Annotated in this window: 51 protein-coding genes, 3 tRNA genes and 1 pseudogene (2 of these 55 only partly in view); 49 read left to right on the top strand and 6 right to left on the bottom strand. The window is 62.4% G+C overall.

The window, feature by feature from the left end; translation table 11 throughout:
* On the top strand, positions 1–919 hold the 3' portion of the coding sequence (sppA, locus tag ACIPO9_RS02335) for a signal peptide peptidase SppA (protein ID WP_274132203.1). 74 nt of this gene lie to the left of the window's left edge; only the last 919 of its 993 coding nucleotides appear in the window; its start codon lies beyond the left edge, outside the window; it ends in the stop codon at positions 917–919.
* 152 nt (positions 920–1,071) lie between these two features.
* Here the strand turns inward: sppA and ACIPO9_RS02330 are convergent, their stop codons facing one another.
* The gene (locus ACIPO9_RS02330; protein ID WP_400778660.1) at positions 1,072–1,650 is read right to left on the bottom strand and encodes a Maf family protein; all 579 of its coding nucleotides are present in this window, start codon (positions 1,648–1,650) and stop codon (positions 1,072–1,074) included.
* A gap of 106 nt (positions 1,651–1,756) precedes the next feature.
* On the opposite strand from ACIPO9_RS02330, the gene ACIPO9_RS02325 reads away from it, so the two are divergent.
* The 13 genes from ACIPO9_RS02325 (at position 1,757) to ACIPO9_RS02265 (ending at position 12,028) form a co-directional block, all read left to right on the top strand.
* Positions 1,757–2,284, top strand: coding sequence for a YceD family protein (locus ACIPO9_RS02325; RefSeq protein WP_274132199.1), 528 nt, complete (start codon positions 1,757–1,759; stop codon positions 2,282–2,284).
* A gap of 13 nt (positions 2,285–2,297) precedes the next feature.
* A complete protein-coding gene (gene rpmF, locus ACIPO9_RS02320; RefSeq protein WP_003179396.1) occupies positions 2,298–2,480 on the top strand; it encodes a 50S ribosomal protein L32 in 183 nt (60 codons plus the stop codon).
* A 4-nt stretch (positions 2,481–2,484) separates the two neighbouring features.
* Positions 2,485–3,492, top strand: a complete 1,008-nt coding sequence (gene plsX / locus ACIPO9_RS02315; protein WP_400778658.1) for a phosphate acyltransferase PlsX — start codon at positions 2,485–2,487, stop codon at positions 3,490–3,492.
* Positions 3,493–3,621: 129 nt separating this feature from the next.
* The gene (fabD, locus tag ACIPO9_RS02310) at positions 3,622–4,560 is read left to right on the top strand and encodes an ACP S-malonyltransferase (protein ID WP_400778655.1); all 939 of its coding nucleotides are present in this window, start codon (positions 3,622–3,624) and stop codon (positions 4,558–4,560) included.
* A 16-nt stretch (positions 4,561–4,576) separates the two neighbouring features.
* Positions 4,577–5,314 carry a 3-oxoacyl-ACP reductase FabG gene (fabG, locus tag ACIPO9_RS02305; protein WP_274132196.1) on the top strand — a complete coding sequence of 246 codons (738 nt, stop codon included), beginning with the start codon at positions 4,577–4,579 and terminating at the stop codon, positions 5,312–5,314.
* A gap of 186 nt (positions 5,315–5,500) precedes the next feature.
* Positions 5,501–5,737 (top strand): acyl carrier protein, encoded by a 237-nt coding sequence (acpP, locus tag ACIPO9_RS02300; protein ID WP_003175607.1) that lies wholly within the window; start codon positions 5,501–5,503, stop codon positions 5,735–5,737.
* 107 nt (positions 5,738–5,844) lie between these two features.
* Positions 5,845–7,089, top strand: a complete 1,245-nt coding sequence (gene fabF, locus ACIPO9_RS02295; RefSeq protein WP_400778652.1) for a beta-ketoacyl-ACP synthase II — start codon at positions 5,845–5,847, stop codon at positions 7,087–7,089.
* Positions 7,086–7,904 (top strand): aminodeoxychorismate lyase, encoded by an 819-nt coding sequence (gene pabC, locus ACIPO9_RS02290; protein WP_400604038.1) that lies wholly within the window; start codon positions 7,086–7,088, stop codon positions 7,902–7,904. The genes fabF and pabC overlap by 4 nt, the downstream gene beginning before the upstream one ends.
* Before the next feature lie 3 nt (positions 7,905–7,907).
* Complete coding sequence (gene mltG, locus ACIPO9_RS02285; RefSeq protein ID WP_400778649.1) at positions 7,908–9,179, top strand: endolytic transglycosylase MltG; 1,272 nt, start codon at positions 7,908–7,910, stop codon at positions 9,177–9,179.
* Positions 9,180–9,198: 19 nt separating this feature from the next.
* A complete protein-coding gene (tmk, locus tag ACIPO9_RS02280) occupies positions 9,199–9,843 on the top strand; it encodes a dTMP kinase (RefSeq protein ID WP_274132192.1) in 645 nt (214 codons plus the stop codon).
* Positions 9,836–10,822 (top strand): DNA polymerase III subunit delta', encoded by a 987-nt coding sequence (locus ACIPO9_RS02275; protein ID WP_274132191.1) that lies wholly within the window; start codon positions 9,836–9,838, stop codon positions 10,820–10,822. Before tmk ends, ACIPO9_RS02275 begins: the two co-directional genes overlap by 8 nt.
* Positions 10,823–10,865: 43 nt before the next feature.
* Positions 10,866–11,222 (top strand): PilZ domain-containing protein, encoded by a 357-nt coding sequence (locus ACIPO9_RS02270; RefSeq protein ID WP_037011754.1) that lies wholly within the window; start codon positions 10,866–10,868, stop codon positions 11,220–11,222.
* A 14-nt stretch (positions 11,223–11,236) separates the two neighbouring features.
* On the top strand, positions 11,237–12,028 hold the full coding sequence (locus ACIPO9_RS02265) for a TatD family hydrolase (RefSeq protein WP_400778646.1): 792 nt from the start codon (positions 11,237–11,239) through the stop codon (positions 12,026–12,028).
* A gap of 229 nt (positions 12,029–12,257) precedes the next feature.
* Here ACIPO9_RS02265 and ACIPO9_RS02260 read toward each other — a convergent pair whose 3' ends face one another.
* Positions 12,258–13,391, bottom strand: a complete 1,134-nt coding sequence (locus tag ACIPO9_RS02260) for an aminotransferase class V-fold PLP-dependent enzyme (protein ID WP_400778643.1) — start codon at positions 13,389–13,391, stop codon at positions 12,258–12,260.
* A gap of 78 nt (positions 13,392–13,469) precedes the next feature.
* Here ACIPO9_RS02260 and ACIPO9_RS02255 point away from each other — a divergent pair, with 78 nt between their 5' ends.
* The 20 genes and pseudogenes from ACIPO9_RS02255 to ACIPO9_RS02160 all read left to right on the top strand — a co-directional run bounded on the left by ACIPO9_RS02255 (position 13,470) and on the right by ACIPO9_RS02160 (position 33,587).
* Complete coding sequence (locus ACIPO9_RS02255) at positions 13,470–14,132, top strand: TetR/AcrR family transcriptional regulator (protein WP_400604029.1); 663 nt, start codon at positions 13,470–13,472, stop codon at positions 14,130–14,132.
* Positions 14,133–14,239: 107 nt separating this feature from the next.
* The gene (locus ACIPO9_RS02250) at positions 14,240–15,208 is read left to right on the top strand and encodes a GTP 3',8-cyclase MoaA (RefSeq protein WP_400604027.1); all 969 of its coding nucleotides are present in this window, start codon (positions 14,240–14,242) and stop codon (positions 15,206–15,208) included.
* Positions 15,209–15,873: 665 nt separating this feature from the next.
* Positions 15,874–16,479 (top strand): DUF4823 domain-containing protein, encoded by a 606-nt coding sequence (locus ACIPO9_RS02245; protein WP_274132186.1) that lies wholly within the window; start codon positions 15,874–15,876, stop codon positions 16,477–16,479.
* Between the two features lie 10 nt (positions 16,480–16,489).
* A complete protein-coding gene (locus ACIPO9_RS02240; protein WP_274132185.1) occupies positions 16,490–17,053 on the top strand; it encodes a DUF1285 domain-containing protein in 564 nt (187 codons plus the stop codon).
* A gap of 85 nt (positions 17,054–17,138) precedes the next feature.
* On the top strand, positions 17,139–18,149 hold the full coding sequence (locus ACIPO9_RS02235) for an aspartate-semialdehyde dehydrogenase (RefSeq protein WP_400778640.1): 1,011 nt from the start codon (positions 17,139–17,141) through the stop codon (positions 18,147–18,149).
* 116 nt (positions 18,150–18,265) lie between these two features.
* The gene (locus tag ACIPO9_RS02230; protein ID WP_400778637.1) at positions 18,266–21,034 is read left to right on the top strand and encodes a FimV/HubP family polar landmark protein; all 2,769 of its coding nucleotides are present in this window, start codon (positions 18,266–18,268) and stop codon (positions 21,032–21,034) included.
* Between the two features lie 310 nt (positions 21,035–21,344).
* Positions 21,345–22,169 (top strand): tRNA pseudouridine(38-40) synthase TruA, encoded by an 825-nt coding sequence (truA, locus tag ACIPO9_RS02225; RefSeq protein ID WP_274132332.1) that lies wholly within the window; start codon positions 21,345–21,347, stop codon positions 22,167–22,169.
* A 57-nt stretch (positions 22,170–22,226) separates the two neighbouring features.
* Complete coding sequence (locus ACIPO9_RS02220) at positions 22,227–22,847, top strand: phosphoribosylanthranilate isomerase (protein WP_274132182.1); 621 nt, start codon at positions 22,227–22,229, stop codon at positions 22,845–22,847.
* Positions 22,848–23,136: 289 nt separating this feature from the next.
* Positions 23,137–24,057, top strand: coding sequence for an acetyl-CoA carboxylase, carboxyltransferase subunit beta (gene accD / locus ACIPO9_RS02215; protein ID WP_274132181.1), 921 nt, complete (start codon positions 23,137–23,139; stop codon positions 24,055–24,057).
* A pseudogene (gene folC / locus ACIPO9_RS02210) lies at positions 24,054–25,360 on the top strand (bifunctional tetrahydrofolate synthase/dihydrofolate synthase). Before accD ends, folC begins: the two are co-directional and overlap by 4 nt.
* Positions 25,344–26,024, top strand: a complete 681-nt coding sequence (locus ACIPO9_RS02205) for an SPOR domain-containing protein (protein ID WP_400778633.1) — start codon at positions 25,344–25,346, stop codon at positions 26,022–26,024. Before folC ends, ACIPO9_RS02205 begins: the two are co-directional and overlap by 17 nt.
* A gap of 236 nt (positions 26,025–26,260) precedes the next feature.
* A complete protein-coding gene (locus tag ACIPO9_RS02200; RefSeq protein WP_400778630.1) occupies positions 26,261–26,848 on the top strand; it encodes a CvpA family protein in 588 nt (195 codons plus the stop codon).
* 12 nt (positions 26,849–26,860) lie between these two features.
* On the top strand, positions 26,861–28,369 hold the full coding sequence (gene purF, locus ACIPO9_RS02195) for an amidophosphoribosyltransferase (RefSeq protein ID WP_274132178.1): 1,509 nt from the start codon (positions 26,861–26,863) through the stop codon (positions 28,367–28,369).
* 21 nt (positions 28,370–28,390) lie between these two features.
* Positions 28,391–29,602 carry an O-succinylhomoserine sulfhydrylase gene (locus ACIPO9_RS02190; protein ID WP_400778627.1) on the top strand — a complete coding sequence of 404 codons (1,212 nt, stop codon included), beginning with the start codon at positions 28,391–28,393 and terminating at the stop codon, positions 29,600–29,602.
* A 24-nt stretch (positions 29,603–29,626) separates the two neighbouring features.
* Entirely contained in the window at positions 29,627–30,391 is a 765-nt protein-coding gene (locus ACIPO9_RS02185) for an SDR family oxidoreductase (RefSeq protein ID WP_274132330.1), read from the top strand.
* Between the two features lie 176 nt (positions 30,392–30,567).
* Positions 30,568–30,643 (top strand) — tRNA-Val (locus ACIPO9_RS02180).
* Between the two features lie 77 nt (positions 30,644–30,720).
* Positions 30,721–30,797 (top strand) — tRNA-Asp (locus ACIPO9_RS02175).
* Between the two features lie 130 nt (positions 30,798–30,927).
* Positions 30,928–31,004 (top strand) — tRNA-Asp (locus ACIPO9_RS02170).
* A 189-nt stretch (positions 31,005–31,193) separates the two neighbouring features.
* Positions 31,194–32,459, top strand: coding sequence for a 3-phosphoshikimate 1-carboxyvinyltransferase (gene aroA, locus ACIPO9_RS02165; RefSeq protein ID WP_400778625.1), 1,266 nt, complete (start codon positions 31,194–31,196; stop codon positions 32,457–32,459).
* 261 nt (positions 32,460–32,720) lie between these two features.
* On the top strand, positions 32,721–33,587 hold the full coding sequence (locus ACIPO9_RS02160) for a DUF2242 domain-containing protein (RefSeq protein ID WP_400778623.1): 867 nt from the start codon (positions 32,721–32,723) through the stop codon (positions 33,585–33,587).
* A gap of 124 nt (positions 33,588–33,711) precedes the next feature.
* On the opposite strand, the gene ilvA is transcribed toward ACIPO9_RS02160, so the two are convergent.
* Complete coding sequence (gene ilvA / locus ACIPO9_RS02155) at positions 33,712–35,241, bottom strand: threonine ammonia-lyase, biosynthetic (protein WP_400778779.1); 1,530 nt, start codon at positions 35,239–35,241, stop codon at positions 33,712–33,714.
* A 478-nt stretch (positions 35,242–35,719) separates the two neighbouring features.
* Here ilvA and ACIPO9_RS02150 point away from each other — a divergent pair, with 478 nt between their 5' ends.
* Positions 35,720–35,851, top strand: a complete 132-nt coding sequence (locus ACIPO9_RS02150; protein WP_274136131.1) for a hypothetical protein — start codon at positions 35,720–35,722, stop codon at positions 35,849–35,851.
* A gap of 6 nt (positions 35,852–35,857) precedes the next feature.
* On the opposite strand, the gene ACIPO9_RS02145 is transcribed toward ACIPO9_RS02150, so the two are convergent.
* Both ACIPO9_RS02145 and ACIPO9_RS02140 read right to left on the bottom strand, forming a co-directional pair.
* Entirely contained in the window at positions 35,858–36,898 is a 1,041-nt protein-coding gene (locus ACIPO9_RS02145) for an AraC family transcriptional regulator (RefSeq protein ID WP_400778620.1), read from the bottom strand.
* Positions 36,899–36,901: 3 nt separating this feature from the next.
* Positions 36,902–38,053 (bottom strand): nitrilase-related carbon-nitrogen hydrolase, encoded by a 1,152-nt coding sequence (locus ACIPO9_RS02140; RefSeq protein ID WP_400778617.1) that lies wholly within the window; start codon positions 38,051–38,053, stop codon positions 36,902–36,904.
* A 437-nt stretch (positions 38,054–38,490) separates the two neighbouring features.
* Here ACIPO9_RS02140 and ACIPO9_RS02135 point away from each other — a divergent pair, with 437 nt between their 5' ends.
* The 7 genes from ACIPO9_RS02135 (at position 38,491) to ACIPO9_RS02105 (ending at position 48,617) form a co-directional block, all read left to right on the top strand.
* Positions 38,491–39,924 carry an amino acid permease gene (locus ACIPO9_RS02135; protein WP_400778614.1) on the top strand — a complete coding sequence of 478 codons (1,434 nt, stop codon included), beginning with the start codon at positions 38,491–38,493 and terminating at the stop codon, positions 39,922–39,924.
* Positions 39,924–41,027 (top strand): GlxA family transcriptional regulator, encoded by a 1,104-nt coding sequence (locus ACIPO9_RS02130; protein WP_400778611.1) that lies wholly within the window; start codon positions 39,924–39,926, stop codon positions 41,025–41,027. The genes ACIPO9_RS02135 and ACIPO9_RS02130 overlap by 1 nt, the downstream gene beginning before the upstream one ends.
* A 172-nt stretch (positions 41,028–41,199) precedes the next feature.
* Positions 41,200–43,239, top strand: a complete 2,040-nt coding sequence (locus ACIPO9_RS02125; RefSeq protein ID WP_400778608.1) for an FAD-dependent oxidoreductase — start codon at positions 41,200–41,202, stop codon at positions 43,237–43,239.
* A gap of 129 nt (positions 43,240–43,368) precedes the next feature.
* The gene (locus ACIPO9_RS02120; RefSeq protein WP_400778605.1) at positions 43,369–44,262 is read left to right on the top strand and encodes a 1-aminocyclopropane-1-carboxylate deaminase/D-cysteine desulfhydrase; all 894 of its coding nucleotides are present in this window, start codon (positions 43,369–43,371) and stop codon (positions 44,260–44,262) included.
* Between the two features lie 246 nt (positions 44,263–44,508).
* On the top strand, positions 44,509–45,849 hold the full coding sequence (locus tag ACIPO9_RS02115; RefSeq protein ID WP_400778602.1) for an MFS transporter: 1,341 nt from the start codon (positions 44,509–44,511) through the stop codon (positions 45,847–45,849).
* 249 nt (positions 45,850–46,098) lie between these two features.
* On the top strand, positions 46,099–47,322 hold the full coding sequence (locus ACIPO9_RS02110) for an MFS transporter (RefSeq protein ID WP_274136141.1): 1,224 nt from the start codon (positions 46,099–46,101) through the stop codon (positions 47,320–47,322).
* A gap of 11 nt (positions 47,323–47,333) precedes the next feature.
* Positions 47,334–48,617 carry an arsenic transporter gene (locus ACIPO9_RS02105; RefSeq protein WP_274136142.1) on the top strand — a complete coding sequence of 428 codons (1,284 nt, stop codon included), beginning with the start codon at positions 47,334–47,336 and terminating at the stop codon, positions 48,615–48,617.
* Here ACIPO9_RS02105 and ACIPO9_RS02100 read toward each other — a convergent pair.
* Positions 48,580–49,563 carry a DUF1853 family protein gene (locus tag ACIPO9_RS02100; RefSeq protein ID WP_400778598.1) on the bottom strand — a complete coding sequence of 328 codons (984 nt, stop codon included), beginning with the start codon at positions 49,561–49,563 and terminating at the stop codon, positions 48,580–48,582. The two genes, ACIPO9_RS02105 and ACIPO9_RS02100, sit on opposite strands and share 38 nt — an antisense overlap.
* A gap of 211 nt (positions 49,564–49,774) precedes the next feature.
* On the opposite strand from ACIPO9_RS02100, the gene ACIPO9_RS02095 reads away from it, so the two are divergent.
* From ACIPO9_RS02095 to ACIPO9_RS02065, 7 genes are all read left to right on the top strand, one after another.
* The gene (locus ACIPO9_RS02095; protein WP_274136145.1) at positions 49,775–50,665 is read left to right on the top strand and encodes an NAD(+) kinase; all 891 of its coding nucleotides are present in this window, start codon (positions 49,775–49,777) and stop codon (positions 50,663–50,665) included.
* Positions 50,665–51,636 (top strand): metallophosphoesterase, encoded by a 972-nt coding sequence (locus ACIPO9_RS02090; RefSeq protein ID WP_400778595.1) that lies wholly within the window; start codon positions 50,665–50,667, stop codon positions 51,634–51,636. The genes ACIPO9_RS02095 and ACIPO9_RS02090 overlap by 1 nt, the downstream gene beginning before the upstream one ends.
* A complete protein-coding gene (locus ACIPO9_RS02085) occupies positions 51,633–52,505 on the top strand; it encodes a rhomboid family intramembrane serine protease (protein ID WP_400778592.1) in 873 nt (290 codons plus the stop codon). The genes ACIPO9_RS02090 and ACIPO9_RS02085 overlap by 4 nt, the downstream gene beginning before the upstream one ends.
* A 29-nt stretch (positions 52,506–52,534) precedes the next feature.
* The gene (locus ACIPO9_RS02080; protein ID WP_062380693.1) at positions 52,535–52,795 is read left to right on the top strand and encodes a YeaC family protein; all 261 of its coding nucleotides are present in this window, start codon (positions 52,535–52,537) and stop codon (positions 52,793–52,795) included.
* A complete protein-coding gene (locus ACIPO9_RS02075; RefSeq protein WP_274136148.1) occupies positions 52,792–53,622 on the top strand; it encodes a DUF2797 domain-containing protein in 831 nt (276 codons plus the stop codon). Before ACIPO9_RS02080 ends, ACIPO9_RS02075 begins: the two co-directional genes overlap by 4 nt.
* Positions 53,623–53,632: 10 nt before the next feature.
* The gene (gene pepN, locus ACIPO9_RS02070; protein ID WP_274136149.1) at positions 53,633–56,296 is read left to right on the top strand and encodes an aminopeptidase N; all 2,664 of its coding nucleotides are present in this window, start codon (positions 53,633–53,635) and stop codon (positions 56,294–56,296) included.
* 193 nt (positions 56,297–56,489) lie between these two features.
* Positions 56,490–57,041, top strand: partial view of an omptin family outer membrane protease gene (locus ACIPO9_RS02065; RefSeq protein ID WP_400778590.1) — the 5' portion only. Its footprint extends 405 nt past the window's final position; only the first 552 of its 957 coding nucleotides appear in the window; its start codon is at positions 56,490–56,492; its stop codon lies beyond the right edge, outside the window.

Raw genomic sequence — 57,041 nt, 5'->3', positions numbered from 1 at the left:
GGAGAAGACCCTGCTGGCGGGCGTGCAGGAGCAGCGCCGCTCCCGTCGCTGGGGGATTTTCTTCAAATCCCTGACCTTTGTTTATCTGTTTGTTGCGCTGGCGATCTTTTCGCCGCTGATGGACCTGGGCAAGGGTGCGTCACGCAAGACCAGCCACACTGCGCTGATCGAAGTGAAAGGCATGATCGCCGACACCGAGCCTGCGAGTGCGGACAACATCGTCGGCAGCCTGCGCGCGGCCTTCGATGACGAGAAAACCAAGGGCGTGATCCTGCGCATCAACAGCCCGGGCGGCAGTCCGGTGCAGTCGGGTTACATCTACGATGAAATCCGCCGTCTGCGCGCCAAGAAGCCGGAGATCAAGGTCTATGCGGTGATCACCGACCTGGGTGCATCCGGTGCGTACTACATCGCCAGCGCCGCCGACCAGATTTATGCCGACAAGGCCAGTCTGGTGGGCTCCATCGGCGTGACTGCTGCCAGTTTCGGTTTCGTCGGGACCATGGACAAGCTGGGCGTGGATCGTCGCGTCTACACCTCGGGCGAGCACAAGGCGTTTCTTGACCCGTTCCAGCCGCAGAAGCCTGATGAGACGGCATTCTGGCAGGGCGTGCTGGATACCACTCATAAGCAGTTCATTGCCAGCGTGAAGGCTGGGCGTGGTGATCGGCTGAAGGACAAGGACCACCCTGAACTGTTCTCGGGCCTGGTCTGGACTGGTGAGCAGGCAGTCGGCCTGGGGTTGGTGGACGGGTTGGGCAGTGCCAGTTATGTGGCGCGCGACGTGATCGGCGAGAAAGAGATGGTCGATTACACCGTGCAGGAATCGCCGTTTGATCGTTTCTCCAAGAAGCTGGGTTCCAGCGTGGCGGAGAAGATTGCGATGTGGGCAGGTTTCAACGGGCCGTCGTTGCGTTGATCGATGCGTTATAAAAAGAACCCGGCCATTGGTCGGGTTTTTTGTGTGTCCGAGAATGTCCCCGCCGGCAAGCCGTGCTGCTACGGGGAGCGCGGTGAGGCTTCGTAGCAGCACGGCTTGCCGGCGGGAGCGGTCTTGAGGGTGTCGCTGGGTCAGGGGATCTCGACCCCCTCGGCCAGCAACATATCCACCAGCCTTATTAAAGGCAGGCCGATCAGGCTGGTGGCGTCCGGGCCTTCGGTGCTGCGGAACAGGCTCACCCCCAGGCCTTCGGCCTTGAAGCTCCCTGCACAGTCATACGGCTGCTCGGCATTGAGGTAGCGCGCGATGCGGTCGGTGTCCAGCTCGCGCATGTGCACGGTAAACGCCACGCAATCGACCTGGCACTGCCCGGTCTGGCTGTTATACAGCGCAAGGCCGGTCAGGAAGCTCACACTCTTGCCGCTGCTTGCACTCAGTTGCTCCAGCGCGCGTTCAAAGGTGTGAGGCTTGCCGAGAATCTGCTCGCCCAGCACGGCCACCTGGTCGGAGCCAATGATAAGATGGCCCGCAAATCGCCCTGCCAGCGCCTGCGCTTTCTCGCAAGCCAGGCGCTTGACCAGTTCGATGGCAGACTCGCCCGGACGATGGCTTTCGTCGATGTCAGGCGATGCGCAGACGAACGGTAGGCGCAGGCGTTCGAGCAATTCCCGGCGATAGGGCGAGCTTGAGGCAAGGAGCAGAGGCAGCATGGGGTTCTCCGAAACATGAAAGTCGAGTGTAATCAGCAGGTCAGGTTGCGAACAGCCCTGAATTTCCTTTGACAGTCGCAGGGCTCGTCCCTAGAATGCTGCGCCTATGTTGAATGACCCGATTCCACCTCACGTTGACCCGCGCAAATTGGCTGATCGCGGCACTACCCTTCAAGGGGAGTTGCTGCTGGCCGATTTGGAGAGACTCTGCGACCCGCTTGCTGACAATCTCGGTACAGTGCAGGCGAAATTCGTTTTTGAACGAGACGAGCGACGCTCTGTGGTTATCCACAGTGACATCGACGTCGAAGTCAAAATGGTTTGCCAGCGTTGTCTTGAGCTGGTCACCCTGCCGATCCACAGCGAATGCAGTTACGCCGTGGTGAAGGAGGGTGCAAATACCCAGTCGTTGCCGAAAGGCTATGACGTGCTGGAACTCGGCGAAGATCCATTGGATCTGAAGGCGCTAATCGAGGAGGAGCTTCTGCTCGCCTTGCCTATCGTGCCTGTTCATGATCCGAAAGAATGCCAGCAGCCGGCGGGCGCCGATGAGCCCGAACCGAGCGTGGACGAGGTAACGCGGTCCAACCCGTTCAGTGTATTGGCGCAGTTAAAGCGTGACCCAAACGTTTAGGAGTTAATCAATTATGGCTGTTCAGCAGAACAAAAAATCCCGCTCTGCCCGTGACATGCGCCGTTCGCACGACGCGCTCGAGGCTAGCACCCTGTCCGTGGAAAAGACCACTGGTGAAGTTCACCTGCGTCACCACGTATCGCCAGAAGGCGTATACCGTGGTCGTAAAGTGATCGACAAGGGCGCTGACGAGTAATTTCTTGTCCGCTCCGGTCATCGCGATCGACGCAATGGGCGGGGACTTCGGTCCCCGCAACATTGTTCAGGCCAGCATTGCCTGCCTGCTCGCACACCCCTCGCTTCACCTGACCCTCGTCGGTCACGCCTCCCTTCTTGAAGAGCTCATCGCCCACCACTCTGGTGTCGATCGTTCACGCCTGCACGTCGTCCATGCCAGCGAAGTGATCACGATGGATGACCGTCCGTCCCTGGCCCTGCGCGGCAAGCCGGATTCGTCCATGCGCGTGGCGCTGCGGCTGTTGGCCGAAGGTCACGTCAAGGCGTGCGTGAGTGCGGGAAACACCGGCGCATTGATGGCGCTCTCCCGCTTCGTGCTCAAGACGTTGCCCGGCATCGACCGCCCGGCGATGGTGGCGGCGATCCCGACGCAGACCGGTTACTGCCAGTTGCTGGACCTGGGGGCGAACGTCGATTGCAGCGCAGAGAACCTCTATCAGTTCGCCGTGATGGGCTCGGTGGCCGCCGAAGCGCTGGGAGTGCCGCGACCAAGGGTCGCACTGCTCAACGTCGGCACCGAAGACATCAAGGGCAACCAGCAGGTCAAGCTGGCCGCAAGCCTGTTGCAGGCGGCGCCGGGGCTGAACTATGTGGGCTTCGTCGAAGGTGACGGGCTGTACCGTGGCGAGGCCGATGTGGTGGTGTGCGACGGATTCGTCGGCAACATCCTGCTCAAATCGAGCGAGGGCCTGGCGACCATGATCGGTGAGAGAATCGAAACATTGTTCCGCCAGAATGTGCTCTCCAGGGCGGTAGGCGCGCTGGCGATGCCGTTGCTCAAGCGTCTCAAGGCGGATCTTGCGCCTGCGCGGCACAATGGCGCGAGCCTGCTGGGCCTGCAGGGGATCGTGGTCAAGAGCCATGGCTCGGCGGGCGTGCAGGGGTTCCAGAGCGCCATCGAGCGGGCGCTGATCGAGATTCAGGAAAACCTTCCACAGCGCCTTCATGGGCGTCTGGAAGAGTTGCTGTAGCCCGTCTTGCGCTAATATGTGACGCCTGTGACTGCTCAGTCATCCAACTGACCAGTTGCAACACATTGAATTTACTCACATTCGGTTCGTTCGGGTGTGTTTTTGACGACAATAATCAGGGGCTTGTTCATGTCTGCTTCCGTCGCATTCGTTTTTCCGGGCCAAGGCTCGCAGTCCCTCGGCATGCTCGCCGAGCTGGGCGCGCAGTACCCGCTGGTGCTGGATACGTTCAAAGAAGCCTCCGATGCCTTGGGCTACGACCTCTGGGCGCTGACCCAGCAGGGTCCGGAAGAAAACCTCAACCAGACCGACAAAACCCAGCCCGCCATCCTGACCGCCTCCATCGCCCTGTGGCGCCTGTGGCTGGCTGAAGGTGGCGCGCGTCCGGCGTTCGTCGCCGGTCACAGCCTGGGCGAATACAGCGCGCTGGTTGCCGCTGGCAGCCTCTCGCTGGGCGATGCGGTCAAACTGGTGGAGCGCCGCGGTCAACTGATGCAGGAAGCCGTGCCGGCCGGGCAGGGCGGCATGGCGGCCATCCTGGGTCTTGAAGACGCCGACGTGATCGCCGCCTGCGCCGAAGCTGCGCAGGGTGAAGTGGTCAGCGCCGTGAACTTCAACTCCCCGGGCCAGGTCGTGATCGCCGGTGCCAGAGCGGCGGTCGATCGCGCCATTGAACTGTGCAAGGCCAAGGGCGCCAAGCGCGCACTGCCGCTGCCTGTCAGCGTGCCGTCGCACTGTGAGCTGATGCGTCCGGCTGCCGAGCGTTTTGCTGAATCGGTCGCTGCCATCGACTGGCAGACGCCGCAGATCCCGCTGGTGCAGAACGTCACGGCCAGCGTGCCGGCCGATCTGGACACGCTGAAAACCGATTTGCTGCAACAACTCTACAAGCCGGTTCGCTGGGTCGAATCGGTTCAGGCGCTGGCTGCCAAAGGTGCCTTGCAACTGGTCGAGTGCGGCCCGGGCAAGGTGCTGGCAGGTCTGAACAAGCGTTGCGCCGATGGCGTCAACACCTACAACCTCAATACACCGGACGCTTTCGCCGCCACCCGCGCGGCGCTGGCCTGATTAGGGAGACGCTCACATGAGTCAGGGTAAAGTTGCACTGGTCACCGGCGCGAGCCGTGGCATTGGCCGGGCTATCGCTCTGGAATTGGGTCGTGCCGGTCTGACTGTCGTGGGTACCGCGACGTCCGAAGCCGGTGCCGAGAAGATCACCGCCTATTTCAAGGAAAACGGCGTCGAAGGCTTCGGCCTGGCGCTGGACGTGGGCAGTGACGAGTCGGTCAGCGCCGTGCTGGCACAGATCACCGAGCGCGTTGGTGCGCCGTTGATCCTGGTCAACAACGCCGGCATCACCCGTGACAACCTGATGATGCGCATGAAGGATGACGAGTGGCATGACGTCATCAACACCAACCTGAACAGCCTGTATCGCCTGTCCAAGGGCGTTCTGCGCGGCATGACCAAGGCGCGTTGGGGCCGTATCATCAGCATTGGCTCGGTGGTGGGTGCCATGGGCAACGCAGGTCAAGTAAACTACGCCGCCGCGAAAGCGGGCCTTGAAGGTTTCAGCCGCGCACTGGCGCGTGAAGTCGGCTCGCGGGCAGTGACCGTGAACTCGGTGACCCCGGGCTTTATCGATACCGATATGACCCGCGAGCTGCCTGAGGCACAACGTGATTCCCTGACGGCCCAGATTCCTCTGGGTCGACTGGGGCAGGCAGAAGAGATCGCGCATGTGGTCGCTTTTCTTGCCTCGGAAGGTGCAGGCTACGTTACCGGGGCTACAATCCCCGTGAACGGCGGCATGTACATGTGACTTCCCGTATCGAAAAAATGTCATACGGGCTGTCTAAAATCCGTTATAAAGCTGAAATCTATTAATGGGTTGAGGGTCGATGGGCGTAGCGGGAATTGCGTTGAGCTTGAAAAGCGCAAAACCTCTTCTATACACTTACCCACCGGCCAGCTGCCCGAATTTGTCCACTAGGAGTTAAAACACGGTATGAGCACCATCGAAGAGCGCGTCAAGAAAATCGTTGCCGAACAACTTGGCGTCAAGGAAGAGGAAGTGGTCAACACTGCTTCTTTCGTTGAAGACCTGGGTGCCGACTCCCTTGACACCGTTGAGCTGGTAATGGCTCTGGAAGAGGAATTCGAGACCGAAATCCCAGACGAAGAAGCCGAGAAGATCACCACTGTTCAAGCTGCTATCGATTACGTCACTAGCCACCAGGCTTAAGACTTTTTAATCGTCGCTTGCTGTCATGGGAAAACCGCACTGCCTCAGGCGTGCGGTTTTTTCTTTAAGCAGGGCAGCGTTTCGTCAATAGAAATAAGGAGAGTCCTGTGTCGCGTAGACGCGTCGTGGTCACCGGTATGGGTATGCTGACGCCATTGGGCAACGATGTGCCCAGCACCTGGCAAGGCATTCTGGCCGGCCAGAGTGGCATTGGCCCCATCGAACACACGGACCTTTCGGCTTACACGACCCGCTTTGGCGGCTCGGTCAAGGGATTCAAGGTCGAGGAATATCTGTCGCCCAAAGAGGCGCGCCGTCTTGATCTCTTCATCCAGTACGGTCTGGCTGCCAGCTTTCAGGCAGTGCGCAATGCCGGTATTGAAATCACTGATGCCAACCGTGAGCGCGTCGGCGTTGCCATGGGTTCGGGTATCGGTGGTCTGACCAATATCGAGAACACTGCCCGCCTGATGCAGGATCAGGGGCCTGGCAAGATCTCCCCGTTCTTCGTACCGGGTTCGATCATCAACATGATTTCCGGCTTCCTGTCGATCCATCTGGGCGCACAGGGGCCTAACTACGCCATTGCCACGGCGTGCACCACCAGCACCCATTGCATCGGCATGGCAGCACGCAACATCGCCTACGACGAAGCCGACGTGATGATCGCCGGCGGCGCCGAAATGGCTGCCTGCGGCCTGGGCATGGGCGGCTTTGGCGCCTCGCGCGCACTGTCGACCCGCAACGATGAGCCGGCCCGTGCCAGCCGTCCGTGGGACAAGGGCCGTGATGGCTTCGTGCTGTCCGATGGTGCCGGTGCGCTGGTGCTCGAAGAGCTCGAGCACGCCAAGGCGCGCGGTGCGACCATCTATGCCGAGATCATCGGCTTTGGCATGAGCGGCGACGCGTTCCACATGACCTCGCCTCCCGAAGATGGCGCAGGTGCCGCACGCTGCATCACCAACGCCCTCCGTGACGCGAAGATCAGCCCTGAGCAGGTGCAGTACATCAACGCTCATGGCACTTCGACTCCAGCCGGTGACCTGGCTGAAGTCAACGCGATCAAGTCGGTGTTCGGCGAGCACGCCTACAAGCTGGCCGTCAGTTCGACCAAGTCCATGACCGGCCACCTGCTGGGTGCGGCGGGCGCGATCGAAGCGATCTTCAGCGTGCTGGCGATCAACGGCCAGGTGGCGCCTCCGACCATCAACCTGGACGAGCCGGGCGAGGGTTGCGATCTGGACTTCGTGCCGCACGAACCGCGTCGCATGCCGATCGATATCGTCGTCTCCAACTCCTTCGGTTTTGGTGGCACCAACGGCTCGCTGGTGTTCCGCCGGTACGCCGAATGACGCTGTGCTGGATCGATGGCGCGCCCGGCGACTCGCTGTCCGTCAAGGATCGCGGGCTCGCCTACGGTGATGGCCTGTTCGAGACCATTCTGGTCAAGGCTGGCCAGCCATTGCTTTTCGAGCGTCACCTGCAGCGCCTGGCGCTGGGCGGGCGACGCCTGGCGCTGGGCCTCGATCTTGCCTTGATCGAGAGCGAGTGCCAGGGGTTCGCCGCGCAGTTGGTCGAAGGGGTGATGAAGCTGATCGTCACCCGTGGCGATGGCGTGCGCGGTTATGCGCCTGCCATCGATGCCCGACCGCGCCGTATCCTGCAAGGCAGCCCGCTGCCTGCTTACCCTGCGGCGCACGCGGAGCAGGGCATCAAGTTGTTTCCCTGCCGGACGCGGCTCGCCGAACAGCCTCTGCTGGCCGGGCTCAAGCACCTCAACCGGCTGGAGCAGGTCATCGCCCGCAGCGAGTGGAGCGATACCGAGCACGCCGAGGGCCTGATGCGCGACACTACCGGGCGCATCATCGAAGGCGTGTACAGCAACCTGTTTCTGGTCAAGGGCGGCGTATTGCTCACCCCGGACCTGAGCCGTTGCGGTGTGGCCGGAGTCATGCGTGGCGAACTGCTGGCGCAGGCCGAGCAGATCAACCTGCCGGCGCGGGCACTGGACCTGCAACTGTCCGATCTGCAAAAGGCCGACGAAGTCTTTGTCTGCAATAGCGTCTATGGCATCTGGCCTGTTCGCCGATTCGAGCAACACAACTGGCCGCTCGGGCCTGTCACCCGTAAACTGCAAAACCTTGTTCGCGGGCTTCTGGATATCTGATTCGTGATCCGAAAATTATTCGTCTTGCTGGAAACAGGTGTGGTTCTGGCGGGGCTGTTACTGGGTCTGGCCTACTGGCAGCAGAACAACGCGCTGCAGCAACCCCTGAAACTGACTCAAGAGCAACTGCTCGATGTGCAATCCGGCGCGTCGCCTACCGGCGTGCTCAATCGCCTGCAAGCCGAAGGCGTCATCAAGGACGCCTTCTGGCTGCGTCTGTACTGGCGCTTCAACCTGTCCGGCCAGGCGCTGCACAGCGGTGAATACCGCATGACCCCCGGGATGGATGCGCGGTCCCTGCTGGGCCTGTGGGAGCGCGGCGAGGTGGTGCAGTACAGCCTGACGCTGGTCGAAGGCTGGAATTTCCGTCAGGTTCGCGCGGCGCTGGGCAAGCAGCCCAAGCTTGAACAGACCCTGGCTAACCTGAGCGACAGCGAGCTGATGGCAAAAATCGGCCATCCCAACGTTTTCCCGGAAGGCCGGTTCTTTCCTGACACCTACCGTTACACCCGTGGCATGACCGACGCCGAACTGCTTAAGCAAGCCTACAACCGCCTGGACGATGTCCTTCAGGAAGAGTGGGAAAAGCGCGGAGCCGACGTGCCCTATGTCGACCCGTATCAAGCGCTGATCATGGCCTCGCTGGTGGAAAAGGAAACCGGCGTGCCGCAGGAGCGTGGGCAGATCGCCGGGGTTTTCGTACGCCGCTTGCAACTGGGCATGCTGCTGCAGACCGACCCGACCGTCATCTACGGCCTGGGTGAGCGCTACAACGGCAAGATCACCCGCGCATTCCTCAAGGAAGCGACGCCCTACAACACCTACGTCATTTCCGGCCTGCCGCCGACCCCGATTGCCATGGTGGGGCGCGAAGCGATTCACGCGGCGATGAACCCGGTGCCTGGCAACAGCCTGTATTTCGTGGCCCGTGGCGATGGCAGCCACGTATTCTCGGCTGATCTGGACGCGCACAACGCAGCGGTGAAGGAATTCCAGCTCAAACGCCGCGCCGACTACCGCTCAAGCCCTGCACCGATGACGGCGCCGACGACAGCGCCTGCGCCTGCTGTCGAGGCTGCCCAGCCGCCTGAGGCAATCCCGGAAAAGCCGGCAGAAGCCCCGATTCCGGCGCCTGAGGCCTCGGTGCCGCAGATTCCCGAGTCTGAACCGGTGCCTGACACGAGCAAGCCAGAGAAGCCGGCGACCGAGACGCCGGACCCTGCGCCCGAAGCAACTGACAAGGCCGAAACGAAGGCCGGGCAGAGCCCGCAATGAATCTGATTAAGGACGCCCTGTGACTGGTTTGTTCATTACCCTGGAAGGGCCTGAAGGCGCTGGCAAAAGCACCAACCGCGAGTACCTGGCCGAGCGCCTGCGCAGCCATGGCATCGACGTGGTGCTGACCCGCGAGCCCGGCGGCACGCCGCTGGCCGAACGCATTCGCGAGCTGCTGCTGGCCCCCAGCGATGAAACCATGGACGCCGACACCGAGCTGCTGCTGGTGTTTGCCGCCCGCGCCCAGCATCTGGCCGGTGTCATCCGCCCGGCGCTGGCGCGCGGTGCTGTCGTACTCTGTGACAGATTCACCGATGCCACCTACGCCTATCAAGGCGGCGGCCGTGGCCTGTCTGTCGAGCGCATCGCCGCGCTGGAAACCTTCGTTCAGGGCGACCTGCGTCCGGACATGACCCTGGTGTTCGACTTGCCGGTGGAAATCGGCCTGGCCCGCGCCACCGCTCGCGGTCGGCTGGACCGCTTCGAGCAAGAGGGCCGGGCGTTCTTTGAAGCCGTTCGTAACACTTATCTGAATCGCGCCCAGGCCGCGCCCGAGCGTTATCGCCTGGTGGAAGCGGCGCTGCCGCTGGATCAGGTACAGGCGTCGCTGGATGTGATGCTCCCGGATCTTCTCAAGCTGATGTCGGACCGCCAGAATGGCTGAGGCCTATCCGTGGCAGAACAGCCTCTGGCAGCAACTGGCCGGTCGCACTCAGCACGCCCATGCCTATCTGCTCCATGGCCCGGCCGGTATCGGCAAGCGCGCGCTGGCCGAGCGTCTGATGGCGCTTTTGTTGTGTCAGCAGCCTCAGGGGCTTGAGGCGTGCGGGCACTGCAAGTCGTGCTCGCTGCTGGCGGCAGGGAGCCATCCGGACAACTACGTGCTGGAACCGGAAGAGGCGGACAAGGCGATCAAGGTCGACCAGGTTCGTGATCTGGTGAGTTTCGTGGTCCAGACCGCGCAGATGGGCGGGCGCAAGGTGGTGCTGATCGAGCCGGTGGAGGCGATGAACATCAATGCCGCCAACGCCTTGCTCAAGAGCCTGGAAGAGCCTTCGGGCAATACCGTGCTGTTGCTGGTCAGTCATCAGCCGAGCCGCTTGCTGCCTACCATCAAGAGCCGCTGCGTGCAGCAGGCCTGTCCGTTGCCGAGCGAGGCGATGAGTGTCGCCTGGCTGGCCGATGCCTTGCCTGAGTGCAGCGAAGAAGAACGTCGCGAGTTGCTGACGCTGGCCGCAGGTTCGCCCTTGGCGGCGGTCAAGCTTCAGGCCCAAGGCGTGCGTGAACAGCGCGCACTGGTGGTCGATGGCGTGAAAAAGCTGCTCAAGGGCCAGCAGTCGCCCACCCAACTGGCCGAAGGCTGGAAGGACGTACCGCTGTTGTTGCTGTTCGACTGGTTCTGCGACTGGTCCAACCTGGTGCTGCGCTATCAGTTGACCCAGGATGAAGACGGCCTTGGCCTGGCCGACATGCGCAAGGTGGTGCAGTATCTGGCGCAGAAGTCGGCCCAGGGTAAAGTGCTCGCCATGCAGGACTGGGTGCTGTTGCAGCGTCAGAAAGTGCTGTCCAAAGCGAACCTGAACCGCGTTCTGTTGCTCGAAGCGTTATTGGTGCAGTGGGCATCGCTCACCGGACAGGGTTAGACTGGCCATCTGCATGACATCAGTATTGACCGAGGAAGTTGAGATGAGCGTGCCTCTGAGCCCGGGTCCACGGAATGGCATCCTGTCCCTGACCATCAAGGACAAATCTGTCCTGTATGCCGCGTACATGCCGTTCATCAAGAATGGCGGGCTGTTCATCCCCACCAGCAAGAGCTACAAGCTGGGCGATGAAGTGTTCATGTTGCTTAACCTCATGGACGAGCCGGAAAAGATCCCGGTCGCGGGCAAGGTCACCTGGATCACCCCCAAGGGTGCCCAGGGCAACCGTGCGGCGGGGGTCGGCGTGCAGTTCAACGACGGCGACAACACCGCGCGAAACATGATTGAAAACTATCTGGCGGGCGCCCTGAAGTCCGACCGTCCTACCCATACGATGTAAGTGCTGCGATCCCCATGCTTGTAGATTCCCATTGTCACCTTGATCGTCTCGATCTCACCCAGCACGCAGGCTCGCTCGATCACGCCCTGCAGGCGGCGCGCGAACGGGGCGTCGGGCATTTTCTGTGTATCGGCGTCAGCGCCGACAACGCGGCAGACGTCAAGGCGCTCGCCGAACGCTTCGATGATGTGGATTGCTCGGTCGGCATTCACCCCCTCGACCTCAAGCCAGGCGAAGCGCCGGCACTGGAGTGGCTGCTCAACGAGCTGAATCACCCGCGTGTGGTGGCCATCGGTGAAACGGGCCTGGACTATCACTACGAGCCGGAAGCGGCCGAGCTGCAGCAGGCCTCGTTCCGCTTGCACCTGCAGGCCGCGAGCCAGACGGGCAAGCCGGTCATCATTCATACCCGGGGCGCGCGATCCGACACACTGGACCTGCTGCGTGAAGCGGCCTTGCCTCAGGCAGGCGTGCTGCACTGTTTCACCGAAGACTGGGACATGGCCAAGGCCGCGCTGGACATGGGTTATTACATCTCGCTCTCCGGCATCGTCACCTTCCGCAACGCCGACGCCCTGCGTGACGTGGCCAGTAAAGTGCCCGCGGACCGCCTGCTGGTGGAAACCGATTCGCCGTATCTGGCGCCGATCCCGTATCGCGGCAAGCCCAACTTGCCACAGTACGTGCGTGAAGTGGCTGAATTCCTGGCGATGCTGCGCGGCGAAAGCTATGAGGGCTTCGCCGAGCAGACCACTGAGAACTTCAAGCGCCTGTTTCCTTTGGCGCGGGTGAAGGCCAGCGACTGAGGTCGTCGAATCGCAGGCAAAAAAAACCCGGGTTCTGGGGGGTGAATCCGGGTTAAGACCATTAGGAGTAAAACAAAGACACGCTATCCGTTGGTGCCTTTACCGATGCTGGCACTTGGGGGAGATGCCGCATCAGCGAATTTAAGTATTAGCCAGAATCGGCTGGCGTCCAGCGCGCTGCTGTACGTTTTTTAAACAGATTTGGAATACCCAGTTCCCTGTTGATACCTCAAAGCATGGCAATGCGCTGCACAATGGCCAGTGTCTCTTCGATCACCCGCGATTGTGTATAGAAATGCGGTGAAAAGCGGATGCCAGGGCCTCTTGGCAGGCAAACCACCTGCTCTTGCATCAACGCCTGCCACACCTGCGCAGCCGGCTTCGCATCCAGGCTGAAGGTCAGTATTCCCGAGCGCCTTTCGGTCAGTCGGGATGAATGCAGCACCACCCCCTTGATACTCGCCAGACCCTGCTCAAGCCAGTTCACGCGGTCTATGACGGCTTTTCCTACCTCATCCATGCCAGTTTCTTCCAGCAGTGACAAGCTGGCGTCCAGTGCCATGGCGCCCAAGGTGTTGGGGCTGCCGCATTCGAAGCGCATGGCGCTGGCAGCAGGTTGCCATTCGTTGCGGCCATAGTCGCCGGAGTTTTCCAGCATGTGCCAGCCGTACTCGTGAAGCTTGAGCTGCGGGCGCAACTCCGCACGGCAATAGAAAACGCCCAAGCCTTCGGGGCTGCACATCCATTTATGGCCGTCGGCCATGGCGAAGTCGCACTGACTCGCCTGAACGTCGAAGGGCAGGGCGCCGATATGCTGGATCGCATCGATGCAAAACAACACCTGCCGCTGCTTGCAACCCTGGCCGAGCCGTTCGATGTCCAGCCGCATGCCGGTGGAAAACTGCACCGAGCTGATCGACAGCAGGCGAGTACGAGGACCGCAGGCGGCGAGCAGGGCGGCTTCCGGGTCTTCGCCCTTGAGGCTGACCTGGATGACCTCGACGCCCTGTGGCTTGAGCGCTTCCCACACCACGCGATTGGAGGGGAATTCCTCATCGCTGATGACCACGTTGTCGCCACTTTTCCAGTCAAGGCCAAAAGCGACAAATGACAGGGCTTCCGAGGTGTTTTTGACCAGGGCGATGTCATCGGTCGATGGCGCGTTCAGCAGGCGAGCCAGACGTTCACGAAGGCGATACTCGGCGCGGGTCCAGTCTGGATAGTCCCGCGCGCCCTGTAAAACGTTCTGTTCAGCGAATTTTTGCACGGCAATGGCCGTGCGTTTTGGCCAGGGTCCGACGGCTGCGTGGTTCAGATAACGCAGATCCGGGGCTTGGGCGAATTCGTCGTGAAGCGTAGACATGGTCGGATGTTCCGTGCAATTTGCCGCAATTTAGGCATAATGTGCGGCTTCGATTTTGAACCCGAACAGCCTCTTCCTATGCAGAAAGAACCTCGTAAGGTCCGTGAGTTTCGCCGCCGTGAGCAGGAAATTCTCGACACCGCGTTAAAGCTGTTTCTCGAACAGGGTGAAGACAGCGTCACCGTCGAGATGATTGCTGATGCCGTGGGTATTGGCAAAGGCACGATCTACAAACACTTCAAATCCAAGGCGGAGATCTACCTGCGCCTGATGCTCGACTACGAGCGCGATTTGAACGAGTTGCTGCACTCGGCCGACGTCGACAAGGACAAGGAAGCGCTGTCCCGGGCCTACTTCGAATTCCGCATGCGCGATCCGCAACGCTACCGCCTGTTTGACCGCCTCGAAGAGAAAGTGGTCAAGGGCAACCAGGTTCCGGAGATGGTCGAGCAACTGCACAAGATTCGCGCCTCGAACTTCGAGCACCTGACGCTGCTTATCAAGGGCCGCATCACCGAAGGCAAGCTCGAAGACGTTCCGCCGTATTTCCACTATTGCGCGGCGTGGGCGCTGGTGCATGGCGCGGTGGCGCTGTACCACTCGCCGTTCTGGAGCAATGTGCTGGAAGATCAGGAAGGTTTTTTCCAGTTCCTGATGGACATCGGCGTGCGCATGGGCAACAAGCGCAAGCGCGACCCTGAAGCTGGTCACGACCTCAAGCCGGAAATCTTCGGTAACTGAGTTACCTCAGACGCTTCGCCATTGATGTGATCTGTCCGGAATGACCCTTGCAAAAAGTTGATTTATGAGTCAACTTTTTGCTCGCTGCATTCTTCCCGGAGTTCACCATGATCGTTGATCGCCAAGGCCGACGTTTCCGCAACCTGCGGATCAGTCTGACGGCCGCCTGCAACTATGCCTGTACCTACTGCGTGCCCGACGGCAAGCGGCTGGTGGCTGCGCAGAACGAGCTGTCGGCGGATCAGATGGCCCGTGGCGTGGAGTACCTGATCGAGGCGGCGGGCATCGAGCGATTGCGCATCACCGGTGGCGAGCCGCTGGTGAGCCCGCGTCTTGAAGGTTTCATGGGACAGGTGGGGAAGATGGGGCTGGGTGATATCAGCCTGACCACCAATGGGCAGTTGCTGGCGCGCAAGCTGCCTTTGTTGCTGGAGGCGGGGATTGGGCGGATCAATGTGTCGCTCGACACCCTCGATCCTTCCGCGTTTCGGGCGATTGCGCGGGGCGGCGACCTGGCGACCGTGCTCGATGGCATGGAGCAGGCCAGCGCGGCAGGGATCCGTATCAAGGTCAACATGGTGCCGCTGCGCGGGCAGAATCTGGATCAGGTGCTGCCGCTGCTGGATTACTGCCTGGCCCGCGGCTATGAGCTGCGTTTCATCGAGCTGATGCGGATGGGGCATCTGGCGACTGACCGCAACGGCTTCATCCAGCAGTTCGTCAGCCTTGGGCAGTTGCTGGAACTGATCGGCGAGCGTCACGAATTTCTCCAGGCCGACGCGCCGGTGGATGCGACGGCGGTGCGCTACCGGATTCCGGGCAAAGGTCATTTCGGCGTGATCGCCAACGAAAGCGTGCCGTTCTGCCGCACCTGCTCGCGGTTGCGGCTGTCTTCGACAGGGTGGCTGCATGGCTGCCTGTCATCGAGCAACCGGCATTATGTGGGCGACCTGTTCGACAAACCCCGGCATCAGGCCTTGCCGGCGTTGCAGCGGCTGTTGATAAAAGCGCTGGATGACAAGCAGGCCGTGGCGTTTTCGGGTGGGGCGACGGTGATGAAGATTATTGGCGGGTGAGGCTGAGGCTGTCCCCGGCGGCATACGCCATGAAGATGATCGTTCCCACGCTCCGCGTGGGAATGCATTGTGCGACGCTCCGCGTCTTTGGGTGACGCCGTTGTTGTGGGTATATCCGTTATGGCGGTGGTTGGGGGTTAGGGTTTCGCCCCTTACGGGCGACCTACTTTCCTTACGGGGAAAGTAGGCAAAGCCATTGCGACAGGCTGGGGTCCTTCGGACTTCCCTCGACTCCGGCGCCGTTCCGGGGGCACGCCATGATGGGCCGTCCCTGGCCCGCACGGCTTTCGCGGCATCCATGCCGCTCATCCCCCTCCACGACACCTGCGCTCGGCCTGGCGCCTTAACGTCGCGCTCTGCGGCGCCTGTACCACCGCGCACCAAGATCAAAAGCAAGATCAAAGTCTTTGGTTGTACACCGCCCCGTAGCAGCACGGCTTGCCGGCGGGAGCGATCTCGAGAACGCCATCGCGGGCAAGCGCGCTCCTACGGGGTTGAGGTGACCACACTCGTAGCAGTCCGGCTTGCCGGCGTTGGCGATCTTGTAGACGCTCCCGCCGGCAAGCCGTGCTGCTACGGGATCGGTGGCTTTTTCCAGAGCTGGCGCAAAAGCTGCATTACCCGGCCATTCGCCGGTTTTCCGTCGCCGGACTTTGGAGGAAATAATGCGTAGCCTGGTTTTACTGCTGACGTTTTTGGCTTTGAGCGGCTGCATGCACGTCAGCGATCTGGCTCAGGGTGCCCATGACGAGCTCAGCGATGCGGGTCTTCTGGACCACAGCTCGACGCGTCGGATCAACAATTTCCGCCTGCAACCGGACTCTTTCATCTACATCGCGCAGGGTGCGTTCGCGCCTCCCGGCGGTGCCTACCCGCGGCCGAACGTCGTCGCCGAAGAGGCCTTCAACGGCTTCGTCGAGTATTTCCCGATGGTCCGCCGCGCCCGTGCGCCGGAAGGGCTGGACGAGGCGATGACCGAGGCCCGGGCCGCTGGCGCGCACTATCTGCTGTACACCCGCTTCGCCAAGGCCGACGACCGCATCGGCACCTTCGACGAATGGTCCGACCAGGAAGCGGTCGACCGTCTGGGCATCGACAGTGGCGTGATCCAGCTCATGCTGATCGAAACCAACACCCGCTATTTGATCGACTCGGCGCGCATCCGCAGCCGTGGTGGCCTGTTGACACTTTACGACACCAAGCCTGAAGATTTGCTTGGACCGCCCATGGAGGCTTACGCTCGTTCACTTATGGGGCTGGAATCCCACTGAGGAGCGACGTATGAGTGGTCCGGGCAAGGCCAACGATTTGTTGGCGCAATTACCCAAGACCGGCAAGGGTTTGCCGCCTGTGCATCTGTGGAACCCGGATTTTTGTGGCGATATCGACATGCGTATCGCCCGCGACGGCACCTGGTTCTATCTGGGGACGCCTATCGGCCGCAAGCCGATGGTGCGCCTGTTTTCCACGATCATTCGCCGCGACGGCGATGATTACTTCCTGATCACGCCGGTGGAGAAGGTCGGCATCAAGGTCGACGACGCCCCGTTCGTGGCCGTGCTGTTGCAGGTCGAGGGCGCGGGCGAATCCCAGGTGCTGACCTTCACCACCAACGTCGACGACCAGGTGCAGGCGGGCGCCGAGCATCCGCTGCGCGTGAGCATCGATCCTGCCACCCAGGAACCTGCGCCCTACATTCTGGTGCGCAGCAATCTCGAAGCGCTGATTCATCGCAACGTCTTCTATCAGTTGGTGGATCTGGCGGTAACGCGCATGATCGACGGGCAACGCTGGCTCGGTGTGTGGAGTCATGGCGAGTTTTTCCCCATCGGTCTTGAGCCCTGACCGACTTGCAGCGCGTGCCAGGCCATTTGCCTGGCCTTCATCTCGCGGTTAAAGTGCCGCCCCCCGATTTTTCTGAGGTTTTTCCATGAGCCAGTCCTTTGACATCGCCGTGATCGGCGCCACCGGCACTGTCGGCGAAACCATCGTCCAGATCCTCCAGGAGCGCGACTTTCCGGTCGGCCAGTTGCATCTGTTGGCGAGCGCCGAGTCCGCAGGCAGCTCGGTGCCCTGGCGCGGGAAGAACGTTCGCGTGCGGGAAGTCGATGCCTTCGATTTCAGCACGGTACAGATCGCCTTTTTTGCAGCCAGCGCAGCCGTGACCCGCAGCTACTCCTCGCGGGCCACTGCAGCCGGTTGCGCGGTGATCGATCTGTCCGGCGGGCTGCCGGTGGAGCAGGCGCCGAATCTGGTGCCCGAGGTCAATGGCGATGTGTTGCAGGGCTTGAGTCAGCCATGCCAGGTAGCCTGCCCAAGTTCCAGTGCGGCGGCGCTGGCATTGGTGCTTGGGCCGTTGCGCGGCTTGCTGGAGATTCAACGGGTCAGCGTGACGGCGTGCCTGGCGGTGTCCAGCCAGGGCCGCGAAGGGGTGACGGAGCTGGCGCGCCAGACCGCCGAACTTTTGAACATGCGCCCGCTGGAACCCAAGGTGTTTGACCGGCAGATGGCCTTCAACCTGCTCGCTCAGGTCGGCGCCCCGGACGCGCAAGGCCATGTGCCCCTTGAAAAACGTTTGGTCAGCGAGTTGCGCGAGTTGCTGTCGCTGCCTTTAATCAAGGTCGGCGTGAGCTGCATTCAAGTCCCGGTGTTTTTCGGCGATAGCTTGAGCGTGTCGGTACAGACCACCAGTGCGGTGGACATCGCTGCCATCAGTGCCGCGCTGGACGCTGCCGATGGAATCGACCTGGTAGACGCTGGCGATTATCCGACTCCGGTCGGTGACGCTGTAGGACAGGACGCTGTCTATGTAGGACGTTTGCGCGAGGGAGTCGACGACGCCTGTGAGCTCAATTTCTGGGTGACGTCCGACAATGTGCGCAAGGGCGCGGCGTTGAACGCTGTGCAGGTGGCTGAATTGTTGATAAAAGATGTTTCGTAAAAGATACTTGCCCACAATTCAAAGAATCATTCTAGCTGTGGCGTGTTGACACGCCCTACGCCCTAGCAGGCTTTATCTTCTCGCTCGCCGGGGAAATTTTAAACAAGGGATGGGCTATGGTTCAGGTTCGTAAACTGGTTTTAGCAATCGCTGCGGCTTCGGCGCTGTCATCCGGGATGGCCCAGGCGCTTGGCTTGGGCGGGCTGACCGTCAAGTCGAGCCTGAATCAACCGCTGCTGGCCGAGATCGAACTGACACAGGTGCAGGACCTGAACTCGGCGCAAGTGGTGCCGAGCCTGGCGACCTCAGCTGAATTCGCCCAGGCGGGTGTTGGCCGCATGGCGATCCTCGACGACCTGACGTTCACCCCGGTTGTCAATCCTGCTGGCAAGAGCGTCTTGCGCATCACCTCGACCAAGCCCATTCGTGACCCTTACGTGAAATTCCTTGTGCAGGTGCTCTGGCCGAACGGCCGGGTGCTGCGCGAATACAGCCTGCTGCTGGATCCGCCCAAAGTGCTGCCGCAGGCCGCAGCCGCTGCAGCCGCGGCGCAACTGCCGTCTACCGCACCGGCAGTCGCGCCGGCACAGGCACCCGCCGCACAAGCTCCGGCGCCTGCACCGACGCCTGCACCGGCAACGCCGGCCGAACCCAAATACACCCAGTACACCACCGCCAACAACGACACCTTGTGGGAAATCGCCGAGCGCGTGCGCAACGGCGGTACGGTCCAGCAGACCATGCTGGCGATCCAGGCGCTCAACCCGGATGCCTTCATTGCAGGCAACATTAACCGCCTGAAGAAAGGCCAGGTGTTGCGCCTGCCATCCCCGCAGGAAGTCAGCGCCACGCCACAACCGCGTGCCGTGGCCGAAGTGGCCGAGCAGAACCGTGCCTGGCGTGAAGGCCGTCGCCTGCCAACGGGCGCGCGTCAGGTCGATGCCACCCGTCGCGAGCGTGCCGGCGCTGCGCCGTCGCAGATCGAAGCCAAGGACAACCTCAGCCTGGTCTCGGCCAACAAGCCGGGCGCCAAAGGTGCGGCAGGGGACAACGCCGAACTGAGCAATCAGCTGGCGACCACCCAGGAGAGTCTGGACAGCACCCGCCGCGACAACGCCGAACTGAAAAGCCGCATGAGCGATCTGGAAAGCCAGGTCGACAAACTGCAACGCCTGATCCAGCTGAAAAACGACCAGTTGGCCAAGATGCAGGCCGCAGGTGCCGCCGTTCCGCCGCCGGTGGACAACGCTGCCAGCACCGTCAGCCCCAACAGTGTGACCAACCCGAACAACGCTGCGAACCCGGCGATGCCTGCCGAGATCGTCCCCAAGCCCGCAGCACCCGACACCGCTGGCAAACCGCCGAACGAAATCGCGCCGGAGGATGCGCTGCCGGTCGATGGCGCCAAAGTCAGCAATGCCACCCCGGATCAGCCGCTGGTGGTGCCGCCGGATGCAGCCGCACCGGATGACCGCAGTGCGCTGGACAAGATTCTCGCAAGCCCGCTGCTGATGGGCATCATCGGTGGCGGTGCGCTGCTGGTGCTGCTGTTGCTCCTGCTGCTGTTGGCCCGTCGCCGCAATGCGCTGATCGAGGCCGAGAAGCATCGGCAAATGGCCCGCGCACTGGCCGAAGAGTCCGATTTCGCCGCCGACATGGACATGCCCGAAAGCAGTTTCGAGGGTCTGGAGGTTCCTCCGCCTGCGGTAAAGCAGGCACCGCTGGCGGCCGTCATCATTGAGCCGACCCGCGAACGCCCGGCGGATGTACTGGTACAAGCCGAGATCCACATCGCTTATGGCCGCACCAACCAGGCCGCAGCGCTGCTCGAAGAAGCCATCAAGGAAGAGCCGCAGCGCAGTGACCTGCGTCTGAAGCTGATGGAGATCTACGCCCAGCAGGACAACAAGTCCGGTTTCGTTGCCCAGGAGCGCCAACTGGTCGCGACCGGCAAGAACCACGCTGAAGTCGAACAACTGAAAACCCGCTACCCGGCGATGGCTGCTGCTGCAGCGGCGGCAGCGGGTGTCGCGGCGGCCGCTGCGCTGGCGGCGGAGATGGACGCCAAATACGTCGAGGACCTGCTCAACGACAAGTCCGAGCCTGAAGCGGCCGCTGAACCGGTCAGCGAGCCAGTGACAGAGGCGCCTGAAGATTTCGACACCGCGTTCGACCTGAGCCTGGATGATCTGGAAAGCCCCACGCCGGCCCCGGCGCACGAGACGCCAGTGGCTGATGCCGGGCTGGACGATCTGGATCTGGACGCGCCATTCGGTGGTTCGACCCCCGATGACTTGGATTTCGATTCGATCCTGCGCGAGCAGACCGAAGCCAAGGCCGTTGAGCCCGATGATCTGGCGGACTTCGACCTGAACCTTGCCGAGGATCAGCCTGAGCTCAAGGCCGAAGACGACCATCTGCTGGGCCTGGAAGACGATCTGCGCGATCTGCCGCCATTAGAGGAGACGGCTGATCTGGGTGCGAGCAAACCGGCGGTCGATGACGAACTGGAATTGCCGGCCGATTTCGATCTGTCGCTGGCCGACGAGATGGAAACCGACCACGCCTCTGCGGCGTTCGCTTCGGAAATCGATGATGTCAACGCCGAGCTCGAGCGGCTGTCCCAGAGCCTGGAACAGCCGCCGATGGCCAAGCCGTTCGATGATCCTGCGATGTTCACCGAGGATACACTGGCAGCCGACGACGAGCCGGAGTTCGACTTCCTGTCCGGCACCGACGAGGCGGCGACCAAGCTGGACCTGGCCCGGGCCTACATCGAAATGGGCGACGCCGACGGCGCCCGCGACATCCTCGATGAAGTCGTGGCCGAAGGTGATGACGGGCAGAAAACCGAGGCCCGCGAGATGCTTTCGCGCCTGGCCTGATCGGGCATTATCTGCGCTGCAAAACGACCGCTTCGGCGGTCGTTTTCGTTTTCAGCCTCACCTCCGTTCCCTGCACGGCCCATCACGCCCCGTAGCAGCACGGCTTGCCGGCGGGAGCGGTGTGTCAGTCACCCATGCAGGGGCAGGCATATCGTCCCCCCCGGCAAGCCGTGCTGCTACGGGATGTGTGGTAGCCGTTTGAGAATGGCGTCTTTCGCCGCCATCCGTATAATGGCCGCCCTTGCGCACATCGACAGGCTTCAAGCTCTTGGCAACTACAGATACTCAGGCAGAGACCGCGGCCGCCGAAATGGCCGCCGAAGGCTTTTTCCGAATCGCCCTGGGCGTTGAATACAAAGGTTCTCGCTACAGCGGCTGGCAGCGTCAGTCCACCGGCGTGCTGACCGTTCAGGAAACCCTGGAGAATGCACTGTCCAGGGTCGCCGATTCGCCGGTATCCCTAATGTGCGCCGGGCGCACCGATGCGGGCGTGCATGCCTGTGGCCAGGTGGTGCATTTCGACACCCAGGCGGTGCGCACCATGAAGGCCTGGACCATGGGCGCCAACATCAACTTGCCCCATGACATCAGCGTCACCTGGGCCCAGGAGATGCCTGCGCACTTTCACGCACGCTTCAAGGCCATTGCCCGGCGTTATCGCTACGTCATCTACAACGATCAGATTCGTCCGGCGCACCTGGGCCAGGAAATCACCTGGAACCACCGTCCACTGGACGTCGAGCGCATGGCGCTGGCGGCTGAGTATCTGGTGGGCACCCATGATTTCAGCGCGTTCCGTGCCGGGCAATGCCAGGCCAAGTCGCCGATCAAGCAGCTGCACCATCTGCGGGTGACCCGCCACGGCAAGATGATCGTGCTCGACATTCGCGCCAATGCCTTCCTGCATCACATGGTGCGCAACATCGCCGGTGTACTGATGACCATCGGGGCAGGGGAGCGGCCCATCGAATGGGCCCGTGAAGTGCTGGAGAGCCGGGTGCGTCGAACAGGCGGCGTGACGGCGCATCCGTTCGGGCTGTATCTGGTGCAGGTGGAGTACCGTGACGAGTTCCCGTTGCCCGAGCGTTACATCGGGCCGCATTTTCTGACAGGTTTCTCGGAACTGGACGGCTGACGCCTACACAAGCATTTGCTACCATCCGGGACTTTCGTCGTCTGAGGCCTTCACCACATGTCAGCCGTTCGCAGCAAGATCTGCGGGATTACCCGCATAGAAGACGCGCTGGCCGCTGTCGAGGCGGGTGCCGATGCGATCGGTTTCGTGTTCTATCCCAAGAGCCCGCGGGCGGTCACCATCGAGCAGGCACAGCGCATCATTGCCCAGTTGCCCCCCTTCATCAGTACGGTCGGGCTGTTCGTCAACGCTGACCGCGAGGAGCTGAAGGCGTTGCTGGAAGTGGTGCCCCTGGACCTGATCCAGTTCCACGGCGATGAAACCCCCGAGCAGTGCGAAGGCTACGGCAGGCCATGGATCAAGGCCCTGCGGGTGCAGGCCGGTGACGACATCGCCGCCAGTTGTGCTCTTTACGACAAGGCCAGCGGCATCCTGCTCGACACCTTCGTCGCGGGCGTGCCTGGTGGTACCGGCGAAACTTTCGATTGGGCGCTGATTCCAAAGCAATTGAGCAAACCCATCGTCCTGGCGGGCGGGCTGACTTCGGCTAACGTCTCTCAGGCCATCGCACAGGTACGGCCTTACGCGGTGGATGTCAGCGGCGGGGTAGAAATGTCCCGGGGCATCAAGGATCACGACAAGATCCGTGCGTTCATGAGCGCGGTCCATGGGGCGTGATGTTTTTTAGCGCAGGTATCGCTCGTCGATGTGACGGCAGACAGGCGGTTGCCGTCCACTAGCCTGCGGCCAGGGTTTATGGCTGGCCAAAAATTTAACAGGCGAAGACGTACAAGCGTCTCGCTGCAGGAAATCGAGGGCAGTCTCGAAGAAACGCCGTTCGGCAGGTCAGGCACCTGTGTCGATCGTCGCAGGGTGTTTCGCGAAGCTGCACATGAATTTAGTTTAAGGGCTGGCGTTGGCATTGATTGCCATCGCGTTCCAGCCGTAGGTACTGGAGAAAGAAAGCATGAGCAACTGGTTGGTAGACAAACTGATCCCTTCGATCATGCGTTCCGAGGTGAAAAAAAGCTCGGTACCTGAAGGCCTCTGGCACAAGTGCCCATCGTGCGAGGCGGTGCTGTATCGTCCGGAGCTGGAAAAGACCCTGGACGTCTGCCCCAAGTGCAACCACCACATGCGTATCGGTGCGCGCGCGCGTCTGGACATTTTCCTTGACGTTGAAGGGCGTCAGGAAATCGGTGCAGACCTTGAGCCGGTCGACCGCCTGAAATTCCGCGACAGCAAGAAATACAAGGACCGCCTGGTCGCTTCCCAGAAGCAGACCGGCGAGAAAGACGCCCTGATCTCCATGAGCGGCACCCTGCTGGGCATGCCGGTGGTGTGCAGCGCGTTCGAATTCTCCTTCATGGGCGGCTCGATGGGCGCCATCGTCGGCGAGCGTTTCGTCCAGGCGGCCAACTACGCGCTGGAAAACCGCTGCCCGATGATCTGCTTCGCCGCTTCCGGTGGCGCACGCATGCAGGAAGCGCTGATCTCCCTGATGCAGATGGCCAAGACTTCGGCCGTACTGGCCCGCCTGCGCGAAGAAGGCCTGCCGTTCATCTCCGTGCTGACCGACCCGGTCTACGGTGGTGTGTCGGCGAGCCTGGCAATGCTGGGTGACGTGATCGTTGCCGAGCCCAAGGCACTGATCGGCTTCGCCGGTCCTCGCGTGATCGAGCAGACTGTGCGCGAAAAACTGCCGGAAGGGTTCCAGCGCAGTGAATTCCTGCTGGACCACGGTGCCATCGACATGATCATTTCCCGTCAGGAACTGCGTCCGCGCCTGGGCAACCTGCTGGCGCAGATGATGGGCCTGCCGACGCCGAAATTCGTCGCGCCGAAACTCGAACCAATCGTCGTTCCACCTGCACCGGCCAACATATGACCGCACGCTCTCTGAGCGACTGGCTCAGCTACCTGGAGCAACTGCATCCTTCTGCCATCGACATGGGGCTGGAGCGTTCGCAACAGGTAGCGCAGCAGGCTGGTCTGAGCCGCCCGGCACCTCGCGTCATCACTGTCACCGGCACCAACGGCAAGGGCTCGACCTGCGCCTTCGTTGCCTCGTTGCTGCTGGCGCAAGGGCTGAAGGTCGGTGTCTACAGCTCGCCGCACCTGGTTCGCTATAACGAGCGGGTCCAGTTGCAGGGCGTCGAGGCCACCGATGCACAGCTCTGCCAGGCTTTCGAGGTGATCGAGAAGGCTCGTGGCGATGTTTCCCTGACCTACTTCGAGATGGGCACCCTGGCGGCGTTCTGGCTGTTCGAGCAGGCAGCACTCGATGCTGTAGTGCTTGAGGTTGGCTTGGGCGGGCGGCTGGACGCGGTGAACCTGATTGACGCCGACATGGCGCTGGTCACCAGCATTGGCGTGGATCACGCGGAGTGGCTGGGCAATACCCGCGAATCGGTGGCGTTCGAGAAGGCCGGGATCTTCCGCGAAGGGCGCCCGGCGCTCTGTGGTGATATCGATCCTCCGCAGCCTCTGCTGGACAAGGCTGCCGCGCTGAACTGCCCACTGTCGCTGCGCGGTCGTGATTTCGACCTGGACGTGCAGGCCGCCGGCTGGAACTGGTCGGGCACCGATGCGGGCGGTCAGCGTGTCGAACTGCGCGATCTGCCGTTGCTCGATCTGCCGATGCAGAACGCCGCGCTGGCGCTGCAGGCCTTTCTGCTGATGGACCTGCCCTGGCAGGAGGCCACGATCCGCACCGCGCTGCTGAGCACTCGCGTGACCGGGCGTCTGGATCGTCGCTCGTTCGAGTGGCAGGGCAAACCATTGCACCTGTTGCTGGATGTGGGCCACAACCCGCATGCAGCGGTGTTCCTGGCCCAGCGCCTGGATCAGCGCGCAGTGTCCGGCAAGCGCTTGGCGGTGTTCGGCCTGCTCGGCGACAAGGACTTGCAAGGCGTGCTCACCGAACTCGTGGGCAGCTTCAGCAGTTGGGCGGTGGCGCCATTGCCGACGCCGCGCAGCCGTTCGGAACAGGAAATCGCGCAGGCGTTGCAGAACCTTGGCGCTCAGGTGGCGTCCTACCCGAGTGTCGCACTGGCCCTCGAGGCTCAGTGCGCGCAGGCAACAGCCGACGATGAAATCGTGCTGTTCGGGTCTTTTTATTGCGTCGCCGAGGCCCTGGAATGGCTTGCTGGCACGTCACGGAGGAAGTGACACATGGCTTTGCTGGATAAGGCGTACAAGCAGCGCATGGTTGGCGCATTGGTGTTGATTGCCATTGCGGTGATTTTCCTGCCGATGCTGTTTTCGCGTCAGGACGAAGCGCGTCATGTGCAGGTGGACGCGCCAGCCGCGCCACAGGCGCCTGTCGTGCCTCAGGTCAAGGTCGATCCGGTCGCGGTGCCCGAGCAGCAGCCGCTGCCGCAGGAGCCTGTGCCCAGCGACGAAGAGCTGGCGCAACCCAGCCAGCCCGTGACCAGCCACCAGCCGCCGTCCATGCCAATCGCACCGGCCCCTGCGCCTGCCAAGCCTGCGGCTGCCGCCAAGGCAGCGCCGGCACAGACGCCAGTTCCGGTCCCTGCCAAACCGGCAACCGCTGCACCGGCACCGGCTCCCGCCGCGCCGGCCGCCGAGCCAAGTCGCGTCGATGCCAATGGCCTGTCGGTCACCTGGGCGGTCCAGCTTGCCAGCCTGTCCAACCGCGCCAACGCCGACAACCTGCAGAAAACCCTGCGCACCCAAGGCTACAACGCCTACATTCGCACATCCGATGGCGTGAACCGGGTGTTCGTCGGTCCCTTGATCGAACGCGCCGAGGCCGACCGCCTGCGCGACCAGCTCGACAAGCAGCAGAAGCTCAAGGGCATCGTCGTACGCTTCCAGCCAGAGCGCAAATAACCCGCCGCCGTGCTCCGCTGTAGGAGCGCGCTTGCCCGCGACAGCGCCCGGTCAGACACCACGATTTCGAATGACACCGCGCAATCGCGAGCAAGCTCACTCCTACAGGTCTGGGCCTTGGTGACCGGGCCAAAGTCCAATAGTTCGCCTTTATTGCCCGACACCCGCAATCCCCGCTTACCGCCACGCGCGGGCTCTGCTAAAATGCGCCGCCTCATCAGTCTGTAGGCTGCAACGTGTCATTTACTCCGGTTGACTGGGCAATCATCGCGATTGTCGTCATTTCCGCTTTGATCAGTCTCAAGCGCGGCTTCGTCAAGGAAGCGCTGTCCTTGCTGACCTGGATCATCGCAGGTGCTGTTGCCTGGATGTTTGGCGGTTCGCTGGCCCAGTATCTGGTCAATTACATCGAAACACCGTCGGCGCGCGTCATCGCGGGCTGCACCATTCTTTTCGTCGCCACCCTCTTGGTCGGCGCCATGGTCAACTTTCTGATCGGGGAACTGATTCGCGTCACCGGGCTTTCCGGGACCGATCGTTTTCTGGGCATGGTCTTCGGCGCTGCGCGCGGAGGCCTGCTGGTCGTGGTAGCGGTAGGGCTGTTGAGCCTGGGCCCGGTACAACAGGATCAATGGTGGCAGCAGTCCAGGCTGCTTCCGCAATTTGTCATGGTCGCTGACTGGTCGAAAAACCTGATTCTCGGGATGTCCAGCAAGTGGCTAGCCAGCGGGGTCAGCGTACCTGTTGATATCCCGTTCAAGGATCACCTCCTGCCGTCGGTAACGCCGCAGGATGTGCTCGGTAAATCCAGTTCCACTAAGTAGGGGTTGTGTCGCATGTGTGGCATCGTCGGTATCGTCGGCAAGTCGAACGTCAATCAGGCGCTGTATGACGCGCTCACCGTCCTCCAGCACCGCGGCCAGGACGCTGCCGGTATCGTGACCAGCCACGACGGCAAGTTGTTCCTGCGCAAGGACAACGGTCTGGTCCGTGACGTGTTCCAGCAGCGCCATATGCAGCGCCTGGTCGGTCACATGGGCATTGGTCACGTACGCTATCCAACAGCGGGCAGCTCGACTTCGGCCGAAGCCCAGCCGTTCTACGTCAACTCGCCGTACGGCATCACGTTGGCCCACAACGGCAACCTGACCAACGTCGAGCAACTGGCCAAGGAGATCTACGAATCTGACCTGCGCCACGTCAACACCAATTCCGACTCGGAAGTGTTGCTCAACGTGTTTGCCCACGAGCTGGCCGTTCGCGGCAAGCTGCAGCCGACCGAAGAAGACATCTTCGCGGCAGTCACCGACGTGCACAACCGCTGCCGTGGTGGCTACGCAGTCGTGGCGATGATCACCGGCTACGGCATCGTCGGCTTCCGCGACCCTGACGCCATCCGCCCGATCGTGTTCGGCCAGCGTCATACCGACGAAGGCGTCGAGTACATGATCGCCTCCGAAAGCGTCTCCCTGGACGTGCTGGGCTTCACCCTGATCCGTGACCTGGCCCCGGGCGAAGCGGTGTACATCACCGAAGACGGCAAGCTGCACACCCGCCAGTGCGCTGCCAACCCGAAATACGCGCCGTGCATCTTCGAACACGTCTACCTGGCGCGTCCGGATTCGATCATCGACGGCATCTCGGTCTACAAGGCGCGTCTGCGCATGGGCGAGAAGCTGGCCGACAAGATCCTGCGCGAGCGTCCGGATCACGACATCGACGTGGTCATCCCGATTCCCGACACCAGCCGTACCGCTGCCCTTGAGCTGGCGAACCACCTGGGCGTCAAGTTCCGCGAAGGTTTCGTCAAGAACCGCTACATCGGCCGCACCTTCATCATGCCGGGCCAGGCAGCACGCAAAAAATCCGTGCGCCAGAAGCTCAACGCCATCGAGCTTGAGTTCCGCGGCAAGAACGTGATGCTGGTGGACGACTCCATCGTGCGCGGCACCACCTGCAAGCAGATCATCCAGATGGCCCGCGAAGCCGGCGCCAAGAACGTGTATTTCTGCTCCGCGGCCCCGGCCGTGCGCTTCCCCAACGTCTACGGCATCGACATGCCGAGTGCTCACGAGCTGATCGCTCACAACCGTACCACCCAGGACGTGGCCGACCTCATCGGTGCCGACTGGCTGGTGTATCAGGATCTGAACGACCTGATCGAGGCGGTCAGCGGCAGCAAGAAGATCAAGATCGACAACTTCGATTGCTCGGTCTTCGACGGCAAGTACGTGACCGGTGATATCGACGAGCATTACCTGAACCGGATCGAGCAGGCGCGCAACGACGCCTCCAAGGTCAAGAATCAGGCAGTGAGCGCGATCATCGATCTGTACAACAACTAATTCAGACAAGGAGTAGACGGCATGACTCAGCAATGGGATGCCGGACGACTGGACAGCGATCTGGACGGCGTGGGTTTCGATACCCTCGCTGTCCGTGCTGGTCAGCACCGCACGCCGGAGAGCGAACACAGCGATCCACTGTTTTTCACCTCCAGCTACGTGTTCCGCACGGCGGCTGATGCGGCTGCCACCTTTGCCGGTGACCAGCCGGGCAACGTCTATTCGCGCTACACCAACCCGACCGTGCATTCCTTCGAGGAGCGCATCGCGGCCCTGGAAGGTGGCGAGCAGGCCGTGGCGACGTCCACCGGCATGTCGGCCATTCTGGCCACCGTCATGAGTCTGTGCAGCGCCGGCGACCATGTGCTGGTGTCCAAGAGCGTGTTCGGCTCGACCATCAGCCTGTTTGAAAAGTACTTCAAGCGTTTTGGCGTGCAGGTCGATTACGTGGCCCTGGCCGAGCTGTCTGGCTGGGACGCGGCGATCAAGCCCAACACCAGGCTGCTGTTTGTCGAGTCGCCATCCAACCCGCTGGCCGAACTGGTCGATATCGCCGCACTGGCCGAAATCGCCCATGCCAAGGGTGCCATGCTGGTGGTGGACAACTGCTTCTGCACGCCTGCGCTGCAACAGCCGCTGCGCCTGGGCGCGGACGTGGTGGTGCATTCGGCGACCAAATTCATCGACGGTCAGGGTCGCGCCATGGGTGGCGTGGTCGTTGGCCGCAGCGAGCAGATGAAGGAAGTCGTCGGTTTCCTGCGCACCGCAGGCCCGAGCCTGAGCCCGTTCAACGCCTGGTTGTTCCTCAAGGGCCTCGAAACCCTGAATATCCGCATGCGTGCGCACTGCCAGAACGCGCTGGAACTGGCGCAATGGCTGGAGCAGCAGGATGGTATCGAGAAGGTGCACTACGCCGGTCTTGAAAGCCATCCGCAGCACGACCTGGCCAAGCGTCAGCAGAAGGCTTTCGGCGCGGTGGTGAGCTTTGAGGTCAAGGGTGGCAAGGACGGCGCCTGGCGCTTCATCGATGCCACTCGGCTGATTTCCATCACGGCCAACCTGGGCGACACCAAGACCACCATCACCCATCCGGGCACCACCTCCCACGGGCGCCTGTCGCCGCAGGAGCGTGAAGCCGCCGGTATCCGCGACAGCCTGATCCGGGTTGCCGTGGGCCTGGAAGACGTTGCCGACCTCAAGGCCGACCTGGCACGTGGCCTGGCTGCGTTGTGAGTGACGCTCGTGACTGAATACGCAATGGACGCCGCGAGCGTGCACAACGGTCGTGTTGCGCTGGTCACCGGTGCCGCGCGCGGCATCGGCCTGGGCATCGCCGCCTGGCTGATCACCGAAGGCTGGCAGGTTGTGCTGACCGACGTGGATCGCCAGCGCGGCGAGGCAGTGGCGGATGTGCTGGGTGACAATGCCTCGTTCATCACCATGGACGTCGCCAGCGAAGAGCAGGTGGCCAAGGGCGTTGCCGAGGTGCTGGGCATCTTTGGCCGGCTCGATGCGCTGGTGTGCAACGCGGCGGTGGCCGATCCGCGCAATACCGTGCTGGAAAGCCTGGACCTTGCGCACTGGAATCGCGTGCTGGCGGTCAACCTCACAGGGCCCATGCTGCTGGCCAAGCACTGTGCGCCTTATCTGCGTGCCCATGGCGGCAGTATCGTCAACCTCAGCTCGACGCGCGCCCGGCAATCGGAACCCGATACCGAGGCCTATGCGGCGAGCAAGGGTGGCCTGCTGGCACTGACCCACGCCCTGGCCATGAGCCTTGGTCCGCAAGTGCGAGTCAATGCGGTCAGCCCCGGCTGGATCGATGCCCGTGATCCTTCCGCACGCCGTGCCGAGCCTCTGACCGATGCCGATCATGCGCAGCATCCGGCGGGCAGGGTAGGGACGGTGGAAGATGTCGCGGCGACGGTGGCCTGGTTGCTGTCGAAGAACTCCGGGTTCGTCACCGGGCAGGAGTTCGTCGTCGACGGCGGCATGAGCAAGAAGATGATTTACGTCGAGTAAAGCAGCGACGAGCGACAAGCTACAAGCTTCAAGTTGGAAAGCGGTCGCGCGGCCGACGAGTTGTTTTGGCTTGTAGCTTGAAGCTTATAGCTTGAAGCTGTTTTCAAAAAAAGTTCAAGCAGGGTATTGACTTAGGTTCGGTACCTGCGTAAATTTCGCGGCCTCAGCGAAGCAAAGGGTGATTAGCTCAGCCGGGAGAGCATCTGCCTTACAAGCAGAGGGTCGGCGGTTCGATCCCGTCATCACCCACCATCGTTGAGCAGCTTTATAAGCTGGTAACAAAACGCTGAAGGTTACTGAGATTCAGCAGGACGAACAGTCCACTCTGCGCAGCGGTAGTTCAGTCGGTTAGAATACCGGCCTGTCACGCCGGGGGTCGCGGGTTCGAGTCCCGTCCGCTGCGCCATATTTTCCAGAGTCGTCTTGCCAAGGCAGACGGATCTGAGATTGAAGCCAAGGCATTCAATCAGTGTTTCACGAAGTATGCCTCACGGCATGTTTCAACAGAGTTAAACAGATGAAAGTCTGTGCGACACGCAGCGGTAGTTCAGTCGGTTAGAATACCGGCCTGTCACGCCGGGGGTCGCGGGTTCGAGTCCCGTCCGCTGCGCCATACATAGCTTCAAGGCCCTTGAACTCCTTGAAGCGACAAAGAAAGCGACCCTAGGGTCGCTTTTTTTGTGCCTGTCGTTTAAGCCCGCGCGGGCAGATACGACAGCGAGTGCTGCACAGCGCAACGATAAATGCCATTATTGGCGGCTTGTTTGAAGCGTCGCTGATTTCGAATCTGGAGAGCTGGACCATGGGCATGAACCAAACGATCACTGTGATCCCACCGGGCGTACCGTTGACGGGGCATGTCGCACCACCTGGTTCCAAATCGATCACCAACCGCGCGCTGCTGCTGGCGGCGCTGGCCAAGGGCACCAGCCATCTGCGCGGCGCGCTCAAGAGCGATGACACCCGACACATGTCCAATGCGTTGCGGCAGATGGGCGTGACCATCGAAGAGCCGGACGACACCAGTTTCGTGGTCACCGGCAACGGCACGCTGCAGGTGCCGGAAGGCCCGTTGTTCCTGGGCAATGCCGGTACGGCCGTGCGCTTCCTGACCGCTGCCGTGTGCACCGTCGACGGCAGTGTCACCCTGGACGGCGACCACTACATGCAGAAGCGCCCCATCGGCCCGCTGCTCGAATCCCTGCGCAAGGGCGGCCTGAGCGCCGAGAGCGCCACCGGTTGCCCGCCGGTGTTGGTGCAGGGCACTGGTTCGATCAAGGCCAGTCGTTTCGAAATCGACGGCGGCCTGTCCAGCCAGTACGTGTCGGCGCTGCTGATGGTCGCGGCCTGCGGCGACGCACCGATCGAAGTGGCACTGACCGGCAAGGAAATCGGTGCGCGCGGCTACGTTGACCTGACCATCGCCTGCATGCGCGCCTTTGGTGCAGAAGTGGAAGTGGTCGACGAAGCGCTGTGGCGCGTGTCGCCGACCGGGTACACCGCGTGCGATTACTACATCGAGCCTGACGCTTCTGCCGCGACTTACCTGTGGGCTGCCGAGGCCCTGACCTCGGGCAAGATCGACCTGGGCGTGGCCGCTGACGCCTTCACCCAGCCCGACGCCAAGGCGCTGGAGGTGATTGCGCAGTTCCCGAACATGCCGGCGGTGGTCAACGGCTCACAGATGCAGGACGCCATTCCGACCCTGGCGGTGCTGGCTGCCTTCAACCAGACCCCGGTGCGCTTCGTTGACCTGGCCAACTTGCGGGTCAAGGAATGCGACCGCGTCCAGGCGCTGCACGATGGCTTGAACCAGGTGCGTCCGGGACTGGCTTCGGTCGAAGGCGACGATCTGCTGGTAGCGGCTGATCCGGGCCTTGCAGGCACCAGCAGCACTGGCCTGATCGACACCCATTCCGACCACCGCATCGCGATGTGCTTCGCCCTGGCGGGCCTGAAGGTGTCCGGCATCCGCATCCAGGACCCTGATTGCGTCGCCAAGACCTACCCAGGCTACTGGCGCGCGCTGGAGTTTCTGGGCGTGCGTCTGGAACGCGGCGAGCTCTGATCGCGCCTCAGGAGGTCAGGAGCGACGACCGTCAGTCAATCCGGCCTCCGTTCGGCGATTTCCCGCACGTGACATCGTCTGGCCATAAGTCGCCTGAACGACCCTGTTCAGGCCGCCGCCAGCAACTGGCTGGTAAGCTGAAACCTTCGATGTATCCACATCCTTGCAAACTCTGCGTTGATCCTGCGCTGGCCTTGTTGCAGACTTGGCGGCGATTTTCTGTGGTCTACTGTTCTGTCGGCCTTTTTCCCGGGATGTTTGATGTCTAAATTACTGAGCTTTCGTACCGCATGCTGGGCGATCACCCTGCTGGCCGCCGCAGGCTGTTCGTCGAAGAAGCAGACTGTCTACGAACACGAAAACTTCGATGACGCTGGAACATTCTCGCGCAACTACCCTGTCTCCGATGCAGCCACCTGTGAAGCCGGCCGCCGCGCGCTGCTGAGCCAGGGCTACATTATCACCAGCAGCGATCCGAAGATGATTGCCGGTCACAAGAGCTTCCAGCAGACCGGCGAAACCCACATGGAGATCAGCTTCAACGTGGTCTGCGCTGCGGATGGCGGTGCCGATGGCAAGGCGACCATGTTCGCCAACGCCTTGCAGGACCGTTATGCGCTGAAGAAGGTGAACAACTCGGCGAGCCTTGGTGTGGGCGTGCTGGGTTCGGTGTCGATGCCGATTGGCTCGACCGATGATTCGATGGTCAAGGTCGCCAGTGAAACCGTGGCGTCTTCCAAGTTCTACGACCGTTTCTTCGCGCTGGTGGAAAACTTCCTGCCGCCGGAAGTGAAGAAGGCTGCGCACATTGAAGAAAAACCCAAGACTGACCTGGGCATGCCGGAGCCTAGCGCCAAGCCGGCTGCGTTGACCGAGCAGAAACCGGCTGAAGCGCCAGCCGCTGCACCTGCTGCTGCCCCGGCACCTGTCGCAGCCCCTGCGGCGCTGGCCACGCCTGCCACGGCACCGGCCACCACCGCCGAGCAGAGCAGTGAACCGATGCCAGCACCTGCCGAACCCGAGCCGTTGAAGGCCGAGGTGGTAGCGCCGTCTGAACCTGCGCCTGCGGCCCAGCCTGCAGCGGAGCCTGCCGCCGAACCAGCCCCCGAAGCCACCCCGGCGCAGTGATGGGTTGATGTAACCGCCCCTGTAGGAGCGCGCTTGCCCGCGACGGTGGTGTGTCTGTCACACCAATGTCGTCTGACACGACGCTGTCGCGGGCAAGCGCGCTCCTACAATGGGTTGCGTCGAGTCAGCCGAGGAACAGCTTGTACGCCGGGTTGTTCGTCTCATCCCAATACGGATAGCCAATCTCCTCCAGCGCCTTGGGCACCAGGTGCCGTTCTTCCTCCGGCACTACCAAGCCTGCCACCACCCGGCCATCCGCCGCGCCGTGGTTGCGGTAGTGGAACATCGAGATATTCCACTTTCCGCCCAGCTTATTCAGGAAGTTGAACAGCGCTCCCGGCCGCTCCGGGAATTCGAAACGCAGCACCACTTCATCGCTGACCCGCTCTGAATGCCCGCCCACCATGTGCCGCAAATGCAGCTTGGCCAGTTCGTTGTCGGTCAGGTCCAGCACCGGGAAGCCCTGCTCGGTGAGGCTTGCGATCAGCGCCTTGCGCGGGTCGTTCTCGGGGTGGGTCTGCACGCCGACGAAGATGTGCGCCTCGCGGTCGGTGTGGTAGCGGTAGTTGAATTCGGTGATCTGGCGCTTGCCCACAGCCTCGCAGAAGGCCTTGAAGCTGCCCGGCTGTTCGGGGATGGTCACGGCAATGATCGCTTCGCGGCCTTCGCCCAGCTCGGCGCGTTCGGCGACGTGGCGCAGGCGGTCGAAGTTGACGTTGGCGCCGGACTCGATGGCCACCAGGGTCTGCCCGGTCACGCCGTACTGCTCGACGTACTTCTTGATCCCGGCCGCGCCCAGGGCGCCGGCAGGTTCGGTGATCGAGCGGGTATCGTCGTAGATGTCCTTGATCGCGGCGCAGATTTCATCGGTGCTGACCGTGAGCACTTCATCGACGTAATCCTTGCAGATGTCGAAGGTGTGCTGGCCGATCTGCGCCACCGCCACGCCATCGGCAAACAGCCCGACCTGCTGCAGCACCACGCGCTCGCCGTAGGCCATGGCCTGTTGCAGGCAGTTGGAGTCGTCCGGCTCCACGCCGATCACCTTGATCTCGGGCCGCAGGTACTTCACGTAGGCCGCGATCCCCGCGATCAGCCCGCCGCCGCCCACCGGCACGAAGATCGCGTCCAGTTTGCCCGGGTGCTGACGCAGGATTTCCATGGCCACCGTGCCTTGGCCGGCGATGGTGTCCGGATCGTCGTAGGGGTGGATGTAGACGTAGCCCTTTTCCTCGACCAGCTTCAGAGAATGCGCCAGGGCTTCAGGGAAAGAGTCCCCGTGCAGCACCACTTTTCCGCCGCGCGAACGCACGCCTTCGACCTTGATCTCCGGAGTGGTCTTGGGCATGACGATGGTCGCCTTGATCCCCAGCTTCTTCGCCGCCAGCGCCAGGCCCTGGGCGTGGTTGCCCGCCGAGGCCGTGACCACGCCACGTGACAGTTCCTCCGCACTCAACTGTGCCAGCTTGTTGTAGGCGCCGCGAATCTTGAAGGAGAACACCGGTTGCAGGTCTTCGCGCTTGAGCAGCACCTGGTTGCCGAGCCGCTCGGACAACTGGCGGGCGCCCTGCAACGGGGTTTCCACGGCGACGTCGTAGACGCGGGAGGTGAGGATTTTCTTGACGTAGTGTTGCAGCAGGTCGCCCTGGACCATTGCGCTGTCGAGCATCTGGTTCATCGCGTCGTCCTCGTCAGGCAGGCGGCGATCAGGCGAGCGGCAACGAGGGCGAGGGAAGGGCGGATGATGAGCATGTCTGACTCCTGGTTTCGCGTTTTTTGGCCCGGGAGACAGAAAGAAAAAACCCGCCTCTAGGGCGGGTTGGGTGCAAACGTCGGCTAACCCGCCATGACTGGAATGGCGGTAATAATTCGTTGGCCGAGGTTGTGCAGGAATTCGTTCATGGACCGAAGACTATTGTGAGCGGATGTTGCACGTCAAGAGGCAAGTACGATTGGGCGGATTCCCTTGACCGTAGCAGTCCGGCTTGCCGGCGTCAGGGCCCGGAAGATCGCCGACGCCGGCAAGCCGGACTGCTACGGTTGAGTTGAGAGGGCGGCCATAAAACTTTTCGGCGCGCAGTTCGTCTAGTATTCAACAAGTCTTCATGCATCCGTCATGCAGGCGCTTTAGGGTGAAATACACCGACAGACAGGAAACAGCCACGAGGGCACAGGAAATGGACGATTATCAAGAAGAACTGCTGGAATTTCGCGCTAACGAACTCGATCCGCTGGAACCGGCGGACGACGCCACCGAGCTTTAAGCTCGATCAGGGCACATGACGCTGGCTGCGGCGAAACTCCCCGGGAGTCTGGCCGTTCCAGCGCTTGAAGGCCCGCTGAAAGGCTTCGGCTGAAGCGAACCCCAACAGGTAGGCGATTTCGCCAAAGGCCAGTTCCGTATCCCGGATGTAAGTCATGGCCAGATCCCTGCGGGTATCATTGAGGATCGCACGAAACTGCGTGCCTTCCTCGACCAGCTTGCGACGCAAGGTCCAGGCCGGCAGTTTCAGCCGCGCAGCCACCTCATCCAGGCCCGGCTCCCGGCCACCACTCAACAACGGTCCCAGCAACTGAGTGATACGCTCACGCAGGCTGCGGGTGCGCGTGAGCTGTTCCAGCTCCCTTTCACACAACTCAAGCAGATGACGCCAGGTGCCCGGTACGTGATCGGGGTTGCGCAGGCTCAGGCTGTGCTGGCTCAAACGTAGCTGGTTGATCCCGGCGCCGAAGCTAGTTGGCTGCTCGCTCAAGCCTGCGTAGGCGGCCGAGTAGGCGGGCGCCGGAAACTCGATTTCGATGCGCTCGGCGATCACCGCAGTGCCGGCCAGTGTCGAAAGCTGGTGCAGCCAGCCGGACAGAATCGAGTCCACCACGAAGCGGTTGTAGTCGTTGTACGGGCTGATGGAATAGAAACGCAGCCAGGCGCCGTGGCTGTCTTCGTGAAAGCTCGATTGTCCGCGATAGTTGGCGCCGTACAGCGGCTCGAACCGCATCAGGGTGCGCGCCGCTTCCCGCACAGTGGGCGCCTGTGCTGCGGTGATTCCGGCGAGCCCTGCGTGGGCGAGGCGGCTGCAAAGGCCCATGCGCAGACCCAGTGCCGGCTCGCCGGTCAACTGAATCGCGGCGTGGCCCAGGCGCATGTAGCGCGGGATCGACAAACGCGCCCCGACCTGCGCCAGCCGTGCAGCATCCAGCCCGTATTGCTCAAGCAGCGCAAGAGGGTCGTGCCCGGTACTGCGCACGGCATCGGCCAGGCTGTGGACGAAACCCACCGAGAGATCGCCCAGCCTTACCCCAGGTGCGCCCATGGTTTACAACCAGAGGTTTATCAGGCGCGCCCCGTGCCCGGGTTTGGCGCCCTTGAGCGCGGCGCTGATGGATTGTTCGGCGATGCTCTGGCCGTTGCGGCTGGCAAAGCTGTGACCGGCGCTGCCCTGATCCCAGAATTGCCCGCGCATGAACACGCTGATGCCCGCGCGGGCGTTGCTGGTCGGTGCCAGCGCCAGGCGCTGCCAGGCCTGGCCTTCGGTCAAGGGTTGCGGGCCCAGATCCAGTTCGGCGGCCAGCGCCTGATGTTTACTGCCTCGCCAGGGCTGTGACCAGCTGCCATTGCCCGCGACGAAGGCCGGCACGGCGATCAGCTCGGCGCCGCCTTCGTTCAGGCGTGTGTAGTTCTGCGGGTACCAGCTGTCGGTGCCGATCAGGATGCCCAGGCGGCCGGCCGGTGTGTCGATCACAGTGAGCGTCTCGTCCTTGCCGGAGCGGATGTACCCGCGCTGGTACCAGCTTGGAAACAGCTGGCGCTGGGGCTGGCCGATGGGCAGTCCATCGCGACCAAATACGACACTTGAGTTATAGAGCGCGCCGGTGCCGACTTTCAGCTCGCCGTCCTGCACTTCGGGGTTGGGCAGCACGATGGAGCCCGCCACCAGGGTCACGCCGAATTCCCGGGCCAGCCCGCCGAACACCGTCTGGTAGTCGCGGGCCATGCTGCGGGATTTCATGCGCAGGTGGATGTCGTCCATGCGGTTCTCGCCACGGGCGTGAAACATCGCGTCAAGAAACAGCAGCGGGTTGCTGAACGCCAGCCAGTTCATGGCTTCTTCGATGGTGGTCGACTGGTAGAACTGGGATTTTTCATCCACTGCGAACAGCCAGGTGCCGACGTGCTCGGGCAGCACTACGATGGTTTTTGCGTTGATCAGCCCGTCATCCCGGGCCTGCTGCAGGTACGCCGCCAGCTTGCGGTGCAGGCGCTTGACGCTCGAATAATCGGACGCGAACAGCTCGGGCTGGATGCCCAGCAGGTTGCCGTTGTCGGCAGGTTCGCCATCGTTGACCACCAACTGGATGCGCAAATCGGTGAGGTAATGCCCGACATGCCGCTTGCTGGTCCACAGGCCGTAGCTGACCAGCAGGATGAGCAGCACGGTGAGGGCGAGTGAGCCGAGAACTTTGCGCATGTGGGGTGAAAGCAGACCTGAACGAGATGTTGAATGTGCGTGGCGCAAGCGGATGGCGACACCGCTGGCTGCGCCATTCTGGCATCAGCGCCGGGGTAAGGGAAATCCGACAGCGGCGCGCCGGGCTGAACGCTGCGTCGAAAACTGACCCGGCAGTTTCGACACGCGCTTGAAAGTGTCGGATGGCCATCCAGAAACGACATAAAAAATGTCGCATCCAGTCCATTTTACAGCGCTATCAGACTACAGATTCATTGCAGTCGCGGCGTATTGTGCCCGGGCTTTTGCATGCCGTGCGCTTGTCGCAATGACTGATCGAAGTGGACCAATTGTTTGATCCTGTTGCTTTGGAGAAGGGGGCCGTAAGGATAGCCAGGTAAGTATGAAGTTCGCCTGACGGTCAGTCGGCGCCCCGTCAAATACAGAGAATAACAACAATGAACAGCCTGGATTCCACCACCCCCGGCAGCCAGTTGGCGCAAGGGTTCAAGCCCCGCCACGTGACCATGCTCTCTATCGCCGGCATCATCGGCGCGGGTCTGTTCGTTGGCTCCGGCCACGCGATCGCCGCCGCCGGCCCCGCCACTATCCTGGCCTACATCTTTTCCGGATTGCTGGTCGTGCTGGTGATGCGCATGCTCGGGGAAATGGCCGTCGCCCGGCCCGACACCGGTTCCTTTTCCACCTACGCCGACCAGGCCATTGGCCGTTGGGCAGGCTTCACCATTGGCTGGCTCTACTGGTGGTTCTGGGTACTGGTCATTCCCATCGAAGCGCTGGCGGCAGGGCATGTGCTCAACGCCTGGTTTCCTGCGGTAGACGCCTGGCTGTTCGCGCTGCTGTCAATTGTCGCGCTGATGGCCACCAACCTGTTCAGTGTCGCCAAGTACGGCGAATTCGAATTCTGGTTCGCGATGATCAAGGTGACGGCGATCATCGCCTTCATCGGCCTGGGTTTTGTGGTGCTGATGGGCTGGGTGCCGGATCATCAGGTCGGCGGCCTCTCCCAGTTGATGAGTGAACACGGCGGCTTTGCGCCCAACGGTGCGTCGGCGGTGGTCGGTGCATTCATCACCATCATGTTCAGTTTCATCGGTACGGAGGCGGTGACCATCGCCGCCGCCGAATCCAGCGACCCGGCGCGCAACATCGCCAAGGCCACGCGCTCGGTGATCTGGCGCATCAGCGTTTTCTACCTGCTGTCGATCATGGTGGTGATTTCCGTGGTGCCGTGGAATGACCCGCTGCTGCCCACGGTCGGCTCCTACCAGCGCGCCCTTGAACTGATGAACATCCCCCATGCCGACCTGCTGGTGGACATGGTGGTGCTGGTCGCGGTGGCGAGCTGCATGAACTCCTCGATCTACATCGCCTCGCGCATGCTCTACTCCCTGGGCCGTCGCGGCGAAGCGCCGACAATCACCAAGGTGACGTCAGCGGTCGGCGTACCACGGGCGTCGGTGATCGCCAGCAGCGTGCTGGGCGTCATCGTCACGGTCATCAGCTATTTCGCACCGGCCGGGCTGTTTCAATTCTTGCTCGCCAGCTCCGGCGCCATCGCCTTGCTGGTCTATCTGGTGATCGCCATTTCCCAGCTGCGCATGCGCAAGCTGCTGTTGCGGCAGAACGTCGAACTGACCTTTCGCATGTGGTTTTTCCCCTGGCTGACCTGGCTGGTCATCGCGTTCATCGTCAGTGCGCTGGGCGTGATGCTGGTGACCCCCGAGCACCGCGCCGAAGTGACCTCCACCATTGGCCTGGCCCTGGTGATTTCCCTGATTGGCATCGTGGTGGCGCGTTCCCATGAGCGAGCGCCGGCCACCCGTGGTGCCACGCGATCAACCCCCGTTCAGGGGCAGGAGGCGCCGTAATGCCGCTGCACAGCGAAAACGCCGGCAAGACCCGGACGACCCAGTCGGTCAGCTTTCTGCTGCTGGACAACTTCACCCTGATTTCACTGGCCTCGGCGGTCGAGCCGCTGCGCATGGCCAATCAGTTGTCGGGGCGCGAACTGTATCGCTGGCACACCCTGAGCCAGGACGGTAATCAGGTGTGGGCCAGCGATGGCCTGCCCATCACGCCGGATGCGTCCATCGCCCAGGCGCCGGCTTCCGACACGGTGATTGTCTGCGGCGGGGTCGGCATCCAGCGCGCGGTCAGCCGCGAACATATTCACTGGCTACAGAACCAGGCCCGGCAGTCCCGGCGCCTGGGCGGCATTTGCACCGGCAGTTGGGCACTGGCCAGCGCCGGGCTGCTCAACGGTTTCGAATGCAGTGTGCATTGGGAATGCCTGGCGGCGATGCAGGAAGCCTTCCCGCGGGTGAGCGTCAACACCAGCCTGTTCACCCTGGACCGTGGCCGCTACACCAGCTCCGGCGGCACTGCGCCACTGGACATGATGCTGCACCTGATCGGCCGCGATCACGGCACCGAGCTGACTGCGGCAATTTCCGACATGTTCGTCTACGAGCGCATCCGCAATGAACAGGATCATCAGCGCGTGCCGCTCAAGCACACGCTGGGCACCCACCAGCCCAAGTTGCAGGAAATCGTGCAGTTGATGGAAGCCAACCTCGAAGAGCCCATCGACCTTGACGAGATGGCCGCCTACGTGGACGTTTCCCGACGCCAGTTGGAGCGGCTATTCCAGAAGTACCTCAATTGCACGCCGTCGCGGTATTACCTCAAGTTGCGGCTGATCCGGGCGCGGCAGTTGCTCAAGCAGACGTCCATCTCGATCATCGAACTGGCGGCCGTGTGCGGTTTCGTCTCCACGCCGCACTTTTCCAAGTGCTACCGGGAATACTTCGGCATTCCGCCCCGGGAGGAGCGCATGGGACCCAGGACCGCCCAGCATGTGGCGCTGGTGCCGGTGCATCATCCCTCGGCATTGTCGCCGCTGTCCCGGCCGCTGGAGGCATTGGATCAGGCGCGGGAGGAGTCGAGCTTTGCCAGCGTTCGGATTCAATAGAGAGCCGGGCGCTGCACATCAGGATCAATAAGTTGTCACTTTCAGTCATTGAGCGTGACTGAGGGGCTGTTTACTGTCTGCATCATGAGCAGGGCTATAGTTCAAGTCCCTGATTGAAACGACGGGTGTCACAGAACGCCCGCGCCTTCGTGATGAATCTGATGGAGTTTCTATGACAGCCCCTGTGTACCCGCATTTGCTGGCCCCGCTGGATCTGGGTTTCACCACGCTGCGCAACCGCACATTGATGGGCTCGATGCACACCGGCCTTGAGGAGAAGCCTGGTGGTTTCGAGCGCATGGCGGCGTATTTCGCCGAGCGCGCCCGTGGCGGCGTGGGCCTGATGGTCACCGGTGGCGTGGCGCCCAATGTCGAGGGCGGCGTGTATGCAGGCTCCGCCAAGCTGACCACCCCTGAAGAGGCTGAACATCACCGGATCGTGACCAAGGCGGTGCACGAGGCGGGCGGCAAGATCTGCATGCAGATCCTGCACACCGGTCGTTATGCCTACAGCCCCAAGCAGGTGGCACCGAGCGCGATCCAGGCGCCGATCAACCCGTTCAAGCCCAAAGAGCTGGACGAGGAGGGGATCGAGAAGCAGATTCAGGACTTCGTCACCTGCGCGACCCTGGCCCAGACCGCCGAATACGACGGCGTCGAGATCATGGGCTCCGAAGGCTATCTGATCAACCAGTTCCTGGTGGCCCACACCAACCACCGCACCGACCGTTGGGGCGGCAGCTACGAGAACCGCATGCGCCTGCCGGTGGAAATCGTGCGGCGGGTGCGTGAGGCCGTGGGCCGCAATTTCATCATCATCTATCGCCTGTCGATGCTCGATCTGGTCGAGGGTGGCAGCACCTGGGAAGAAGTGGTGCAACTGGCCAAGGCCATCGAGGCCGCTGGCGCCACGCTGATCAACACCGGCATCGGCTGGCACGAGGCGCGGATTCCGACCATCGCCACCAAGGTGCCGCGCGCCGCATTTGCCAAGGTCACGGCGAAGATGCGCGGTTCGGTGTCGATCCCGCTGATCACCACCAACCGGATCAACACCCCGGAAGTCGCCGAGCAGGTTCTGGCCCAGGGCGATGCGGACATGGTGTCCATGGCCCGCCCATTCCTGGCCGACCCGGAGTTCGTCAACAAGGCCGCCGCCGGGCGCAGCGACGAGATCAACACCTGCATCGGCTGCAACCAGGCCTGCCTGGACCACATCTTCGACGGCAAGCTGACCAGTTGCCTGGTCAACCCCCGTGCCTGCCATGAAACCGAACTCAACTACCTGCCAGTCACGCAGTTGAAGAAGATCGCCGTGATCGGCGCCGGGCCTGCGGGGCTGGCTGCGGCCACGGTGGCTGCCGAGCGCGGGCATGCGGTGACGCTGTTCGATTCGGCCAGCGAGATTGGCGGGCAGTTCAACGTCGCCAAGCGAGTGCCGGGCAAGGAAGAGTTTTTCGAGACGCTGCGTTACTTCAAGCGCAAGTTGGAGACCACGGGCGTCGATGTGCGTTTGAACACCCGGGTTGCGGTCGAGGATCTGCTGGGCAAAGGCTTTGACGAGGTGATTCTGGCCACCGGTATTGCCCCGCGTACTCCAGCGATCCCGGGCATCGACAATCCCAAGGTGCTGAGCTATCTGGACGTGATCCTGGAGCGCAAGCCGGTGGGCAAGAGCGTGGCGGTGATCGGCGCGGGCGGTATCGGTTTCGACGTGTCGGAATTCCTCGTGCATCAGGGCGTGGCCACTAGCCTGGATCGCGATGCGTTCTGGGAAGAGTGGGGCATCGATGGCGCGCTGGAAGCTCGCGGCGGGGTGGCGGGGATCAAGCCCCATGGCCACGAGCCTGCGCGGCAGGTGTTCCTGTTGCAGCGCAAGACCTCCAAGGTCGGCGACGGCCTGGGCAAGACCACCGGCTGGATTCATCGTGCGGGGCTGAAGAACAAGCATGTGCAGATGCTCAACAGCGTCGAATACCTGAAAATCGACGATGCCGGCCTGCACATCCGCATTGGCGCCGAGGGTGAGGAGAAGCTGTTGCCTGTGGACAACGTGGTGATCTGCGCAGGGCAAGACCCGCTGCGCGAACTCTACGATGGCTTGCAGGCGGCAGGGCAGAGCGTGCACCTGATCGGGGGCGCCGACGTCGCGGCCGAGCTGGATGCCAAGCGCGCGATCAACCAGGGTTCGCGGTTGGCGGCAGAGTTGTAAACGTCACACGCATCACCGTAGCAGCACGGCTTGCCGGCGGGGGCGATCTCAAGTACGCCCCCGCCGGCAAGCCGTGCTGCTACGGGACTGTGTAGAATTCGTCTTTCTTCGTTTTCCGCTGCCCTCGCCATGCTCCCCCAAGCCCCGCTGCAACCCCTCAACCTGCATTGGCTCACCGCCGCCGGCATCGACGTCGCGATCCTGCGTCTGGACCTGATCGATCCGCTCATCAGCGGCAACAAATGGTTCAAACTCAAACACCACCTCGCCGCCGCCAAGCAAGCAGGGGCCAAGGGCATCATCAGCCTGGGCGGCGCGCACTCCAATCACCTGCATGCCCTGGCTGCTGCCGGTCGGCGCTTTGGTTTCGAGACGGTTGGCCTGTTGCGCGGCCATCCGGTTGAAACCCCCACCGTGCAGGATCTGCAGGCGTTCGGGATGCAACTGCACTGGCTGGGTTACGCCGGGTATCGCGCTCGCCATGACGCTGATTTCTGGACGCCGTGGCGCGAGCGTTATCCACAGCTGTACCCGGTGCCGGAGGGCGGCGGCGGGCTGGACGGTGCGTTGGGCTGTGGGGAGATCGTCCGTCAGGCGCGCAGCCAGTTGAGCGCGCTGGGCTGGGACGATTACCACGGCTGGTGGCTGGCCTGCGGCACGGGCACCACGTTGGCCGGGCTGGTGCTGGCCGAAGGCGGCCAACGCAGGGTCTACGGCGCGATGGCGGTGCCTGCCGACCACGGTGTTGATGGCAACGTGATGGACATTCTGGGTGTCGAGCAGGGTGGCTACCAACTGCTGGACGCCAGCCGCGGCGGCTTTGCGAAAACCGATCCGCAGCTGCTCGCATTCATCGCGCAGAGCGAGCACGAGAGCGGCGTGCCCCTTGAGCCGTTGTACACCGGCAAGGCGTTGCTGGCGCTGTCCCAGGCGGTTCAGGCCGGGACGATTGCGAGAGGCACGCGGTTGATCTTCGTTCACACCGGTGGGTTGCAAGGCAAACGGGCCAGTTCGGGACTTTGAACCTTCCCCGTAGCAGCACGGCTTGCCGGCGGGGGCGGCGTGTCTGTGAGGCATGTGTTGACTGATACACCGCTCCCGCCGGCAAGCCGCGCTGCTACGAGAGAAGGTATCAGCTCATCTGGCATGAATCCTGCGGACTAGACACCCCGACAGGTCGGTCCTGAGTATGTCGGCGACACTTTTGGAGTCAGGCGGCTCGGGCGCTGTACCGATAATCGGGTATTCACTACGCACGCCGAGGTTTGCATGACCACTCCAGCCATCGAGCAGGTTGACCCTGCCACTTTGAGAAAAGTCATCGTTGCGGCGAGCATCGGCAATTTTGTCGAATGGTTCGACTTTGCGGTCTACGGTTTTCTCGCCACCACCATCGCCCAGGAGTTCTTTCCCAGCGGCGACGCCAGCGCGGCATTGCTCAAGACCTTCGCCGTGTTTGCCGTGGCCTTTGCCTTTCGGCCCTTGGGCGGGCTGTTCTTCGGCATGCTCGGTGACAAGATCGGCCGCAAGCGCACGCTGGCCTTCACCATCCTGCTGATGGCCGGGGCGACCACCATCATCGGCCTGTTGCCCACCTACGCCGCAATCGGGGTGATGGCGCCGATCCTGCTGACCATCATTCGTTGTGCCCAGGGCTTTTCTGCCGGCGGCGAATACGCCGGGGCCTGCGCCTACCTCATGGAGCACGCGCCGCGGGGCAAACGCGCCTGGTACGGCAGTTTCGTGCCGGTATCGACCTTCGCCGCCTTTGCCTCTGCGGCGATCTTTGCCTACGCCCTGGAGGCCTCGCTCTCCACCGAAGCCATGAGCACCTGGGGCTGGCGCGTGCCGTTCCTGGTGGCTGCGCCGCTGGGGTTGGTCGGCCTGTACCTGCGCTGGAAGCTGGACGAAACCCCGGCGTTCCAGGCTGTCGCCGACGAGGACGCCGTGGCCCATTCGCCGCTCAAGGAAACCCTGCGCAATCACGGCGGTGCGATTTGCGCGCTGGGTGCGTTCATCTCGCTGACGGCGCTGTCGTTCTACATGTTCACCACCTACTTCGCGACGTACCTGCAGGTGGTGGGCGGCCTGAGCCGGGCCACGGCCTTGCTGGTGTCGCTGATCGCGTTGTTGTTCGCCGCCGCGATGTGCCCGGTGGCGGGCGCGTTTTCCGACAAGGTCGGGCGCCGGGCTACAGTGGTCACGGCCTGCGTCCTGCTGGCGGTGATGGTGTATCCGTCGTTCCTGATGGCCAGTTCCGGTTCGTTCACAGGCTCGATCATCGGCGTGATGTTGCTGGCGACAGGGGCGGTGCTGTGCAACGTGGTGACGGCGGCGTTGTTGTCTGAGACCTTCCCGACCCGCACGCGCTACACCGCCTCGGCGATCACCTACAACATGGCATACACGATTTTCGGCGGCACCGCGCCGTTGATGGCGACCTGGCTGATCGGCGCCACCGGCAGCAACCTGGCCCCTGCGTTCTACCTGATTCTGGTGGCGCTGCTGGGGCTGGCAGGTGGCCTGGCGTTGAGGGAGACGTCGAAGGTTTCGCTGGATGAGATCGAGGGGCACGCCCATTCGCCTACCGCTGCCCGTTCAGTGGCGTAACGCAGGCCTGTAGGAGCGCGCTTGCCCGCGACGGCGGTGTGTCGGGCTCACTTCGTGGTGCTGATCCACCGCCAGCGCGGGCAAGCGCGCTCCTACAAGGCGATGCCAGATCGATAGCCACCTCACATTGTTGTAACAAAACGTGGCACTGGCGCCCCAAAAAATGGCACATTGACTGCCCCTTGTGCCGCCGACATCTTTTGAAACCATCTCGCGCGCGGCATCTCAATCGTTCGATGGATGAACCTGATGGCCGTCACCAGCCCTTCGACCGCGACCGCCGCGGCCCCTCAAACCAGTCCGCTGGTCATGCGCATCATCGGTGCCGTGGCGCTGGCGCATTTGCTCAATGACCTGATCCAGTCGATCCTGCCGTCGATCTACCCGATGCTCAAGGCCTCCTACGGCCTGAGCTTCACCCAGGTCGGCCTGATCACCCTGACGTTCCAGGTCACCGCCTCCCTGCTGCAGCCATGGGTTGGTTACTACACCGACCGTCACCCCAACCCGCTGGTGCTGCCGGTGGGTTCGCTGTGCATCCTGGGCGGTGTGCTGATGCTCGCCACCGTGGGCAGTTTCCCCTTGATCCTGTTGGCGGCGGGGCTGATTGGCATCGGTTCCTCGACCTTCCACCCCGAGGCCTCGCGGATTGCGCGGCTGGCCTCCGGCGGGCGCTTTGGCCTGGCGCAATCGAGCTTTCAGGTGGGCGGTAACAGTGGCTCGGCGATTGGTCCGCTGCTGGCGGCGGCGATCATCATTCCGTTCGGTCAGGGCCATATCGCGTACTTCGCCCTGATCGCGCTGTTCTCGGTGGGCCTGCTGTACGCCATCAGCCGCTGGTACAAGAAGCACCTGGCGCTGTTCAAGCTCAAGGCCGGCCAGGCTGCGACCCACGGCCTGTCCAAAGGCCGTGTCACCAGTGCGTTGGTGGTGCTGGCGCTGCTGGTGTTCTCCAAGTATTTCTACATGGCCAGTTTCACCAGCTACTTCACCTTCTTCCTGATCGACAAATTCCAGCTGTCAGTGGCCAGTTCGCAACTGCACCTGTTCATGTTCCTGGCGGCGGTGGCGGCGGGCACTTTCTTTGGCGGCCCGATTGGCGACAAGATCGGGCGCAAGGCGGTGATCTGGTTCTCGATCCTTGGGGTTGCCCCGTTCACCATCGCGCTGCCTTATGCGGACCTGTTCTGGACCAGCGTGTTGAGCGTGATCGTCGGTTTCATTTTGGCGTCGGCGTTCTCGGCCATCGTCGTGTATGCGCAGGAACTGGTGCCTGGCAATGTCGGCATGATCGCCGGGATCTTCTTCGGCCTGATGTTCGGCTTCGGCGGCATTGGCGCGGCGCTGCTCGGGCATCTGGCTGACCTCTACGGTATCGTCTACGTCTACACCCTGTGCTCGTTCCTGCCGCTGTTCGGGGTGCTGGCGATTCTGCTGCCGCGCACCAAACCCAAACCTTCCGTACGAACCTGAACCTGACCTTCATGCTGACAGCGTTTCTGATCTTTCTGGCCACCATCACCCTGGTGATCTGGCAACCCAAGGGGCTGGGCGTCGGCTGGAGTGCGACCTTCGGGGCGGTGCTGGCGTTGCTGTTCGGCGTGGTGCATCTCTCGGACATTCCGCAGGTCTGGCACATCATCTGGAACGCGACCGGTACCTTCATCGCGCTGATCATCATCAGCCTGTTGCTCGATGAGGCCGGTTTCTTCAACTGGTCGGCGCTGCATGTGGCGCGATGGGGCAGGGGCCGGGGGCGCTGGCTGTTTGCGTTCATCGTGCTACTGGGGGCGCTGGTTTCGGCGCTGTTCGCCAACGATGGCGCGGCGCTGATCCTCACGCCAATCGTCATGTCGATGCTGCTGGCGCTGCGTTTCTCGAAAGCGACCACCCTTGCGTTCGTCATGGCTGCCGGGTTCATCGCTGATACCGCCAGCCTGCCGCTGGTGGTGTCGAACCTGGTGAACATCGTCTCTGCGGACTACTTCGGCATCGGCTTCAACCGCTATGCCTCGGTCATGGTGCCGGTGAACCTGGTCAGCGTGGCGGCGACGCTGCTGGTGCTGCTGCTGTTCTTCCGCCGCGACATTCCCAAGACCTTCGACGCTTCGCAACTGGCCGACCCTGTTTCGGCCATTCACGACCGTGCGACCTTCATCGCCGGTTGGTGGGTGCTGGGGATTCTGCTGGTGGGCTGCTTTGCCCTGGAGCCGCTGGGCATTCCCATCAGCGCGATCTCCGCCGTTTGCGCGGCGATCCTGCTGGGCATCGCTGCCAAGGGCCACAAGATTTCCACGCGCAAGGTAATGAAGGAGGCGCCGTGGCAGATTGTGATTTTCTCCCTGGGCATGTATCTGGTGGTCTACGGCCTGCGCAACGAGGGCATGACCACCTATCTGGCCGGCTGGCTGGATCGCTTTGCCGAGCACGGGTTGTGGGGCGCGGCCATGGGCACCGGGGTGCTGACGGCGCTGCTGTCGTCGGTGATGAACAACCTGCCGACGGTGCTGATTGGGCTGCTCTCCATCGACGCAAGCCAGGCCCACGGGCCGTTGCAGGAGGCGATGATCTACGCCAACGTCATCGGCAGCGACCTTGGGCCGAAGATCACGCCGATCGGCAGCCTGGCGACCTTGCTCTGGTTGCATGTGCTGGCGCGCAAGGGCGTGAGCATCGGTTGGGGTTATTACTTCCGGGTCGGCATCGTGCTGACCTTGCCGGTGCTGCTGATCACACTGGCGGCGCTGGTGTTGCGGCTGAGTCTGTAGCAGGGTCGCGGTCGGCAACGGCGGGCCACTGATCCGGGACCAGAAACACCCGCTGGGCCTCTTCCCAATGGCCGTCGGGGTGGGGCGTGAGGCGTACCAGAAGTTGCGCCGGTGATCCGGGTTCAAGCTGTTGCAGCCACTGGGCGAACACCTCGCTGCTCCACGGCAGGTCGTCGCGCGATGGCCCCAACCAGGCGTGGCGGGGCAACTGTTGCCAGCGTGCGGACGGGTGTTGCGCGGCGAAGCGGGGCCAGTCCTTATGATGCAGCCACTGCCCGCGCAGATGATCGGGGTGGGCACCCTCGGGCGGTTGCGGGCTATCGCACCACGGGTAGAACAGATAACCGCCCAGCCACAATTCGGCACTGAAGGATTCGATGCCCAGTGCTGCCAGTGCCTGACGGCTTTCCTCGCGCGCCGAGATCGGCAACTGATGCTGGTTCAGGTGCGCCAGTTTCAGATCCAGCCGGTCATGGCTGCCGGGGCCGAACCAGTGGGCGCTGTCCCGGCCATCGGCGTCGGCCAGGCCCAGATAGAACTTGATCGCCAGTTCCACATGATGGATGCCGTCACGGTCGCGCAGCAGCATGTCCAGCTCGCCCAGGGTCTGGCCTTCGGCGCGGATCGGCAGGTTGGCGGCGAGCATTTCAACGCCCGGCGCGTGGGTGATCGCGAACTGCCAGAGGCGTTCGTAATACAGCCCCAGGCGGCGGATCGAGCTGCGTGACAGCCATTGGAGCAGGGCGCTGTTGTCCTGATCCAGAGCGTGCAGGAAAGCCTCCAGCGCCTGAGGCTGCGTGACCCAGTCACTGGCGCTGAGCGGGTGGCGCTGCGGCCATTGAGTGGTGGCCAGCATAGGCGGCGATAGAATGACCCAGGCCAGATCCCGCACCTGGGGCGTGCGCAGTTGGTGGGGCAGGTGGGAGAGGGTAGGGAATGGGTTCATCTGCAGAGGATAGCAGCCACCTTTGGTACGTTTTGGGCTACAACCCTGGTCCCGTAGCAGCACGGCTTGCCGGCGGGGGCGTATTCAAGATCGCTCCCGCGGGCAAGCCCTGCTGCTACGGGGATCGCAACGGATTCAGGCATCATTTGCCGCTATCGACCCCATCGCCCATAATCGCTTTCTTTACACGTATCGACCCTGCGGGAGCCCCATGGAGCAATTTCGTAATATCGGCATCATCGGTCGCCTGGGCAGTTCCCAGGTGCTGGAGACCGTCCGCCGACTCAAGAAATTCCTGATGTCGCGGCACCTGCATGTGATCCTCGAAGACACCATCGCCGAAGTCCTGCCTGGCCACGGCCTGCAGACGTCCTCGCGCAAGATGCTGGGCGAGGTCTGCGACATGGTCATCGTGGTCGGCGGCGACGGTAGCCTGCTGGGCGCGGCGCGGGCGCTGGCCAAGCACAACGTGCCGGTGCTGGGGATCAACCGCGGCAGCCTGGGCTTTCTGACCGACATCCGCCCCGACGAGCTGGAAGTGAAGGTCGCCGAGGTGCTGGACGGTCACTACCTAGTGGAAAACCGCTTCCTGCTCCAGGCCGAAGTGCGTCGCCACGGCGAAGCCATCGGCCAGGGCGACGCGCTCAACGACGTGGTGCTGCACCCCGGCAAATCCACGCGCATGATCGAATTCGAGATCTACATCGACGGCCAGTTCGTCTGCAGCCAGAAGGCCGACGGGCTTATTGTGGCCACGCCGACCGGCTCCACGGCCTATGCGCTGTCAGCGGGCGGGCCGATCATGCACCCCAAACTGGACGCCATCGTCATCGTGCCGATGTATCCGCACACACTTTCTGGCCGGCCAATTGTCGTCGACGGCAACAGTGAGCTGAAAATCGTTGTCTCAAAGGACATGACGATTTATCCACAGGTCTCCTGCGATGGACAAAACCACTTCACCTGCGCACCGGGTGACACCGTGACGGTCAAGAAAAAGCCCCAGAAACTGCGCCTGATCCACCCGCTCGACCACAACTACTACGAAGTCTGCCGGACCAAACTCGGTTGGGGCAGTCGGCTCGGCGGCGGGAGCGACTGATGCTCGATCCCGCGCGTAGCTACGATCTGATCGGTGACGTGCATGGATGTGCCCAGACCCTTGAGCACTTGCTCGACACCCTTGGTTACCGTTTTCAGGCCGGCGTATGGCGCCACCCTGAACGCATCGCCCTGTTCCTGGGCGACATCATCGACCGCGGCCCGCGGATTCGCGAGGCGCTGCACATCGTTCACGACATGGTCGTGGCCGGTCACGCGTTCTGCATCATGGGCAACCATGAGTTCAACGCCCTGGGCTGGGAAACCCCTGCGCCGCCCGAGAGCGGCAAACAGTTCGTGCGCGAACACACGCCGCGCCATGCCCGCCTGCTCGGCGAAACGCTGGCGCAGTTCGAGCAGCACCCCGGCGACTGGAAGGATTTCCTCAACTGGTTCTACGAGCTGCCGCTGTTCATCGACGCCGAACGTTTCCGGCTGGTGCACGCCTGCTGGGACGCCAGCCTGATCGAACCGCTGCGCAGCGCCCATGGCGACGGCCGCATCGACCAGCATTTCGTCCAGGCCTCGGCGCTGCCGGGCAGCTTCGCCAGTGCGGTGTTCGACCGTCTGCTGCGCGGCACCGACATGCGCCTGCCCCACGGCATGACGCTGACCGGCGGTGACGGCCTGACGCGGGCCTCGTTCCGTACCAAATTCTGGGAAGACGACCCGCAGACCTACGGCGATGTGGTGTTCCAGCCCGACGCGCTGCCGGAGCCGGTGGCCAAACGGCCGCTGTCGGACACCGAGAAAAACGCGCTGCTGCGCTATGGCATCGACCAGCCGTTGCTGTTCGTCGGCCATTACTGGCGCAGCGGCGTTCCCGCGCCGATCCGCCCCAACCTTGCGTGCCTGGACTACAGCGCGGTGCTGTACGGCAAGCTGGTGGCCTACCGCCTGGATCAGGAAAGCGTCATCGATCCGGGCAAGTTCGTCTGGGTTGACGTCAAGCGCCCGGAGACGGCCCAGTGAAGCCGGTCGTGGCATTACGGTTGCCCCTCAACACCGACCTGAACGGCTTCGTCGAATTGCTCCGGCGCCTCAACGTGCCCCATCGGGTCAGCGAGGAGGCCGGCGAGCAAGTGCTCTGGGTGCCGGACGCGGGCACGCTGGTGGCGGATATCGGCGAGCTTTATCGGCAATATCCCCAGGGTGATCCCACGGCGCAGTTGCCCCCGGGCCGGGAGCTTGTGGCGAGCAGCCGGCCCAGCCCCCTGATGCAGGTGCGCAGCGCCCCGATGACGGTGGCGATTCTGCTGCTGTGCGCGATCGTTGCCGGCGTCACGCTGCTGGGCGACAACCTCGACGCCCTGAGCTGGCTGACCTTCAACGATTTCCGCGTCAGCGGCAACTACGTCATGTTCACCCCGCTGGACGTGTCGCTGGCGGCGGGGCAGTGGTGGCGGATCATCTCGCCCATGCTGATCCACTTCGGCCTCCTGCACCTGGTGATGAACGCCCTGTGGTTCTGGGAGCTTGGGCGGCGAATCGAAGTGCGCCAGGGCCGCTGGACATTGCTGGGCCTGACCCTGGTGTTCGCAGCGTTTTCCAACTACGTGCAGTATTTCTGGAGCGGCCCGACGCTGTTTGGCGGGCTTTCCGGCGTGCTCTACGCCTTGCTGGGGCATTGCTGGATCTACCAACTACTGGCGCCCAGCGCGCTCTATCGCCTGCCGCGCGGCACCCTGGGCATGATGCTGATCTGGCTGGTGGTGTGCATGTCCGGCGTGGTCGGGCTGCTGGGGTTTGGCGAGATCGCCAACGGTGCCCATGTCGGCGGCCTGATCGTCGGTTGTGCAACAGGTCTTGTGGGCGGTGCATTAGCGCGCCGTAAACATTAAAATCGCCCGCTTAATTCTGGGAGAACCCAATGTCCTCTTTTGTCGAAATGATCGAAAACATCACCCCGGACATCTACGAAAGCCTGAAACTGGCCGTGGAAATCGGCAAGTGGTCCGATGGCCGCAAGCTGACTCAGGAACAACGTGAGCTGTCGCTGCAGGCGCTGATCGCCTGGGAAGTGCGCAACGTGCCCGAAGAGCAGCGCATCGGCTACATGGGCCCGCAGGAATGTGCCTCCAAGTCGGCGCCGGTGCCGAACATCCTGTTCAAGTCGGATGCCATCCATTGATTGAAATCGGTCGCGGCTCCGTCAACAAAATGTCTGCGCGGCTCGATGCCTCGCGGGTCGAATATGCGTTTCGCCTGGGCGATGCGCAGATCCCGGTCAACCCGCTGATCGGCAAGACCGTGCGCCTGGAATATCTGGGCGCGATCCATTGCAGCCACTGCGGTCGCAAGACCAAGACCAGTTTCAGCCAGGGTTATTGTTACCCCTGCATGCAGAAGCTGGCGCAGTGCGACGTGTGCATCATGAGCCCGGAAAAATGCCACCACGAACACGGCACCTGCCGTGAGCCGAGCTGGGGCGAGCAGTTCTGCATGACCGACCACGTGGTCTACCTGGCCAACTCCTCGGGCGTGAAGGTCGGCATCACCCGCGCCACCCAGTTGCCAACCCGCTGGCTGGACCAGGGCGCAAGCCAGGCGCTGCCCATCGTGCGCGTCTCGACCCGCCAGCAATCGGGCTTCGTCGAAGACCTGTTCCGCAGCCAGGTCGCTGACCGCACCAACTGGCGCGCGCTGCTTAAAGGCGATGCGCCATCGGTTGACCTGACGGCCATTCGTCAGCAATTGTTCGAATCGTGCGCCCAGGGCATTGCCGATCTGCAGGCGCGTTTCGGGCTGCAGGCGATCCAGTTGCTCGACGACGTGGCGCCCATCGAGATTCAGTACCCGGTCCAGGCGTATCCCGCCAAGATCGTCAGCTTCAACCTGGACAAGGATCCCATCGCCGAAGGCACGTTGCTGGGGATCAAGGGTCAATACCTGATCTTCGACACCGGCGTGATCAACATTCGCAAGTACACGGCCTACCAGCTCGCCGTGCATCACTAAGGACAGCATCATGCGTACCGAACAGCCGAAAATGATCTACCTGAAGGATTATCAGGCGCCTGAGTACCTCATCGACGAGACGCACCTGACCTTCGAATTGTTCGACGACCACACCCTGGTCCACGCGCAACTGGTCATGCGCCGCAACCCGGAACGGGGCCCAGGCCTGCCACCGCTGGTGCTGGATGGCCAACAGCTGGAGCTGCTGTCGGTCAAGCTGGCCGACGTCGATCTGGCATCGGGCGACTACGTCCTGACGCCGGACAACCTGACTGTGCAGCCGGCGACAGAGACTTTCACCCTGGACACCAGCGTGAAGATCCACCCGGAAACCAACACCGCGCTGGAAGGCCTGTACAAGTCCAGCGGCATGTTCTGCACCCAGTGCGAGGCCGAGGGTTTCCGCAAGATCACCTATTACCTCGACCGTCCCGACGTGATGAGCAGCTTCACCACGACCGTGATCGCCGACAAGCAGGACTTCCCGATCCTGCTGTCCAACGGCAACCCGGTTGATGCCGGTCCTTCCGACGACGGCCGTCACTGGATCACCTGGGAAGACCCGTTCAAGAAGCCTGCCTACCTGTTCGCGCTGGTGGCGGGCGACCTGTGGTGCATCGAAGACACCTTCACCACCATGACCGAGCGCAAGGTCACGCTGCGCATTTACGTCGAGCAGGAAAACATCGACAAGTGCCAGCACGCCATGGACAGCCTGAAGAAGTCCATGCGCTGGGACGAGGAGGTCTACGGCCGCGAATACGACCTGGACATCTTCATGATCGTGGCGGTGAACGACTTCAACATGGGCGCCATGGAGAACAAGGGCCTCAACATCTTCAACTCCAGCGCCGTGCTGGCCCGCGCCGAAACCGCGACCGACGCCGCCCACCAGCGCGTCGAAGCCATCGTCGCCCACGAGTATTTCCACAACTGGTCGGGCAACCGCGTGACTTGCCGCGACTGGTTCCAGTTGTCGCTCAAGGAAGGCTTCACCGTATTCCGTGACTCGGGCTTCTCGGCCGACATGAACTCGGCCACGGTCAAGCGCATCCAGGACGTTGCCTACCTGCGCACCCACCAGTTTGCCGAAGACGCCGGCCCCATGGCCCACGCCGTTCGTCCGGACAGCTTCATCGAGATTTCCAACTTCTACACCCTGACCGTGTACGAAAAGGGCTCGGAAGTGGTCGGCATGATCCACACCCTGCTGGGCGCCGATGGCTTCCGCAAGGGCAGCGACCTGTACTTCGAGCGCCATGACGGCCAGGCCGTGACCTGCGACGATTTCGTCAAGGCCATGGAAGACGCCAACGGCATCGACCTGACCCAGTTCAAGCGTTGGTACTCGCAAGCGGGCACGCCACGCCTGAGCGTGACCGATGCCTACGACGCAGCGGCCAAGACCTACAGCCTGACCTTCCGCCAAAGCGCGCCGACCACCCCCGGCCAGCCTGGCGAGGAGAAAAAGCCGTTCGTGATCCCGGTATCCATGGGCCTGCTGGACCCACAGGGCCGCGAAATCGCGTTGCGCCTGCAAGGCGAATCGTCGGCATCCGGCACTTCGCGGGTGATTTCGGTCACCGAAGCCGAACAGACCTTCACCTTCGTAGACATCGCCGAACAGCCGCTGCCATCGCTGCTGCGCGGTTTCTCGGCGCCGGTGAAACTGAGCTTCCCGTACAACCGCGACCAGTTGATGTTCCTGATGCAGCACGACAGCGACGGTTTCAACCGTTGGGATGCCGGGCAGCAGTTGTCGGTTCAGGTGTTGCAGGAACTGATCGCCCAGCATCAGAAGGGCGAGGCTTTGGTGCTGGATCAGCGTCTGATCACGGCGCTCGGTACTGTGCTGGCTGATGATTCGCTGGATCAGGCCATGGTCGCTGAAATGCTGTCGTTGCCGGGCGAGGCCTACCTCACCGAAATCAGCGAAGTGGCCGATGTCGATGCGATCCATGCTGCCCGCGAGTTCACCCGTCAGCAACTGGCGAACAGCCTGAGCGACGCGCTGTGGAAGCGTTATCAGGCCAACCGCGAGCTGTCGAAAAACACCGCTTACGTCGCCGAGTCCGAGCACTTCGCCCGCCGTGCGTTGCAGAACATTGCCCTGTCCTACCTGATGCTGAGCGGCAAGCCTGAAGTGCTGACAGCCGCCATCGACCAGTTCGACACGGCCGACAACATGACCGAGCGCCTGACCGCGCTGGCCGTGCTGGTCAACTCGCCGTTCGAAGACGAGAAGGCCAAGGCACTGGCGGTGTTCGCCGAGAACTTCAAGGACAACGCGCTGGTCATGGATCAGTGGTTCAGCGTCCAGGCGGCCAGCACCTTGCCTGGCGGTCTGGGCCGCGTGAAAGCGTTGATGCAGCACCCGGCCTTCACCATGAAGAACCCGAACAAGGTGCGGGCACTGATCGGCGCGTTCGCCGGGCAGAACCTCATCAACTTCCACGCGGCGGACGGCTCGGGCTATCGCTTCCTGGCCGATCTGGTCATCGAGCTGAACGGCTTCAACCCGCAGATCGCCTCGCGTCAACTGGCGCCGCTGACCCGCTGGCGCAAGTACGACGATAAACGTCAGGGCCTGATGAAGGCCGAGCTGGAGCGCATTCTCGCCTCCGGTCCGCTGTCGCCTGATGTCTATGAAGTGGTGAGCAAGAGTCTGGCGTGATCCACGTCTGACGCATTGACCAGAGGGCCGCCCGGGCAAACGGGCGGCCCTTTTTTCTGCGCGAATGGTTTGTAGGATCGGTCCGTCATCGCGCGTTTAGGTTTCACACACGCTCAGTGGGAGAGGGCTGGCAGAACCATCCTGCGTGCGCGTTCATTCTTTACACCCTCTTTGAAACGGTGCGGAGTGGCTGATGAACGGACGTAGAACGCTGGCGGTAATGGGGCTTGCGCTGCTGGTGCAGGATGCAGCCGCCGACGCGAAGGTGACTGAGGAGCAGGGCTTTCAACTGGGTCAGGTGGCAGTCAGCCTGGGGCTGGGTATGCTTAATGGCCAGGCACAGGAGAAGGTGTACGACACTGATGACGGCAAGAAAATCAGCCAGTTGAACTGGGACCTCAAGCAGATTCCCACACTGCACCTGGGGCTGACTTATGATCCGCTGGACTGGCTGTCCCTCGAAGCCCGCGGCTGGACGCAGATCACCAAGGGTGACGGGCACATGAAGGACTACGACTGGCTGGGCGATGAAGGCGAAAGTTGGACTGACTATTCCGATCACCCCAACACCCGCGTACAGAAGGCTTGGCAAGCAGAAGTGGCAGCCACCGCCTGGGCGTTGAAGCGTGATGATCTGGCAGTAGGGGTGATGCTGGGTTATCAGCGCACGCAGTTGGGCTGGCAGGCTCGCGGTGGCCGTTACGTCTATTCAGAGGACGATTTCCGGGACTCGACCGGGGAGTTT

The sequence above is a fragment of the Pseudomonas sp. NPDC090203 genome (assembly GCF_044746765.1).
Taxonomy (GTDB): Bacteria; Pseudomonadota; Gammaproteobacteria; order Pseudomonadales; family Pseudomonadaceae; genus Aquipseudomonas; species Aquipseudomonas putida_AD.
Note: the sequence above shows the minus strand (reverse complement) of the source record. Positions and strands in the feature narration are given on the sequence as shown.

Excerpts from the sequence above, each read along its gene's own strand:
- ACIPO9_RS02105 (WP_274136142.1), top strand. The coding sequence starts at position 47,334 with ATGCTGACAGCGTTTCTGATCTTTCTGGCCACCATCACCCTGGTGATC.
- pabC (WP_400604038.1), top strand. The coding sequence starts at position 7,086 with ATGACGCTGTGCTGGATCGATGGCGCGCCCGGCGACTCGCTGTCCGTC.
- ACIPO9_RS02090 (WP_400778595.1), top strand. The coding sequence starts at position 50,665 with ATGCTCGATCCCGCGCGTAGCTACGATCTGATCGGTGACGTGCATGGA.
- ACIPO9_RS02220 (WP_274132182.1), top strand. The coding sequence starts at position 22,227 with ATGTCAGCCGTTCGCAGCAAGATCTGCGGGATTACCCGCATAGAAGAC.
- ACIPO9_RS02255 (WP_400604029.1), top strand. The coding sequence starts at position 13,470 with ATGCAGAAAGAACCTCGTAAGGTCCGTGAGTTTCGCCGCCGTGAGCAG.
- ACIPO9_RS02115 (WP_400778602.1), top strand. The coding sequence starts at position 44,509 with ATGACCACTCCAGCCATCGAGCAGGTTGACCCTGCCACTTTGAGAAAA.
- acpP (WP_003175607.1), top strand. The coding sequence starts at position 5,501 with ATGAGCACCATCGAAGAGCGCGTCAAGAAAATCGTTGCCGAACAACTT.
- ACIPO9_RS02160 (WP_400778623.1), top strand. The coding sequence starts at position 32,721 with ATGTCTAAATTACTGAGCTTTCGTACCGCATGCTGGGCGATCACCCTG.
- rpmF (WP_003179396.1), top strand. The coding sequence starts at position 2,298 with ATGGCTGTTCAGCAGAACAAAAAATCCCGCTCTGCCCGTGACATGCGC.
- ACIPO9_RS02205 (WP_400778633.1), top strand. The coding sequence starts at position 25,344 with ATGGCTTTGCTGGATAAGGCGTACAAGCAGCGCATGGTTGGCGCATTG.
- ACIPO9_RS02140 (WP_400778617.1), bottom strand. The coding sequence starts at position 38,053 with ATGCGCAAAGTTCTCGGCTCACTCGCCCTCACCGTGCTGCTCATCCTG.
- ACIPO9_RS02095 (WP_274136145.1), top strand. The coding sequence starts at position 49,775 with ATGGAGCAATTTCGTAATATCGGCATCATCGGTCGCCTGGGCAGTTCC.
- ACIPO9_RS02110 (WP_274136141.1), top strand. The coding sequence starts at position 46,099 with ATGGCCGTCACCAGCCCTTCGACCGCGACCGCCGCGGCCCCTCAAACC.
- purF (WP_274132178.1), top strand. The coding sequence starts at position 26,861 with ATGTGTGGCATCGTCGGTATCGTCGGCAAGTCGAACGTCAATCAGGCG.
- ilvA (WP_400778779.1), bottom strand. The coding sequence starts at position 35,241 with ATGGTCCAGGGCGACCTGCTGCAACACTACGTCAAGAAAATCCTCACC.
- ACIPO9_RS02265 (WP_400778646.1), top strand. The coding sequence starts at position 11,237 with ATGCTTGTAGATTCCCATTGTCACCTTGATCGTCTCGATCTCACCCAG.
- ACIPO9_RS02130 (WP_400778611.1), top strand. The coding sequence starts at position 39,924 with ATGCCGCTGCACAGCGAAAACGCCGGCAAGACCCGGACGACCCAGTCG.
- truA (WP_274132332.1), top strand. The coding sequence starts at position 21,345 with ATGGCCGCCGAAGGCTTTTTCCGAATCGCCCTGGGCGTTGAATACAAA.
- ACIPO9_RS02190 (WP_400778627.1), top strand. The coding sequence starts at position 28,391 with ATGACTCAGCAATGGGATGCCGGACGACTGGACAGCGATCTGGACGGC.
- ACIPO9_RS02270 (WP_037011754.1), top strand. The coding sequence starts at position 10,866 with ATGAGCGTGCCTCTGAGCCCGGGTCCACGGAATGGCATCCTGTCCCTG.
- ACIPO9_RS02275 (WP_274132191.1), top strand. The coding sequence starts at position 9,836 with ATGGCTGAGGCCTATCCGTGGCAGAACAGCCTCTGGCAGCAACTGGCC.
- aroA (WP_400778625.1), top strand. The coding sequence starts at position 31,194 with ATGGGCATGAACCAAACGATCACTGTGATCCCACCGGGCGTACCGTTG.
- ACIPO9_RS02100 (WP_400778598.1), bottom strand. The coding sequence starts at position 49,563 with ATGAACCCATTCCCTACCCTCTCCCACCTGCCCCACCAACTGCGCACG.
- ACIPO9_RS02080 (WP_062380693.1), top strand. The coding sequence starts at position 52,535 with ATGTCCTCTTTTGTCGAAATGATCGAAAACATCACCCCGGACATCTAC.
- fabG (WP_274132196.1), top strand. The coding sequence starts at position 4,577 with ATGAGTCAGGGTAAAGTTGCACTGGTCACCGGCGCGAGCCGTGGCATT.
- ACIPO9_RS02235 (WP_400778640.1), top strand. The coding sequence starts at position 17,139 with ATGAGCCAGTCCTTTGACATCGCCGTGATCGGCGCCACCGGCACTGTC.
- ACIPO9_RS02145 (WP_400778620.1), bottom strand. The coding sequence starts at position 36,898 with ATGGGCGCACCTGGGGTAAGGCTGGGCGATCTCTCGGTGGGTTTCGTC.
- ACIPO9_RS02325 (WP_274132199.1), top strand. The coding sequence starts at position 1,757 with ATGTTGAATGACCCGATTCCACCTCACGTTGACCCGCGCAAATTGGCT.
- ACIPO9_RS02185 (WP_274132330.1), top strand. The coding sequence starts at position 29,627 with ATGGACGCCGCGAGCGTGCACAACGGTCGTGTTGCGCTGGTCACCGGT.
- ACIPO9_RS02240 (WP_274132185.1), top strand. The coding sequence starts at position 16,490 with ATGAGTGGTCCGGGCAAGGCCAACGATTTGTTGGCGCAATTACCCAAG.
- ACIPO9_RS02120 (WP_400778605.1), top strand. The coding sequence starts at position 43,369 with ATGCTCCCCCAAGCCCCGCTGCAACCCCTCAACCTGCATTGGCTCACC.
- ACIPO9_RS02125 (WP_400778608.1), top strand. The coding sequence starts at position 41,200 with ATGACAGCCCCTGTGTACCCGCATTTGCTGGCCCCGCTGGATCTGGGT.
- ACIPO9_RS02330 (WP_400778660.1), bottom strand. The coding sequence starts at position 1,650 with ATGCTGCCTCTGCTCCTTGCCTCAAGCTCGCCCTATCGCCGGGAATTG.
- pepN (WP_274136149.1), top strand. The coding sequence starts at position 53,633 with ATGCGTACCGAACAGCCGAAAATGATCTACCTGAAGGATTATCAGGCG.
- fabD (WP_400778655.1), top strand. The coding sequence starts at position 3,622 with ATGTCTGCTTCCGTCGCATTCGTTTTTCCGGGCCAAGGCTCGCAGTCC.
- ACIPO9_RS02135 (WP_400778614.1), top strand. The coding sequence starts at position 38,491 with ATGAACAGCCTGGATTCCACCACCCCCGGCAGCCAGTTGGCGCAAGGG.
- ACIPO9_RS02260 (WP_400778643.1), bottom strand. The coding sequence starts at position 13,391 with ATGTCTACGCTTCACGACGAATTCGCCCAAGCCCCGGATCTGCGTTAT.
- accD (WP_274132181.1), top strand. The coding sequence starts at position 23,137 with ATGAGCAACTGGTTGGTAGACAAACTGATCCCTTCGATCATGCGTTCC.
- ACIPO9_RS02230 (WP_400778637.1), top strand. The coding sequence starts at position 18,266 with ATGGTTCAGGTTCGTAAACTGGTTTTAGCAATCGCTGCGGCTTCGGCG.
- ACIPO9_RS02250 (WP_400604027.1), top strand. The coding sequence starts at position 14,240 with ATGATCGTTGATCGCCAAGGCCGACGTTTCCGCAACCTGCGGATCAGT.
- ACIPO9_RS02245 (WP_274132186.1), top strand. The coding sequence starts at position 15,874 with ATGCGTAGCCTGGTTTTACTGCTGACGTTTTTGGCTTTGAGCGGCTGC.